The sequence below is a fragment of the Flaviramulus basaltis genome, from assembly GCF_900114265.1.
GTDB classification, from domain to species: Bacteria; Bacteroidota; Bacteroidia; order Flavobacteriales; family Flavobacteriaceae; genus Flaviramulus; species Flaviramulus basaltis.
On sequence record NZ_FPKV01000001.1, the window covers coordinates 230,685 to 288,355 of the forward strand.

Sequence of the window (57,671 nt, forward strand, 5' to 3'; positions counted from 1 at the left end):
AATACTAACATAAATAAATTAACATCAAATAAAACTTGTTTTAAAGGCTTATCGTGTGCTAATATGTAAATAGATGTTAAATATTGCGCTATTACAACAATGAGAATATTGTAACCCCTTACCACAGAAAACATACTAAAAAACTTAAGTAGAATATGTTTCTGTCTTCTTGAAAGCATGAAAACTAAATATTAATGAGGTTCTAAATCAAGTTAAGAATGACTAGTAATATTAAAAGTTATAAACGACTTCTAATTTATAATCTGCAAGTGATTGTTTTGCTTTTTCAATATCTTCAGTAAACCCAAGAATATAACCACCGCCACCAGAACCACAAAGTTTTAAGTAATACTCGTTAGTGTCTATGCCTTTTTTCCAAAGCTCATGAAATTGCTGAGGAATCATAGGTTTAAAATGATTTAAAACTACTTTAGATAGTTGTTTTGTATTTTTAAATAACGACTTTATATTACCTGTTAAGAAATCTTCAACACAAGCATCCGTATGTTTTATAAATTGTGTTTTGAGCATTTTACGAAAACCTTCTTTTTTCATGTTTTCCATAAAAATACTTACCATTGGCGCCGTTTCTCCAATAATTCCACTATCTAATAAAAATACCGCCCCTTTACCATTTTGTTGTGCAGGAATTCCTGTGGCCTCAATATTATCTTTTGAATTTATAAGAATTGGTATGCTTAAATAACTATTTAAAGGATCTAACCCTGAAGATTTACCATGAAAAAACGATTCCATTTCAGAGAAAATCGCCTTTAACTTTAAAAGTTTTTCACGCGTTAAATTCTCTAAAACCGTAATTTTATCTTGTGCATATTTATCGTAAATAGCTGCAACTAAAGCGCCACTACTACCAACGCCGTAACCTTGTGGAATAGAAGAATCAAAGTACATACCTTTGTTTACATCTTCTTTTAAAATATCAAAATCAAAAGTCACTAATTTTTCATCAATATTTTCTAAATAATCAACAAAACGTTTTAAACTTTGGTTAGATTTTATAGCACTTTCTGAAGGGTTTTCATCTTTCTTTAAAGCACCATTATAGAAATTATAAGGTATAGATAAACCTTTAGAATCTTTAATGATTCCGTACTCACCAAAAAGTAGTATTTTAGAATAAAATAGAGGTCCTTTCATTTATTTAAATTGATTCGGAGTTATAAAGTTACAATTGTTTTGCACCAAAACCAATTTTGTCGCAAATATAATGTCCATTTTGGCAATATGCAACTAATTCATTCTTAATGAATTTCAAAACAGTTTCAGCTTCATTTTCTGGATATAACACGTGTACATTAGCACCAGCATCTAATGTAAAACATACTTTTGAGTCTGTATTTTGTCTAAATTTCCAAATTTTATTGATGATTTCAAGCGTATTAGGTTTCATTAAAATGAAATACGGCATACTACTCATCATCATCGCGTGTAGCGTTAATGCTTCACTTTCTACTAAAGCGATAAAAGTATCCAAATCCCCCTCTTTTAAAATACTAATTAGATTAGATAGATTTTGATTTGCTTGTTTAAAACGCTCTTGTGCAAAAGGATGACCATGCATTAAATTATGACCAACGGTACTGCTTACCTGCTTTTCGCCTTTATCAACTAATAAAATAGTGTCTTGATAATTTTTAAAATTTCCATGAACTTCATAAGGATATTTTACTCCAAATAAATCTGAGCTCCCTTCAATTTCTTCATGTTTTCCCCAAACTACTAAATCCCCTTCAAGACTTCTGCATGCACTCCCAGAACCTAATCGTGCTAAAAATGATGCTTTTTTGATGAAAAATTCGTCTGAAATACTTTGATTAAATTCTCTTTCAATACTCATTAAACACAAAGCTAAAGCACTCATTCCTGATGCCGATGATGCTATACCTGAACTGTGTGGAAACGTGTTTGATGTTTCAATTCTAAAATTAAAGTCTTTTAAAAAAGGCAAATAGATTACTATTCGTTTGAAAAATGTTTCAATTTTTGGCTTGAAATCGTCCTTCTTTTCATCATCTAAAAACACATCAAAAGAAAAATCATCATTGGTTTCCTTTTTAGAAAAACTTAGTTTGGTAACTGTTTTACAATTGTTAAGGGTAAAACTAATGGATGGGTTTTCCGGAATTTGATGTTCCTTTTTTCCCCAATATTTTACTAAAGCAATATTACTTGGCGATGACCATGTAAAACTTCCTCTTTTAATAGTTTTTGAATATGATTTGGGAATAAAATCTCTTTCTATCATTATTTAATTTTCTGCAGACAAAGATAATAATTTCACCATTGTATTGTAATTTCTTGCAGTGGCAAATGTATTAAGCTTTCTTTCGAAAAAATTTGCATTGAATTTTGCTTGACCATAACCCTTTTCACAGAAGAAATAAATACAATCCTTAATAATCTCATACTCCTCGTCTTCATATATTTTTTCGGAAGCTTCTTTTACTAACTCAGATTCTGGAGTGTCATGCAACATCATAAAATAACTGGCTTTCTTTTTTTCTTCTGAAAATGGAGAATCATCAAAAATACGTTTTAATTTCTCTCTTGTTTTTACTAATACAGACACTTCAAAACCAAAATGATCTAAAATAGCTTTCATAATAGTTTCTTCTATTTTTTGAATACTTTTTTCATTAGATTCAAAAACCACATTACCACTTTGAATATAGGTTTGTACATTTTGAAACCCACATTTTGTTAAATATTCACGTAATTCTGCCATTGGCACTTTTTTATGCCCTCCTACATTAATACCTTTTAATAATGCGATAAAAGTGTTCATTTATTTTGAAATATTTTTAGCAGCAATGTAGGCGCTTGTCCAAGCATTTTGAAAATTAAATCCGCCTGTAACAGCATCTACATTCAAAACTTCACCCGCAAAATACAAGTTTTCATGTAACTTACTTTCAAAGGTTTTAAAATTCACTTCTTTTAAATTAATGCCGCCAGCGGTTACAAACTCTTCTTTAAAAGTGCTTTTTCCCTCTACATTAAAAATAGCGGATGTTAGTTGGTTTGACAAATCTTCTAGTTGATTTTTATTTAAATCGGCCCAACGGGTTACCATATTCATATTAGATGCCAATACTAACTTATGCCAAAGGCGTTTTGGTAAATCAAATTGTGTAGATTTAAACACCGCTTTTTTTGCTAAATCGTGTTTTAAAACTTTTAAAATAGCTAAACAATCTTCAAAAGACTTTCTTATAAAATTAATTTCTATTTGAAATTTATAATCTCGTTTTGCTAGCTCTAATGCTCCAAAAGCTGAAAGTTTTAAAATGGATGGAGCGCTCATTCCCCAATGTGTTATTAGTAAAGGGCCTTCACTCCATAAATTAGTTTCTAAAACTTTTACCTCAACATTTAAAGCGACTACACCAGGAATATCTTGTATGCGCTCGTCTGTTATATTAAATGTGAAAAGTGATGGTACTGGTTGTGAAATGGTGTGTCCTAATTCTTCTAAAAGCTTCCAAATTTTTGGATTACTTCCCGTTGCAACAAGTATTTTTTTTGATAAGAAATCACTTTGACTCGTTTCAATTTTATAAAAAAGGGCTTCTTTTTTAATCGTTTTAACCGAGTGATTCATTAATATTTCAACACCATGCTTTTTGGCTTCATTTAAAAAACAGTCGATAATAGTTTGAGAAGAATTTGTAATAGGAAACATGCGTCCATCGTCTTCAATTTTCAACTCTACACCTCTTTTTTCAAACCATTCAATAGTATCACCTGTCATAAATTCATGAAAAGGTCCCAATAACTCTTTTTCGCCACGCGGATAGTTTACCACTAATTCTTTAGGAATAAATTCGGCATGCGTAACATTACAACGTCCACCACCAGAGACTTTAACTTTAGTAAGCACTTCTTTTCCTCGCTCTAAAATAGCTACTTTTAATTCTGGATTTTGTTCTGCAACATTAATAGCAGCGAAAAAACCTGCTGCTCCTCCCCCAATAATTACAACATCGTATTCTATCATTTTATATCAATCATTATTGTTTTTCAATAAATTTTTAGGACAAATTTAAGAGTAATCATTTTATATTCTCTAAAGTATACTTTATATTATATTTACTAAATTAAGCATACAGTTATGACATTTCAATTTAAAACTTTTATATTTTTTATCATTCTATTTTCATCTTGCAATACTGGCCACTTAAATAACATAGCAGATATTGATTCTGAATTAAAAGAATCTTCTGCCATTGAGCTTGTTAAAGGCTCAAACTTACTTTGGACTATTGAAGATGCTGGAAATAAAAACAATTTATACGGATTAGATTTAAAAGGAAATATTGTTAAAGATATTGATATTTCTAACGCTAAAAATAATGATTGGGAAGATTTAACCTCGGATAATTTAGGCAATATTTACATTGGTGATTTTGGAAATAACAATAAAAAACGTGAAAAATTCACCATTTTAAAAGTGAGTAATATTGACACTATTGAAGATAAAGCAAACGCAGAAGCTATAAATTTCACACTTCCTAAAGATGTGAAAAGCGAAGATTTTGAAGCTTTTTTTCTGCTCGATAATGTATTTTACATTTTTAGCAAAGAAAACAAATCAAGTATTCTTTTAAAAGTCCCTAACACGATTGGAGAACATGTTGCTGAATTGGTTACCGATTTTAATTTAGATGGAAAACATAATAAAATTACTTCGGCTGCCGTGAGTTCAAATGGCGAAACTGTTGTTTTACTAAACCACGATAAACTATGGAAGCTTTCTAACTTTAAACCAGACTACTTTTTTAAAGGCACTATAGAGGAATTAAAATTTAATCACACCTCCCAAAAAGAAGGTGTTTGTTTTAAAAATGATTCTATTGTTTATATTACAGATGAAAAAAACAAAAGTGAAGGCGGAAATATTTACACTTTTAATATGAATTAAAAGTTCAATCCAAACCCAAAGGAGAATCTTAAGCCTTCTTCACTATTAAAAAAGTTAAAAGTTCCTGATAAACTTTCGGCTGCTGTGACCCAAAATCCACCACCATAATCGTTATGCCATTTATCTGAAAAGTCGCCATTTAACCATACTCTACCAACATCAAACCCACTAAATACACCTATTTGAAATGGTAGTATATTGGTTTTAAATGATGGAAAACTATAACGTAAATCTGCACTTCCAACAAAAGAGTTTTTACCCGTAAATCGCTCTGTTCTAAACCCTCTTAAACCATTTTTTCCTCCAATATTAGCTGCTTGATAAAACACCAATTCGTCTCCAACTCGTACTTGAGTTCTCACATCTGTTTTTAAAACTAACTTCTTGTTTTTAGACAGTGAGTTGTAGAAGCCTAAATCTGAATTTAAATAACCATAAGTGTTTTCAGTATCTTTAAATTCAGTTTTACCTCCAATATTTATCATAAAGGTCATTCCTTTGCTTGGGTTTATAGCATTGTCAAAACTTTTGTAATTAAATTGTGCCTCAAGACCTCCAAAAAATCGTCGTTTATAAAAATCTGTATTATTACTAGGCATAAAATCTGCCACAAATCTATCTGGTGTATCTTCAATTTCTATACCTTCAAATAAAGTTCTAAAACCATAATCACTACCAAAATTTCCTTTTTTAAGAATCCCAACTTTAACGGCATAAATACCAGTTTTCACACGGTTAAAATCCAAATCTAACGCATCATCATTATTTACGGTTTCATTTCCATAGCCAAAAAAATTGTTAGTGAAATTCTCACTAGTAAACTTTCCTCCAACATGTAAATTCCAATCTCCAAAAATATTGGCAAACTCTCCGTTATAATCTAAAGAAAATCCATTAGTAGCAAAATAATAACCTCCTCTAAAACGATGTTGAGTAGAAAATGGGTTACGTTGAAATCCTTTTTTTGTTTTTACATATTGAATTCCTAATAAAAAACCATCATCCGGATTATAACCTATTGCTGGTGTTATAACACTTGTTTTTACAATGTTTTTATTAAAATCGAATAGATTTAGGTTATAAGTATCTGAAAATTTAATATCGGCACCTTTATTTTCTTCAATCGTATTTGGTTTAGATTTATGGTCGTAAACCTTAATGCGTCTTCCGTTTTTAATTCTGTAAATGTCGTTTTCTTGACCACCAATAAGTCTTGTAAAAATTAAATTATTAGCTTTACCAGAGACTTCAAAAACATCCTTATCATCCAGTCCGTAAATCCAAATTTCTTTGGTAATGGCTCTATTAAATATTTTATCTACTATTACTTCTTCTTTTTCACCATCTTTAATTCGTGAAATAATAATACGAGTTTCTTCATCTCCTGTTCTAATAACTTCTATAAAATCATCCTTATCTGTTCCTGTTAAAATAACTAACTTATTTAAATAGTTGTAATATCGAGTTGCGATGTCTTGTAAGTTAGAACGCCTTCCTTTTAATTTTTCTTTAATTTCATCTAAAGTTATATCTTGAACTTCCTCTGGCACTTTTGCAAAGGCTTTTTCAATAACTTCATCAGTTATATTTTCTTGAAGAAATTTAGCCTGCTCCAACCACACTTCTTTATTAGAATCTTGAATAAGTACACGGTCTATTTTAATACCTGCACTATTCATCCATTCTACATCTTCTAATTTATCATCATATACTTGAAGCTGTTTAGTTGAACCTGAAATAATTTTCATAACATCTAACAGGGCGCCATCAAAATTAGAAAACACTTGATCACGATCCCGAGGAATTGGATGGTAATATTTATCACCATTTGCTTGATCAAATTGTGCCCAGCGCCACTGGTCTTGATGTCTGTCCCAATCGCCAATAAGCATATCGAAAAGTCGTGCCCTAACAAAAGCATCTTCGGCTATTTTATATTTTTCATCCTCACGTACTTTTTCAATAATATCGTGTGTACTTTCTATATCATCAGCATAACCAAAATTTCTTTCATCTGCATAATTATCTTCTGGTCGCTCTTCAATCATATACAACTCACCTCCATATTCCCTATTAAATTCTCCTAATGATTTTTGCTTAGGAATAAAATATAATTTAGGGTTGGTATGAAAAATTTTAGCTGCATTTGATAAATCTGGAACTACTGTAAACGCGTAAGGATGAGCTGCTGTATAAAAATCAAGAATCAATCCTTCAATAGCCGTTTTTTCAAATTCATCTTGGATATATGTATCTTTAAATAATACAGTTTGAAGGTATTGTGTTGCACTTTTACGAAGTGCACGCATATTAAGTTCTCTACCATCTTTGGTTTTTAAACGTAGTGAACGTGTTTGGTGTCCGCCACCTTTTCTAACCACCTCTAAACCGCCATAAAGCGTATCTAATGTTGCCACTTTTGCTTTTATCTTGGTGCTATAAACATTACGATAATGATCTCCCCAAACCGACTCAAAAAAACCTGTTTTATCGGTTTCTTCTTTTGAATAAATAGACACTTCAACTTCTTGAGGAAAAGTGTCTGGTAAATGTGACAAATCATATTTTTCGGTTGGAGGAAATACTTCCTTTTGAAATAATAATTTTGGTTCTCCATTATCTTCACCAAAATATTTAACCCAACTACTTCCATCTTTAAAAATAGTAAGTTCTACAAAACCCTGCTTCCCATAAGAGAACAAGCCTGTATCACTTAATTCTACAGCAGATTCTTTAGCACCAGAGCCAGAAACAATTTGTTTTATGCTTTCACTTTCAATGTATTGCAATGTATGCTCATGGCCGGAAACAAAAACCACATTATCAGCATCTAAAGTCATGGTTTCTAAACGACTCATTAATTCATGATAGCGTTCATTATATCTATCCTGGATTGACACACCACCTTGTGTTCTAAGTTGTGTTATAAAAGAAGCAATACCAGGAAGCGGTATTTTTTGTTGAAAAGGATATAAATGTTTTGATAATGCATATTTACCACCATGGCTACCATTTGTAAACATAGGATGGTGCATAGCAAGAACTGTTGTTTTATTTTGAGCCTTTTTAAGTTCGCCTTCTAGTTCTTGAAAAAAACGTTCTCTGGTTTTTATTTCGCAATCATCATTAACAGTTGGGTGATTATTCCAGTTCTCTAAATACCATTGTGTGTCAATAATAATTAACTGAATAGTTTCGCTTACATCTATACTTTTAAGTGGACAACCATCTTCTGGTAAAAAAGTGTTTTTTCCTAGCAAGTCTTCAACATACTTTTCCTCTCGCTTTAAACCTTTTAAACCATTAGCATACCAATCATGATTTCCTGGAATAAAAATAGTTTTTCCTTTAAAGTCATTAACAGACTTTGCTTGAGCATTTAATGCGTTCTCCCCACTAGCTCTATCTTTATGATTCTTGTTTTGTAATCCTGCAGGATAAATATTGTCTCCTAAAAAAAGCGTGTAATCTTCTTTTGTTTTTTTTCCTTCTATATGCTTATTAAATGCCGTTAGAGCTAAAGACATCCCGTTTGTTGGCGATAATCCCGCATCTCCAACTAAATAAAACGTTTTATCTATTTCTTTAGAAGGAAATTGATTTTGTTTATCTTCCTCACTGGCATATTGTGGATTATAAGTCGCACAAGCACTGATAGTTAAAAATATAATTAATGAAAGCGTATAGTTAATGAACTTCATAGTTGATTATTTGTACTTACAAAAATAAGACTTTAACACCTCTAATAATGTTTCATTTACTTAAATAATTAATCCATACGGAAAGCGTAACAACTCACAGTGTAAACCCTAAAAACTTATTAAAAATACAATAAAATTATTTTAATTTATTGGCATGTAGCTTTCTTAGTTTTGCTAGTTTTGGTGTTATTACAAAACTGCAATAACCTTGTGATTGATTATTTCTATAGTAATCTTGATGTTCCTTTTCTGCTTCGTAAAAAACTTCTAGAGGGCTTATTTCTGTAACTATTGGGTTTTCATAAAAGTTAGATACTTTTTCAATAACACTTTCGGCTATTTCTTTTTGAGTATCATCATGATAAAATACAACAGAGCGATATTGCGTACCTCTATCTGCTCCTTGTCTGTTTAAAGTAGTAGGATCATGAGTCGTCATAAAAATGATTAAAATATCTTCATATGAAATAATACTAGAATCAAAAGTTATTTGAATCACTTCCGCATGCCCCGTTAAACCCGAACAAATTTCACGATAGGTTGGACGTCCTGGAACATTACCCCCAGAATAACCTGAAACAACCTTTTCTACACCTTTAACTTCTTGAAATACTGCTTCAGTACACCAAAAACAGCCACCACCAATTGTAGCTAATTGAGAGTTTTTATTCATTAACAACTTCTTTTTCTAATTGCATAGATTCAGAATTTATACAATATCGTAATCCACTAGGTTCTGGTCCATCTGGAAATACATGTCCTAAATGTGCATCGCAAATATTACACATCACCTCTACGCGAACCATGCCAAATGCTGTATCTTTTTCATACTTAATAGCATTCTCTTTAATTGGCTGAGTAAAACTTGGCCAACCTGTGCCTGAACTAAACTTAATAGTAGAATCAAACAAAGGTGCATTGCAGCAAATACAATTGTATTTACCAGCATCATGTATAGTACAAAGTGCACCACTATGTGGTCGCTCAGTTCCTTTTTGTCTAGCAATTCTAAATTGCTCTGGAGTTAATTGTTTTCTCCATTCTGTATCGGTTTTTTCAACACGTTTGTCTGGTGTTGGGTTTCCGTTTACGGCAAAATTTATAACTTCTTTCCAAGTAAGCATATAATTGTTTCTTTTTTAAATGAATATAATCTTTTAGCTTTAAATAAGTCGAAATTAAGCTTGTTTTCTTACAGTTAAAATCTTTATAGATAAAGCACCTATAATATATTTAAATTTTAGTAATTTGTCATTATAAATCAAACTTGTTTTATGTCGAAATTAATAGAAAGTGCTGAAAAATTTGTATTTGATTTGTTTAAAAACGAATTAGATCAAAGTTTTATATACCATAACTTCACACATACAGAACGTGTTTTACGAAGTGTTAGAGAAATTATTGAAAATACAGATATTAATAAATCTGATGCTGAAATACTTGAATTTGCAGCTTTATTACACGATACTGGTTACACAAAAACTAATGAAGGACATGAAGAAGAAAGTGTTAAAATTGCAACTGCTTTTTTAAAAGAAAATAATGTTGATGACAAAACTATTGAAGCTATTAATGAATGTATTATGGCTACTAAGTTTAAAGATTTACCAAAAACATATCTTGGAAAAGTAATAAGAGATGCTGATGCTTCTCACTTTGGAAAAAAATATTTTAATGAAGCTAGTGAGTTTTTAAGAAAAGAATTAGAAATACAGGGTATCGCTAACTACACTCCTACAGAATGGGAAAACGAAAATATTAAAGTACTTACCAAAAAACATGAGTTTTATACAGATTATGCTTTAAAAAATTGGTTACCACGAAAAGAAAAGAACCTTTCAAAGCTTATTAAATCAAAGAAAAAAAGAACAAGCAAACTTAAAACAGAAGAGCTTAAAGCTAAATATAAAGCACAATATAAAAATGAAAGTCCAGAACGTGGTATACAAACATTTTATAGAGTTGCTTTAAGAAATCACATAAAGCTAAGTGATATTGCCGATACTAAAGCTAATATCTTACTATCTGTAAACGCTATTATTATATCTCTTGTTTTAGCAAATTTAATTTCTAAGCTAGATAATAATGCTTACTTAATCTATCCTACTGCTATTTTCACTTTATCTTGTGTAATATCTATGATTCTATCTATAATAGCAACAAGACCCAATATTACAAGTGGCGAATTCACTAAAGAAGATGTTGCAAATAAAGATGTAAATCTTACCTTTTTTGGTAATTTTCATAAAATGAGTTTAAAAGAATACGATTGGGCTGTTAAAGAGCTTTTAAAAGACAAAGACTACGTGTACAGTTCGTTAACTAAAGATCTCTATTTTTTAGGAAAAGTATTAGAACGAAAATATAGAATATTAAGAGTTACATATACTATATTTATGATAGGTATGATTGTTTCAGTACTTTCTTTTGCTATTGCATTAAAAACAAATGGTGCTAAATTAGAAGATGTACTTCCTGATGAAGCTGATAGCATTTCTCAAGTTATTAATTTAAAACAACACCAGCTCGTGAAAAATGAGTAATAATACAAATAACTTAGATGATTACTTAGACAATCACTACATACACAGAAGTAATTGGTTAAGAGCTGCTGTTCTTGGGGCAAATGATGGTATTTTATCAACAGCAAGTATAGCAATAGGAGTTGCTGCTGCAAGTAATTTAAGAGAGCCAATTATACTAGCAACATTAGCTGGTTTAGTTGCTGGAGCATTATCTATGGCAGCAGGAGAGTATGTTTCAGTTAGTTCCCAAACGGATGTTGAAAGAGGAGATATTGAGCGAGAAAAACAAGAATTACTAGAAATACCCGATATCGAATTACAACGCTTAGCTGAAATTTATGAAAAAAGAGGTTTAAAAAAAACAACTGCATTAGTTGTTGCTAAAGAATTAACCGAATATGATGCTTTAGGAGCACATGTTAGAGATGAATTAGGTATTAATGAAATAAGTCAAGCTAAACCCATACAAGCAGCTTTAACATCTGGAGCCGCCTTTACATTAGGCGGTATTCTACCTCTTTTAGTTACACTTTTTCTACCTCTTCAAAATATTGAGTACTACCTTTATGGCTTTGCCATTTTTTTCCTAATAATTTTAGGCGGTTTAGCTGCTAAAACTGGTGGCTCTAGTATTGGTAAAGCTATTATTAGAATTACTTTTTGGGGAACCGTTGCAATGGGCTTAACAGCATTGGTTGGGTATTTTTTTGGTGTAAATATTTAAACTAAATTTTTATTTATTTCTTAAGCTTTTATTTCTTTTATTAAATCATCATAAGTATAGAACGTATTTTCATCGCCTTCATTTTTTTGATATATCATACTTACTCTAATTGCTTTTAATCCTGTTACGCCTTGAAGATCTTGTAAATCTAATATTTCAACATCATCCCCAAACATATTTTTAGATTGCATAAAACGCACATACTTTAAATACTCTATTTCATCTTCTTTATGAGAATAAACAATGCTCATTTTACCTTTGGCGGTAATACGTTCTTCTGTACCTTTTATAAAAGCTTTATCTACTCGTTTTTTTACAACTTCATATCTCGCATTATAAGTTCCATCAACATCAAATTGCTTTTCATCCATTCTAAAACGAATAGATAACGGTTGATTAAATACTAAAATCATAGAAGCCACATCTAAACCAATTGGATATTCATTTTGGTTTTGATAGAAACTATTTTCCATTTCGTACATAACCTGCAACTGCCACAACCTTAAATTGTATAAGTAAATAGAATTAAAACTTTCCTCTTTCGTTATAGATTCTCCTATATACATGTTATGCTCAACTCCATCAGTTTTAAAACGCTCAAAAAAATGAGGATACATATTTTGGGCATTTACTTGTTTTTCATCAAGTATAGATGACATATTTTTATTTATAAGCGCAATGGTATCGTCGTAATTTTTTCTGTAGTAATAAATAACGCCTAAATTGGTATCAACTTTACTAAAATAATTTTCAATTTCTTCTTTTGCAAAATTCTTTTTCTCTAAAAAGAAAATGAATAATGGCTCTATTTCTTGTTTAAAAAATGAAGTTAATTGTTGCTCTGTATCAACTTTAAATTCATTTTTTATTTCTGTATTAAATGATTCAATTTGAAACCTAATTTGCTCATAAATAGGTAGTTTTTCTTCGTTTGGTAATTTCTCTAAAACTTTGTCTACCAAAGTTAATTGTAATGATAAATCTTTTTGTGTAGCAAGATTTCTTGCTTCAGAGGATCCTTTTACATCAATTTGGCCAAACAAAGGATATACGTTTTTGAACGCTATTTTACTAAATGATGCTTTACTGCCTTTCTTTTTTTGACTATCTAATAAAAACTTTTTTGCTGCTTGTTTAAATTTCCAAGATACACTTGGGTGTATAGATGTACATTCCTGTTGTATAATAGCTTCAATTAAGTTTTCTTCTTCATTATTAGAGCGTTCTACAGCCGAAACAATAAATGGCATAACATCAATTAACTTGTAAGCGTTAATACTATTGAGTTCTTGCGGTTTAAAAGAAACTATTTCTAAAATACCCATTAACCCACGATCATTAGCTATAGGGGCAAAAATAGCACTTTTTATACCCTGTTGATGCAATGTTTTAATGTGTGGTGTTCTACCTTTAGATAATCCATACATTCTATCAACATCCGAAACAGAAAAATATTTATTATCATTTAACAATCTATTATAAGACCATTTACATAATGAATCAGTACACTTTTTACTATCAGAGTTATTAATTAAAAAACTATTAGCTCCAATTCCATATACTCGCTCAAACGTATTTTCTTCTTTATTATAACTTGAAAAACCTACTTTAATATCTTTAACACCTAATAGTGAACTGAAAATTTCATGGAAGCTTTCAATAAAGCTCTCCTCCATACAGGTTTCGTCTATTATAAGGCTTGATTTTATATTAGATATGGATTGGTCATCTGTTATGTCGAAAATATTAGAGATTACAAAGCCCTTAAATATGTAACTATTTGGAGGAAATTTTTCTCTCCATAGCTCTTTATTATCAAAGTTATCTAGTAAGTCATCATAATCTTCTTTTGTGATTGGTTTTGCTATATCTGTTGGGATAACTTCACAAAAATCTGCATTATATAATATTTTATAGTATCGAATTATACCATTTTCATCTGGAATTTGGTAATAAAATGGCCTTCTTAAGTTCAAGTTATATCCATAACAATAATTAAGTATAATGGTACATGCAATAATGTACACATCATCTTCTGGCATGTTTTTAATTTGAAGCTTAAAATCATCACCAGCAGTTTTGATAATACTTTTAAAACGTTCTGAAGCATTGAATATTAAATCATGAAATGGTACTGAAGCTGTTTTAATTTCGTTTTTTGTTAAAAGCGAATTAAATGTATCTTGGAGTATAATCTTGATTTCTTTTTCTCTTACTTTTAATGTAGAGAAATCACTAAAGCCTTCTCTAAGTTCTGGAAACTTATTAGCGATTTCCAAAATTTGATTAGCTTTAGCCACAATAAACTCATCATCACTTTTAGATAAAGTTTCATAATCCTCCAAAAGCTTATTAAAACTAATTTTAAGCTTTAGTGGTGACTCAATATTGTCGTTAATATTCATAATATGGTAATGCGTGTAGTACAAAGTTACAAATTATTGTTTTAGTCGTTATAAAATAGACTTCTTAACAATAAAATTGTTACAAGCTAAAATGTTAAAAATGAAGTGTTTTACTTAAAAAAAGCTTCTCAAAATTTTGAGAAGCTTTTAGTTTTAATTTTTCAAAAAGAATAATTATTGATTTCCTTTTTTATAGTCTTCTAAAAATTTAGCTAAACCAATATCTGTTAATGGGTGCTTAAGCAATCCGGTGATTGATGATAATGGTCCTGTCATAACATCACTTCCAATTTTCGCACAATCAATTACGTGCATTGTGTGACGTATTGAAGCTGCTAAAATTTGAGTTTCAAAACCGTAGTTATCGTAAATTTGTCTGATTTCAGCAATAAGATTTAAACCATCTGTAGAAACATCATCTAATCTTCCTAAGAAAGGAGATACATATGTTGCTCCAGCTTTTGCTGCTAATAATGCTTGTCCTGCAGAAAACACTAAAGTTACATTAGTTCTTATTCCTTTATCTGAAAAATATTTACATGCTTTAATACCATCTGCAATAATTGGTAACTTTACTACAATTTGAGGATGTAAAGCCGCTAAAGCTTCACCTTCTCTAACCATACCATCAAAATCTGTTGAAATAACCTCAGCACTTACATCTCCTTCAACTATATCACATATTTTTTTGTAGTGTGCAATAATATTATCTGCACCCGTAATTCCTTCTTTTGCCATTAATGATGGGTTTGTTGTAACGCCATCTAAAACTCCTAAAGCTTGTGCTTCTGCAATATCATTAAGGTTTGCTGTGTCAATAAAAAATTTCATAATTTATGTTTTATACTGTTTTTAAATATTCTAATACTTCTTTACTTACTTTTTCTCCTGTAAAACCAAATTTATCATCAAGTACAGTTGCTGGTGCTGAATATCCAAAGTGATCTAATCCAAAAACCTTACCGTTATCACCTACTAAACCTTCTAAATTAACTGGTAAACCAGCTGTTAAACCAAATAAAGGTTTGTTTTTAGGGATAATACTATTTTGATAATCTTTAGATTGCAATCTGAATAAACCTTCTGAAATTACTGAAGCTATATTTACTTTTAATCCGTTTTCTGCTTCTAATATTTCTGCTGCAGCTACTAAAGTTGCTACTTCAGATCCGTTTGCAATTAAAACAACATCTGGATTTTCAACTTCTTTTACTAAATAACCACCTTTTTCTGCAGCTAAAGCTTCATTATATCTTGAATCGCCTTTTGCAGCCAAATCTTTAATGCCTTGTCTTGATAATATTAAACCTGTTGGTGTACTATTATTTTCTAAAGCCATTTTCCATGCTACACTTGTTTCAGCTGAATCTGCTGGTCGTAACGCTAAGAAACTTGGATTTCCGCTATGATTTTTAAGTTTTTCAAGTAAACGTATTTGTGCTTCTTGCTCAACTGGTTGGTGTGTTGGTCCATCTTCTCCTACTCTAAAAGCATCGTGAGTCCAAACATATTTTACTGGTAATTCTTGAATACCACTTAAACGAATAGCTGGTTTCATATAATCTGAAAATACAAAGAAGGTTGCAACTACTGGAATAATTCCACCATGTAAAGCAATACCATTTGCTATACATGCCATTGTTAATTCTGCAACACCTGCTTGTAAAAATGAACCTGAAAAATCTCCTTTTTTAAGTGCATGTGTTTTCTTTAAGAAACCATCTGTTTTATCACTGTTTGATAAATCTGCAGAAGACACAATCATATTTTCTACATTTTCAGCTAAGTAACCTAAAACATCAGAAGATGCTGCTCTAGTTGCTAATCCTGCTTTATGCTCTATTGATGCGAAATCTAATTCTGGTAATTTACCAGATAAGAAGAAATCTAATTTATCTGAAAGTGCCGAGTTATCTTTTTTCCAAGCTGAAATTTCAGCTTTCTTTTCAGCTGCTTTAGCTGTTTTTTCAACAATAAGATTTCTGTAAAATGCTTCTACATCATCAAAAATATCAAAAGGACTTTCAGGATTTGCTCCTAAGTTTAATAACGTTTTATTATAATCTGCACCTGTTGCTCCAATTGGCTGACCGTGCAATTCACAGTAACCTTCAAACATACTGCCATCTGCAGCAACTGCTCCTTTACCCATTATAGTTTTACCTATTATAAGTGTTGGTTTTTCTGTTTCATTATTTGCATCTTTTAATGCTTTTCTTATTTCATCATGATTATGAGCATCGATTGTAACTACATTCCAACCCCATGCTTTATATTTCATGGCAGTATCTTCACTCGTTACCTCATCTGTAGAAGTTGATAACTGAATATCGTTAGAATCGAAAAACATGATAAAATTACTTAATCCTAAATGACCTGCAATTCTACCTGCTCCTTGAGAAATTTCTTCTTGAATACCACCATCAGAAATAAAACCATATATTTTATGATTCATCCAATCTCCAAAACGTGCTTGTAAAAACTTAGCCGCAATTGCAGCTCCAACACCCATAGTATGACCTTGACCTAATGGTCCAGAAGTATTTTCAATACCTCTTTTTACATCAACTTCTGGATGTCCTGGTGTGATGGATTTCCATTGTCTAAAATTAGCAACATCATCTTTTTCATAATTCCCTAAAAGATAATACTGCGCGTACATTAAAGTAGATAAATGACCAGCATCCATGAAAAAACGATCTCTAAAAGCCCATGTCATATCAGATGGATCGAAATTAAAAAATTCAGAATATAAGATGTGCATAAAATCAGCGCCTCCCATTGGACCACCTGGGTGACCTGAGTTTGCCTTTTCTACCATCGCTACAGCCAATGCTCTAATATTATCTGCTGATTGTTGATCTACTTTTTTGTTCATTTCTTATTGTTTGTTAGTATTTAATAGCCTGTTAGTTATCTCTTAAATTAATTGTGCAAAACTAAAACATTTTATCTAAAACTCCCCTTTTTAAGACGGGTTATATATCTATAAACAGATAAAATGTATATTTTTTTAAATAAATAACAAAAAACTTTTAAGTGTTAAACAAAACTTGCTTAATTATAAGAATTAATCAAAGATACGCAATCGGTTGTGTTTTAATGTTTACAAGCCTTTTAAATTTTATAACGGCTAGAATACTTGTCTAAATTTATGAAATAAAAAAACCTTTAACTTATTAAAAAGTTAAAGGTTTAATTCTCTTTAGATGTGCGGGCGGGGAGACTCGAACTCCCACACCTCGCGGCACTAGATCCTAAGTCTAGCGTGTCTACCAATTCCACCACGCCCGCTAAAGGACTGCAAATATAAACAAGATTTTTAAATTGCAAACTCCAAACCCTTAAAAACATTCTTTTTTTATACTTTTGATGAAAACCACACAAATACTACATGAAAAATATTCAATCTTATATATCTGAAAATAAAGAAAGATTTCTAAATGAATTAATCGAATTACTTAAAATCCCATCCATTAGCGCTGATTCTGCCTATAAAAATGATGTATTAAAAACTGCTGAAGCTATTAAAATTAGTTTAGAAAAAGTAGGTTGTGATACTGTTGAAATCTGTAAAACAGATGGTTACCCAATAGTTTATGGCGAAAAAACAATTGATAAAAATTTACCAACTATTTTAGTTTACGGGCATTATGATGTACAACCGCCAGACCCATTAGAATTATGGACTTCTCCACCGTTTGAACCTGTTATTAAAAAAACAGACTCACATCCTGATGGCGCTATTTACGCTCGTGGCGCTTGCGATGATAAAGGACAAATGTATATGCACGTAAAGGCCATGGAATTTATGACTACTACAAATCAGCTGCCTTGTAATGTGAAATTTATGATAGAAGGTGAAGAAGAAGTTGGAAGTGCAAACCTCTCAAACTTTGTAAAAAACAATCAAGAAAAATTAAAGAATGATGTTATTCTTATTTCTGATACAGGCATGATTGCAAATGATGTGCCTTCAATAACTACTGGTTTACGCGGGCTAAGTTATGTTCAAGTTGAAGTTACTGGGCCAAACAGAGATTTACATTCAGGTTTATATGGAGGAGCCGTTGCCAATCCTATAAATATTTTAACTAAAATGATTGCATCTCTTCACGATGAAAACAACCATATAACCATTCCTGGATTTTACGATAAAGTTGAAGAATTAAGTAAAGAAGAGCGCGCAGAAATGGCTAAAGCGCCTTTCAATTTAGAAAACTATAAAAAGGCTTTAGATATTGACGCTGTTTATGGAGAAGAAGGCTATACAACAAACGAACGAAATTCAATAAGACCAACCTTAGATGTTAATGGTATTTGGGGCGGTTATACTGGCGAAGGCGCAAAAACCGTTATTGCAAGTAAAGCATATGCTAAAATATCGATGCGATTAGTTCCGCATCAAGATTGGGAAGACATTACAAATCTCTTCAAAAAACATTTTGAAAGCATTGCTCCAAAAGGCGTTAAAGTAAAAGTAACTCCACATCATGGCGGGCAAGGTTATGTTACTCCAATAGATAGTATTGGCTATAAAGCAGCAAGTAAAGCTTATCAAGATACTTTTGGTAAAACACCAATTCCTCAACGAAGTGGTGGAAGTATTCCTATTGTGTCTTTATTTGAGCAAGAATTAAAAAGTAAAACCATTTTAATGGGCTTTGGTTTAGATTCTGATGCTATTCACTCACCTAACGAACATTTTGGAGTTTGGAATTACTTAAAAGGCATTGAAACTATTCCTTTGTTTTATAAGTATTTTACTGAGTTATCTAAATAATTTAAGTGTTACCCCGAATATATTTTGAGGTAACACTTTTTTTTTGCAATCTTTTGCGAAAGGAAAAAAGGCTTCACTATAATCACTAATACGGACATATCCGCTAAATGAAAAACCAACACAACAATCACTTACTTCAACTTACATTATCTACATTACTAATAAGCACATCCGGAGCCTTAGGTAAATTTATAGATTTACCAACTCCCGTAATTATTTGGTGGCGTTGTATTTTAGGTGCCTTATTTTTATTTGCTTTTTGCAGGTATAAAAAATTTAGCATTAAAATAAATTCAAAAAGAGATATCCCAACTGTACTTATAAGTGCTCTTTTTTTAGGAGCACATTGGATAACTTATTTTTATGCTTTAAAGCTTTCTAATGTGGCTTTGGGTATGCTTTCATTATTCACTTTTCCAGTAATTACAGCTTTATTAGAACCACTTTTCATAAAATCAAAACTCAACATTATTCATGTTGTTTTGAGTATTATAGTTTTAATTGGCATTTACATACTTGCACCAGATTTCAGTTTTGAGAATTCTCATGTAAAAGGCATCCTTTTTGGTTTATTTTCTGCGCTGTGTTATGCCTTACGTAACCTTATATTAAAGCGCCATGTACAGAAATATAATGGCACAGTACTTATGTTGCATCAAATTGTTATTTTAAGCGTTATTTTACTTCCTTTTGTATTTACAATGGGTACTAGCAATATAGTAACACAATACCCTTATGTAATTACACTGGCTTTACTTACAACAGCACTAGGTCATTCTCTATTCATTCACTCTTTAAAATATTTTTCGGTTAGTACTGCAAGTATAATTAGTAGTGCACAACCCATTTTCGGAATTATAATTGCTTTTTTTTTCTTAAATGAAATACCAAATACAAATACATTTATTGGTGGTGCTTTAATTCTACTTACCGTTTTTATTGAAAGTATGCGATCAAAAAAATCTTCAACATAAATTTTTTAACTCTACACTTGTAGAATATAAATATTTATTCTACATTTGTAGAGAACATTCTAATTATGTAGAATAATGCAATTATCAAAAACAGAAGAAGATTTAATGAATTATCTCTGGAAGCTCGAAAAAGCCTTCATGAAAGATTTACTTGATGCTTATCCAGAACCTAAACCAGCAAATACTACTGTTGCCACGCTTTTAAAGCGCATGACTGATAAAGGTTTTGTGGGTTATAAACTGTTTGGAAAATCTAGAGAATATTATCCTTTAGTTAAGAAGAAAGACTACTTCTCTAAACATGTAAACGGACTTATTAAAAACTTTTTTAATGATAGCGCATCTCAATTTGCGTCTTTTTTTACTAAAGAAACTAACCTGACAAAAGAAGAATTAGAGGATTTGAAAGCTATAATAGACAACCAAATTAAAAACAAGTAATTATGCTTTTGCTTATATTAAAATCTAGTACATGTTTAGCGGTTTTTATGGTATTCTACAAACTTTGTTTAGAGAAAACAAGTGTGCATACTTTTAAACGCTTCTATTTATTATCTGTTATTTTAATATCGATTACTATCCCTTTTATAACTTTTACAGAGTATATTGAATCTCCTCTCGTATCTCAAATTAACACTACTGAATTTAATAATATAAAAGTTGTAAATAATACTGAAATTAATACTTTTCAAGTTTATCTACCAACTATTCTTTGGAGTATTTATGGTTTAGGAGTGCTGCTTTTTTCTTTTCGATTTATTAAAAACCTATATGAAATACTTCAGAAAATTAAAACTAATCCTAAGTTTAGGAACAGTAATTACATTAATGTTCTATTGCACGATTTAATAACGCCGCACACTTTTTTCAATTATATATTTTTAAATAAAACTGAGTTTGAGAAAAACCAAATACCTAACGAGGTTCTATTGCATGAACAAACCCATGCAAAACAAAAACATGCTTTAGATATTCTTTTTATAGAAGTGTTTCAAATACTATTTTGGTTTAATCCATTATTACATTTTATTAAAAAAGACATCAAGTTAAACCATGAATTTTTAGCAGACCAGGCAGTTTTAAAAACAGGTTCAAACACAAAAAATTATCAGCAATTATTATTAGCATTCTCATCAAATGCTGTTGATAATCCATTGGCAAATGCCATTAATTATCCATTAATTAAAAAACGATTTACAGTTATGAAAACAAAAACATCAAAAACATCAATTTGGATTAGAAGTTTATTACTTCTTCCTTTACTTGCTATTACACTTTACGGATTTAGTAAGAAGAAAGAGGTTATAAAAGCAAACAATTTAAATATTGATTACCCTAAAAAACAAAAAAAGGACTCATTAATTAATGACATATATATTTTAATTGACACAAAAAATCAAATCCTTTTAAACGATAAGCTAACTGATATCAATAATCTTTTAGATGATATTAATAAACTAAATCCAAATTTAACAGCAGACCAAAAAAGGAAATTTCTTTTTGCCTATGTAAAATATCAAAATAACACCTCAAAAGAATTAATTAAGAGGATTAAAGAAATACTTAACAAGACCAATGTTTGGGGTTATAGCAATATAAATATTGAAAAAAATGAAAACAGCAATTTAAAAACAAATAACCCAAGCTTTCCTCCCTTAATTAGTAAAAGCCAAATAAAAGAGGAAGATACTGCTATTTATAATTATAAGCTTAATAACTATAAAAAATGGTTAAATGAGAACAAACCAAATCAAAAATTAGAAGAAACGAAAAATGGTTACGTGATAAAAAACGAAGAAGGCAAAGTCTCTTTAAGCACTGATCCTTCAATAAAAGCTGAACCTTTTGAATTAAAAAAAGATTCTCCTTGGAAAATCAATACTAGTATAGCTTCTAAAATAGAATTTGATGAGTCTGAAAATGAGAAAGATTTATTGCCACCACCTCAACCAAAAATTACTCAAGATGCTATTGCTCCACCACCTCCGCCAATTCCCAATAATGCTACACCAAAACAAAAAGCGGAATATAAGAAAGTAATCTATGAGTATGAAAAAAAACATAAGAGAAAGGTTCATCATGCAAAAACCAATGATGGAGAAAAAATTAACATTGTAGAAGATGATGATGTATATGAAGTTCCAATACCACAAGATGCTCCAGAACCACCATCACCTTTAGATCATGTGATTAATATGGCTAAAAAAGGGGCCACATTTTATTATAATAATGAAAAAATATCTTCAGACAAAGCCATAGATTTAATTAAGAAAAACAAAGACTTAAACATATCTACAAAAACAAATAATGGTGTAAGTGTTGTTAAAATTCAAATAGAGCCAATTAGCCATTAGTGTTAAATTAAAATATTTTAGACCTGTTGAAAAAATACTCAACAGGTCTTTTTCATTAAATATTGTAACAAAAACACAACTTTAACGTTCTAATAGACAATCAATCAAAAAACAATCACATTATGTTAAAGCAATTCTTCATTATATGCTCTGGAGCAGATACCGATATTTTAGAGCAATGCTCTAAAGGTGAGCAAAACAAATATGCAGGCATTGGCGCCACCGTTTTTTTTACAGCAGTTATGGCTTTTATAGCTGCTAGTTATGCTCTTTATACCGTTTTTGATAACCTTTACGCTTCAATATTTTTTGGCTTAGTTTGGGGTTTACTCATTTTTAATTTAGACCGTTATATTGTTTCAACCATAAAAAAAACAGATAGTTTTATTGATGAAATTATACAAGCATCACCAAGAATTATTTTGGCTATTATTATAGCCATTGTTATTTCAAAGCCTCTTGAACTTAAGATTTTTGAAAAAGAAATTAATCAAGTTTTGCTAGAGCAAAAAAATGAGATGACTTTAGCTAATAAAACGCAAATTGCTGAACAATTTGCACCAAATATCACTGCACTTCAAAACGATATAACAAGTTTACAAAATGAAATTAATGGCAAAGAAACAGAAGTAAATACCCTTTACGATACCTATATTTCTGAAGCTGAAGGAACTGCTGGCACTAAACTTTTAGGAAAAGGCCCTGTATATAGTGAAAAAAGAGAAAAACATGATGCCGCTTTATTAGAATTACAACAGCTTAAAGCAGAAAACAAAAACAAAATCACGGCTATTGAATCTCAAATTGGACAACTAAAAGGTGATTTTGAAACACAAATTGTAAGCACACAGCCTATTATTAATAATTTTGATGGTTTAATGGCTCGTGTTAATGCTCTAGGAGAATTACCCTGGTTGCCTTCACTTTTTATATTTCTATTGTTTTTAGCTATTGAAACATCACCAATTTTTGCAAAATTACTATCTCCTAAAGGCGCGTATGATTTTAAATTGGAAGACCAAGAAACAGCTGTAAAAACAAATGTGCTTCAAAATAAAAACCAAAGAGAAGCGATGTTAAAAACAGACTATGCTATAAACGACAAGATTTACAGCGATATAGAAAACGAAGACGAACTATATACTTACAAGCGCAAAAAAGCGAGAGAAATTATGCAATTGCAAGCAGATGCCTTTTACAAGCAGCAAAAAAATGTGTTATAATTTTAAGCGGCTGTCTCAGTTTTAAAATGGTCATATAAATCTTTACAACCAAAACCAATTATAGACAATCTTTTGTTTTTACTTAAAGCTTCTTCATGAAGTTTTGCAATAACAGCAACTCCGTATTTATCCATACTTTCAACATCTTGAACACTAATAGTAAGATCATTTACTTTGTCAAAAATATTTTTAAATTCATTTTGAAACACATAAACATTATCTCTATTGAGAATACCTTTAACTTTAAAAAAAGTATTATACCCTGTAATTTTTAAATCCATAATTAAGTTTTTTTAATGATTAAACCATAAGCTTTAGGGAGCACAATCAATTGATTAAGAGTTAAATATAAATAACCAATTAAGTTTATTCGTTATTTTTTCGACCAATAGAATTTAAATTGGGCTAAAAAAATATTCAATGTCAATTTTACCGATGAGTAACCATTTAAATATTAGATTTTATTACTTTTACCTCAATAAGAACATGATAATTAAGTAATCATATGAAAAAATTAATAATACTATTTTGTTTACTCTCTATTTTTAATACTTATTCTCAAAGCGATGAGGAAACAGACAAAAAAGCAATCCATAAAGTTTTAAAAAAACAAAGATTAGCTTGGTCTGATAATGATTTAGAAGAGTTTATGGAAGGTTATTGGAAAAGTGATTCACTTAAATTTTACGGTAGCAACGGTGTTACTTATGGATGGCAAAACACATTAGAACGTTACCAAGCTGCTTATCCAACAAAAGACCATACAGGTAAACTAAGTTTTAAAATAAACGATATTTCTAAAATAACCGAAGGTGCTTATTATGTTTTGGGTGAATACCATTTAAAACGCGAGGTAGGGAATGCCGATGGTATTTTCATGCTTGTTTTCAAGAAAATTGATGGTGATTGGAAAATTATTGCAGATACCTCTAGCTAGAAGATGAAGCCGAGTATTAGAAAAGCAACATTAAAAGATTCACCTATTCTATTAGCCTTTGAACAAGGTGTTATTGAAGCTGAACGCCCTTTTGATCCAACTATAAAAAATGGTGAAATAAATTATTATAACATTCCTGAATTAATAACTAGTAATGATTCAGAAGTTTTTGTTGCTGAAATAAATAATGAAATAATTGCTTCTGGTTACGCAAAAATAAAAACTGATAGACATTATTTAAAACATGAATATCAAGGTTACTTGGGCTTTATGTTTGTATCTAAACATCACAGAGGAAAACAGCTAAATAAGCTAATTATTGATGCTTTATTAAAATGGTGTAAAGACAAAAACATTAATGAGATAAGACTAGATGTCTATAATGATAACATACCTGCAATTAAAGCATATGAAAAGGCAGGATTTAAAAAGCATATGATTAATATGCGTTTAGATATTACAAAGCTAGATTTATAAAATTAATGTTTATTTATTAACTGGTTTATAAACTATTATTGTTGAAGCCGGATTTGAAATAACTGTTTTGGACAAATAGGACACTTTTCAAAACCTCTTGCATAATTTGGACAAACATTTTTTTAAAATAATGTCTACACAATCTTTACAAAAAAGTAAATATCATCGCTTCCTTGGAATTGAAAGCCAATGATTTGTTACAACTTTATCATGTTAGCCTTATTTCAAACACTTATTATTAAAAAAAACATGAAATACAATCACAAAATTATAATCATGATAATTTTAGCTGCTTTAACCATTTTTGGAATAGTAACTGGTAGATACTTATTTCTAGTATTTATGTTTCCTTTTGGATTTAATCTATTTAAAAAGAAAGATTCGGACTAAGTTTTTTTAACGTAATCTGTTATAATAACTATTAGTTGAGAGCCTACCTTACCTTCTATATATTTATCGTTTTCATGGTCTAAACGAATATTCCTAACCGCTGTGCCTTGTTTTGCAACCATGCTAGAGCCTTTTACTTTTAGGTCTTTGATAAGTACAACATTATCACCAGCTTCTAAAATAACACCGTTAACATCTCTGTGTATTATTTTATTAGCCGCATCTTCGTGTTCGCCAGTTGCTCTTGCTAATACCAAGGCTTCATCATCAAGATACATCATATCTAACAAATCTTTTGGCCAACCTTCATTTCGAAGTCTTTGCAACATTCTCCAAGCCATTATTTGAACAGCGATATGTTCGCTCCACATACTATCGTTTAAACAACGCCAATGGTTTGCATCCATTTCTTTGTTTCCTTCAATTTGATCTAAACAAGTTTTACAAACTAAAACATCATTTGCCACATTTTCATTTAATGATGGTGGTATAGTGTATTGGTGTAAATCTTTTGTAGAAGTACACAACTCGCATGTATTATTGCTTCGCTCTTGTAATGTTTGTAATACGCTCATGGCTATAATTTTGATTTTGCAATGATAAGTAATTTTAAGTATTATATTTAGACGGTTTAGATTATTTGTCTAGTTGTGCTTTCATTTGTTTTGTCATCCCTTTTATAACCATATCGTAAGAATGGTCTATAAGTTCAAAAATGAATTGTGGTTTTAATTCTCCTTTGTAAAGTCTAATGGTATTCCAATGTTTTTTATTCATATGAAAACCGGGATCTATGGTTTCATATTCTGCACGAAGTTCTTGCGCATAGTCTGGATTGCATTTTACATTAATAGATTGCCTACCTGCTTCCCAACCTTTTAAAGAAGTTAAAGCAAACATTTTTCCTAAAACTTTAAATACAAGTGTATCTTCATCAAAAGGAAAATCTTCAGTTACTCCTTTTTTATTTAAACAGTAATATCTAATTTGCTCTATGTTCATGATAAACACAACTAAAAATTTATTTAGATGCGTTTAAAATTAATAAATTTTAAACATTTATTTTAAAAATACTTTCCTATCCATTTACAGTCTGGAATGCCTTCAACGTTTGTTATAGTTACTTTATTTGGGAAAGAAGCCATAACATTAGGATCTGTTTTATAAATACTTTCTATTTTGTATTCAATAAAATTAAAACCTGTTTTCAAGTTAAGATTAAAATTATATATGGTTTTAATATCACCACTATCCAACATTGTTGTTGAGGTACAATTCCCTTTATATTGAAAAGGTTTAGCAACATAAATCAATTCAAAGTAAGACTCAAGAATTGGTTCCATATAAGCAGGATCTTCTACCCAAGGCATTAAATTTTCGTTAGAAACTGTGAAAATGACACCTACGTATCGATTATCACTTGTCCAAAGTGATAAGGCTCCTGTATCAAAAGAAAAGATATTGTCCTTTTCGGCAACCATCTCAGAGCCATTATCACATTGAGAGAATAAAGAGTACCACAATTTTGAGGACTCACTTTCTTTATCATCCTGTGAAAGATTTTTAAGTTCATTAGGAAAATCAAAATTAATTTCGCCAGATTTAGACATCGTTCCAATATTAATTGGGTTTTCCATTCCAAATGGCATAACCATTATATTAACATCTAAACTTGCAAACGGGTAATTATCAATACTAGATTTTGTTTGAGAATACCCAAAACTTAACACAAAAAAACTAACAATAAATAATATGTTTTTTTTCATAAATTTAATTTTTCATGAATTTGATGGTTTGAGAGTTACTATTACCTAAATTAATATTTAAAAAATAAAACCCTTTTTTAAGATGTAAAATATCTATAGAAACTGGAGACACAATATTATTTTTTGTTAAAACAATTTGTCCTAAAATATTAACCACTTTTAAATTATAGGTTTCCGAAGATGGAAATTGAACAAACAAGCTTTCAGACACTGGGTTTGGATACAGCTTTATAGTTTGGCTTTTAATCTGTGCCACTGATAATGTGTAATTTATAGAAGCCCCAAATTCTGACGTATTATTAGAGGCATCAGTTGCTGTTGCAACAATGTTATTATAATCTATAATATCAAACCCTGTTGGAAGATTTAAAGTAATAGTTTTACTTCCGGGAGTCGTGTAAACATCTGAATCTATAAAAAATTTACCCTGACCATTGTCTGCTCCAAAAAATTCAATTAATAGTGGATATGAAGAGTTGGATTCTGAACTTGTAACCATATAGGTTATTTCAATTTCATCTCCTCCTAAATAATTTATCGCGCTTATTTCTGGTGTATTTTGAAGATTATTAGCACCAGTGTCTGCATCATCTAAATCATTTTCTGTTGTCCCTACTAAATCAATTCCAATAACCGAATTGTTATAGATACTATTTTCTGAAATAGCAACTTGAGTTGGAGTGCCTGTAAATGTATTTAACTCTATTCCTTTTTGATTGTTTGCTATAATATTATTAGCAATTGTATTACCTAAATTGGTTCCTGATATCCCAATTCCAATAAGACCATTTCCAATGTCTGAAGCACCATCTAATCCAACACCTATTTTGTTGTAGCTAAATGCATTATTACTACAGTTAAATACCATACTTACAGCATTTAAATTATGATTTCCTATTACATTTCCTTCAAGTTCAGAACTACCTCCTATAGTATTATTACTAGAATTATTAAAAGCTAAACCTACTCCAATATTAGAAATCACTGTATTACCATCTGCCAAGGTTCCAACTTTATTCCTAAAAAAATGTACGCCATTTGCAGCATTAAAATTTACGTTTTTTGATGTGCTTGAACTTGTACCATTCCCTGAAATTATGTTTTCTGAAACTTGGGTATTTGTTAAAGTTCCAGTAAATTTTAATCCTTCATTATCATTTTTAATGATTCCCGTTCCCTCTGGATTTAATCCTATATAATTATTTATTATAATATGTGATGTTCCTGAAGCACTTATTCCAATGTTACTATTTCCTGAGATAATATTTCTATCTAAAGGATCACTACCACCAATAATACAGCTTATTGATGAAGACGTTAATGAAATTCCTATAGCATTTGCCAAAGCTGAATTCCCTAAAGCATTTAAACCTATATAATTACCAACGACTAAACTACCGCTCGATGCACTTTGCGAAATTTCTATTCCTGTCGTATTTCCAGATATAATATTTCTCGAACCAATTGCCTGCCCTCCAACACTATTATTTTCATCTTGTAATGCTATACCAATTCCATTCGCCAATGCTAATGTTCCCGATTCATTAGTACCAATATAATTTCCTAATATTTTATTGTTATTACCACTAACTATGGCAATGCCAGCACTTGTATTTCCCGAAATAACATTTTTAGAATTTGTTAAAGTTCCTCCAATAAAATTGTTATTGTTTTCTCCTGTAAGCATCATAATACCTATTAAATTTGGCAATGCTGCATTTCCTGTAGCATCTAATCCTATATAATTACCTTGTATATTATTAAAATCTACAGGAGTTGATGTACCACCTTGAAGATAAATACCATATTGTCCGTTTCCAGATATGAGATTTCCTTCTCCAACATTATCAGTTCCAATTTCATTATTATTTGCACCAAATAACACTAAAACTCCTCCTCTAGCATTAGAAATGGGTTCCATTCCGGTAATATCTGTGCCAATAAAATTGCCAATAATTATATTGCCATAAGATTCTGTTCCTGTAATGGCTATTCCAGTTCCTATTGTATTGTCATCAAGAGCTTGAGCTCCAGAAATAATATTGCGAGCCTCTGAAGAATTTCCTCCTAGAATATTGTTTGGTGCGTTTATAAATTGAACATTAAAGCGATTTCCTTTATTTAATGTTCCTGAAGCATCTGTGCCTATTAAGTTACCTTCAATAATATTATTTTTTGCTGCAGAATTTGTTGTTAGTCCCTCAAAAGTAAGACCACCAACACCATTTCCTGAAATTAAATTTCCTTCATTTGGCTGTGTTCCTCCTATTTGGTTATCTCCAGAATTGTTAAAAAACAAACCACCTCCTGTATTAGTGTTTATGGTTGTTCCATCTGGTTTTATTCCTATATAGTTAGATTGAAAAATATGATTTCCAGTATTTGATAAAACACCATAACCATAACTAAATGGAGAAACCTCTAATCGTTTAAATCCGCCAATACTTAATCCATATATTTCGCTTCCTGTAGAATTTCCAATAAGTTGTAAACCATTATAACCTTCAGGTAAACTACTACCATCTATTTCTATTATTGGCGTATTACTATAGCCCGATTGTGTTCTTGCATCTAAAATTACAGGTTCTTGAATTGGCTGTAAAATATCAATAACACTTATAACAAAGGGTGCTGTGCCAGATATATTAAACTCTATAATGTCTTTATTACTTGTTTTATTTGTATTTTGAATTGCTGCACGCAAGGTACAATTACCATTTGCATCTGCACATACAGCGTCATTAGTGTTATTATCTGGCAAGTCATCTATACTATTTACAGTATATGTAGTTTGTGAAAACATCGTAACTGTAAGACTTATAAACAAAATAATTAGTAATTGCTTTTTCATAATTTATTTTTTTAGAAATTTTATGGTTTGAGAATTACCATTATCTAACGTTACTTTTAAAAAGTATAAGCCTTTTGATAAGGCTGAAACATCTAATGAGATTGATGATGTATTTTGCTTTAAAACTATTTGCCCTAATTGATTAATTACTTTTAATTGACGATTGTCAGCAAAAGGATTTTCAATGGTTAGATTATTAGAAACTGGATTTGGGTAAAGTTTAATCTTATTCTTATTTACAAAACTTTCATTGCTTAATGTACCATTTATTGGGTTAAAATCTTTCCAAACAGCTGCTGCTTTATAGGCATTGACACTAGCTGGGGGAATATTTAAAGCACACGTGGATTGAGCAGTAACACCTCCAAAAACATTGGCAGGAATATAAATTGGTGTTACGATAGCACAATTTACAGTTGTTAAGCTAGTACAACCAGAAAAAGCACCTCCTCCTATATGCCAAACCAAAGCGGGAATTGTTAACGTAGTTACACTAGAACAATTAAGAAAAGCATAATTATCAATATAAGTAACAGAGTTTGGTATTGTTATAGAAGTTAAACTAGTACAATCTGAAAAAGCAAACTCTCCAATAGAAGTAACCGAATTACCAATTGTTACAGAAGTTAATCCAGTACAATTATCAAAAGTATAATCTTCAATAGAAGTAACCGAATTTGATATTGTTATAGAAGTTAAACTAGTACAATCTGAAAAAGCACGTCTTTCAATAGTAGTAACCGAATTCCCCATGGTTACAGAAGTTAAATTAGAACTCTGTTGAAAAGCATCAATTCCAATAGTAGTAACTGAATTTCCAATGGTTACAGAAGTTAAACCAAGACAATTAAAAAAAGCTTGCTGTTTAATAGACGTAACCGCATAAGTAACCGCATTATATTCTACCGTTGAAGGGATTGTTACTGCACCTGTATATTGTGGTGAGTTAGATACTACTTCTACATTGGTTGTAGTTGGTATAATATCATATTTAACTCCATTTACAGTAAATGTTTGAGCTGAAGCTATACTTAAGTTTAATATAGCAAATAATAAAAATAATTTTGTTTTCATAACATAAATTAAAATCTTGTTGTGTAATTGTTTTTTCATGGATGAAGTAATTAATTAGTCAATTATTTGGTGTTTTTTATATTTTTACAAACTCAACACGTCTGTTATTCGCTCTACCTTTTTCTGTATCATTATCATCAATTGGTTCGGTTTCTCCTTTACCTATAAATTTTAGTCTGTTGTATTCAACTTCAAACTCCTCAAAAAGAATTTGTTTTACCATCTGCGCTCTACTCCTTGATAAATATTCGTTATAACTATCCTCTCCTTGACTATCTGTATGTCCTATAATTTGCAAATTGATACCTGGATTATCTTTAAGCATTTTAGCTATTTCTGATAAAATACCATACGATTCTTTTTTAACTGTATAAGCAGCAGTATCAAAGTAGATACCTGTTGTAGTGAATTTTCCACTTTTAAGTAAAAGCGATCTCAAATCTTCTGTAGCTTCGGCAATTTTAAAATTTGATATCCCTACAAAATGCCCTTTTTCAGGCAATACATCCATTGCTTGTACAATAAAATAATCACCAATGTTTGCTTGCAATAAATTTGGGGAATCCACCATTTTCTCTTGGTTAACCCACATGCGAAGGCGTTTTTTATTAATTGTAATCGAAATGTGCACAGTGTTATTTAAATAATCAGTCATTTCTCTATCAATACGGCTACCAATTTTCACTTCGACTTCACCTCCAAAATTTTCAACATTGCTTACTTTAAAACCAGTATTTGAAAGCAATATTTCTACATCTGCCAATGTACCTCCTGCCCCCATACTGTAAGCCTTTTTAGATAAGAATGCAAAAAACAGTTTGCTATTTGGTTTACCAATACCATAGCCATTGTTAGCTAAATCAAATTCTATAGTATAATTTTCTGGGAGCTTGTTTTCTAAAGTCGGCATATATCCAGAACGTCTCACAAGAGATAGCCATTTACTTTTAGAGTCACTAGTAGTTACTACTTCACCTGAACCGCCGGTTTCCCAATGGGCTGGAAAATCGCCTACGGCATCCGTTGTGAAATCATCATAAAACAAGAGTTTGTTTCCTGGAACAAAAGTAAAATTGCTATATACTCCAAAACTTATTTCAGAGCTTTCCTCTTCTGTTTCAGAATATTCATCACTTTCATTATTATTATTGTTTACTTGGTCATCATTTTGTTTAGATGATTTGTTTTTATCGTCCCTTTTAGTGTTTCCAACATTACCTTCAAAAATGGTATCTAAAGTATTCGAGGTTTTTTCTGCTGCTTTATCGGACGTTTTTTCAACAATTACATTTTCTACTTTCTGTTCTATCCTCTTTTTTAGTTTTTTTAAAAGTTGTGCTTGAGAGTTTGTGCCACCTAAAAAAAACATAATAACTATTGATAATATGATTCTTGACTTCATTTTAATGTATTTAATATGCTTTAAAAACTAATTGTGATTTACTACTTTCTATTACCTGAAGCTTAGAATTGTTTATGAAAAAATTATGTCCAGTTGAAAACATATCTCCTGGTATAAACATATCTCCAGGTAAAAACATATCACCAGGTATAAACATATCTCCAGGCAATTCATTTTTATTGGTGTATATAATTATAGAAGTATTTTTACTTGGTTTAACCAGATTATCTTTAACTGTAAAAGTTCCTTTTAAAATGCCTAAATAAAATTTACTTTTAGGGTATTTTTTTATAAGTGCCTTCGATTCCTGTTGGTCAAAAAGCTCTAGCCCAACTATATTATTTGTTCTATTTTCTACCACGCACACTACTTTGGTGGTTTTTAAACTTCGGCTTTGAGCTTGCAAAATTTGCACAACAAAGCTCATAAAAATGGTGATTACAATAATTTTTGATTTCATTTCGTTTTGATTTGATTTAGAATGATTTATATTTAGTGACAGAAAAAAACCTAATGTTAACATCTGCATAAAAAATTATATAAATTTCTATGGAACAACATTATGTTGATGCTCTTAAAACCAATAACAACACAATTACTAAGGAACTTTACAATACTAATAGAACTCCCTTTTTAAATTTTGCAAAAAGGTATAATCTCGTAGAAGCAGATAGTGTTGATATTTATCAAGAAGCCTTTATTTCTTTAAGAAAACATGCTATTTCAGATAAACTTTATGAAGTAAACTGTAGTCTCAAAACATATCTTTTTGGTATTGGAAAACATCTTATTTATAAAAAACTAAAAGAGAATTCCTTAAAAAAGGATTATGATTCTATACTACATAAGATAAATGATAACTATGAAGAAATACAGATTGATTCCGACAATGAACTAACTGAAGAACAGCAAATTCTCCAGTATTATTTTAAAAAATTAGGAAAAAGTTGCCAGCAAATGTTAACATTATGTTTTTATAGGGGACTAACTAATGAAGAAATAGCAGAATTAGAAGGCTATGATAGCGAAGCAGTTGTGAGAAGTCAAAAATCGCGATGTCTTAGAACACTGAAAGACCTCATCAAAACATCTAATCCCTAAGATTATGAACAATAGCAAACTTATAGAAAATTATTTTTCTAGAACATTAACCAAAATTGAACTTGAGGAATTTAATTCATTATATAAAAACAATTCTGAATTTAAACTGGAGGTTGATTTTCTTAAAAATTTAAAAACAGTTTCTGAAAAAGAAGATGATTCTAATTTTAAATCTAAACTCAAAGGTTTTGAAGAAGAAGTATCCTCAAAAAAAGTTAGAAAAAACAAACTATGGAAAAAACCATTAACAATAGGTGCCGCCATACTTTTAATTGCATTTTGCATTAATTTTTTATGGATAGAAACAATTAATGAGGACCAGTTATTTACTAATTATTTTGAGCCTTCAAAAAATGTAAGTACTCCAATTGTTAGGTCTGCTAATGAAGAAAACACCCAAAATGAAGCCTTCATAAATTATAGTGAACATGAGTATGAAAACGCTAGCATACTTTTTGAAAAGGCTTACGAAAAAACAAAAAAATCAGAGTTGCTATTCTATCAAGGGAATGCTTTGTTAGCTCTAGGAAAAAGCAAAGAAGCCATTAATAAATTTAAACAACATCTTACTTTTTTAGATAGTTTAAGCAATCGTACCCATTGGTATTTGGCTTTGGCCTACTTAAAAAATAAGGATTTAAAACAAACAAAACAGCAGCTTGAACTTTTACTAAATTCTAATGAAGTATTCAAAAAAGAGGAAGCTTCTTCACTTCTTAAAAAACTTAAATAAACTTTTTCTATAAATAAAAATAGGCAGTAAAGGTAAAATTAAAAGATAAAACCAGTTGTTGTGATATTCCACAAGCGCATTTGTGTTTCCTGTAAGTACAAACCCTGCCCAATAATATGGATGTTTCAATAAAGGGTCTTCAGTATTACTTAAATAATCTAATTTCGCGTTTTTAAGTGCCTCATCCTTAGTTTCTCCAAAATCTAAATGCTTATAAAAGAAAGTCATAATTATTTCTGTAGCTTCGTCATCAACCTTCCATAAACTCATTACAGTACTTGGTATTCCCGCGTAATTAAATGCCCTAGACAAACTAATAACACCCTCACCATTTTCATAAAATCCATTACCTGTATCGCAGGCACTTAAAACCGCCATATTAGCGTTAAAATTTTCGTTATATAATTCAGAAATCAACAATTTGTTCATTTTTTCTCCATAAAAATTAAGTGAAGAAAATTCTGGATTTACTTCATCAATGTTAGAATGCATAGCTAAATGCAGTACATTGTATTGGCTAGCTTGTTTAAAAAACTCATTTTTTGAAGGGTTTATATAGGCTTTTCCATTAAATATATTAAGAATATTTTTAATTTCTGTTGTTGTTTTTGGCAATCTATTATTTGTATTTGACACGGCAAATGCCCCTACATTTACTTTATTAAATGTTACAGCTGTTTTATTCTGCTCTTGATAAAGCATTAGTGAAGATGCATAACTAATTAAAGGCATGTTTTCGTCTAATAAAAGTGCTTCAAAAGGGAAGTAATATAAAGCTCCATCAGGAATAATAGTTAATTTTTTATAGTCTTGATAATTGATTTTATTAAACAACAATTCTTTTAATTCTTTAAATGAATTTTGATAATCTTCATTTCTGTTTTTCAAATTCTGTAAACCTATTTTTAATGTATTTACAAACACTTTTTTATTTATTGAAGGCAATAAATAAATATTTTCTTTTAAAATTAAAAAGACATATAAATCTTTCTCTGTAAGTATATATTTTAAAATGCCTTCATCAAGTTTTAATGTTGGTTGTAAAGTGGCTACATCAAAAGCCTTGATATTAAACTGATGATATGTGCTACTTTGTTGCTTTATAGAATCCTGTATTTTAGATAAACTTTCTTTCCACTCATAAACTTTATCCTTCCATAGCATAATTTTTTCTTCTGAATTCTCTTTAGAACTTACTATTGAATTTTGATAAAAATTGAGTTGTGCTTTAATACTCTCTTCTTCATTAATTAGATTTTGAGAAAGATGTAATAATTGACGTTGCGTACTAAATACAAATTTAGACCATGTTAATTTAGAACCATTGTTTTCAATTGTGTTGATAATTTTAGTGAGCAAACTTTTATTTTCTAAAGACTTTGATGCCGCATTTAATAACCGATCATTAATAGAATTATTGATTATAAACAAACGTTCATTATAACGCTGTCCTAAATACAATTGATTATAAATTTTAGAAGCTAGTAAATACCTATGAATCGCTTTTTTAAAATTAATTTTTGAGTCATCATTCTTATATATTTCCATATAAAAATCTCCCATTGCCAAAAAACCATCTATAGTTTCAAAAGAAATTAATGGTTTTAAATCCTTTATGTCAATTTGCTCTAAACCTAAATCTGAATTTTTTAAAAGCAAAAATGCATCGTCAAAATACTTTTGTGCTTTTTTAGTTTTAAGAAGTGACTGTGCCGTTTTTGCTTTGAATATAGATAACTTAAAACGATTTGAAATATCATAATTCTTACTCAAATCATTTAATTCTTCCAATAATGATTCAGCTTCAATATATTTATTTAATTCAATTAATAATTCAACTTTGTAAAGCTGATAAGAAAATGCATCTGAATAATATTTAGTTTTATAATTCTTCTGAATACTTATGGCTTTATCTAAAAATCTCAAAGCTTCACTTGGCTTATCTCTCTTTAAAAGAGACGCATATAACTTTAAAGTTGAACTCTTTTTAGAAACTTCAAAATTCAGCAAATTTTTATCAGTTGGAATGGATTTTAAAATGTTTTGGGCATAAAAAATTGTGTTAATAGTATCTTTTTTACGTGAATAATGCACCATTAAATCGTACCATTCTGAGAGTTTATCTATATAAATTTCTTCTTTATTTCTTAAAAAACCATTCACCTTAGTTGTTTTAGCAAGTGCTCTTAGTCTTTTTTTCTTCAATATATATTCTTCAGCTTTTTCGTAATCACCATAGTAAGAATACCAATAAAACAAGTTCCCATAGCAACTGTATAAAAAGTGTTTATCATCATCTTCATCAATATTTTCCCAAATAGATTTTGCCTTTAAAAGTGATTCTAATTCTTTTTTACGTAATCCTAAATTTCTGTATTCTACTGCAATATTATTATAAGCTTGTGCAACATCTGTATGATTTTCACCTATAATACTTTTATATAAATCTAACGAGGTTTGGTAATTTTTAACTGCTTTAGAATAATCCCCCAATTGACTGTATATATAACCTATGTCATAAATTAAATCCACAAAGGTTTTATCCTTTTCTGAAAGGGTGTCTTTTAAAATTTTAAAACCCAATTGAGCTTCTTTCAAAGCATGTTTCCAGTTACCTAAATAAGCCGTTTGATGGTAAATTCTATTTTGTAATTGATACTGAAATATTCTATCTGGATACTTTGCATTTATGTATAAATCTCTAGCCTTAGTTGCCGATTGCAAAGCGCTATCTAAATACTGTTCGCGCGCTTTTTTTGTAATAGACTTATCTAAATTGTGATAATTATAGCTCTTAAACTCAAGGTTTGAAGAGTTGGTATGAAAGTACTTTGCATTTATATAAGATTGGTACTCTTTAGAAGTATTGTTGATTAATTTAATAGCGTGAGTTCTTACTAATAGCGCTTTTTCATACTCTGAATTGTTATGCAAAGAATCTGCTAAAACTGTTAAACTATCTTTATTAAAAATAGTTTGTGAAAAACCATATGAAATGACAAAAACAGAAAGGCATAAAAAAAGATTCCACTTCATTTTGTTTGCTTAATTGCTTTAAATTTAAACAATTAAACTGAGCTTATAACGAGTTTCCCTCTATTTGGATTACTTTAAAATACGCTCCATTACTTTATCAGGATGTGATAACTCATTATATCCAAACTGTTTATAAAGATTATGAGCATCTGATGTTTTGAGCATCCATACTTTACAGGTTTGCAATTTCGGCTCTTCGTTAATGGATTTCATCAATTTTTTCGAATACCCTTTACCTCTAAATTCTGGTAAAATAAACACGTCCATTAAATATGCAAAAACGGTATAATCGGTAGCTATTCTGGCAAAACCAATCTGTCTTTTATCTAAATAAACTCCAAAACACAAACAATGACTAATAGACTTTTTTACTTCTTCAATAGTTCTTCCCTTTGCCCAATAGGCAGTGGTTAAAAACTTATGAATAACATCTATTTCTAATCTGCTTTTATCGGTTGATATTTCTATCATTATTTGATTAACTTTTTATTGCTTTCTTCAATTTTTAAAGCTGAATAATCTAATTTCCAACCAATGGTTTCAACAATGGTTTCAATTAACAAAATAGTTTCTAACGCTTCTTTTTGAGCAATTTGAATGAGACCACTTTCTGGAATTTTATCTTGTATGTGCAATTTTGCCTCATTATGTAAACCTGTTAAATCTGCTGCTTCAAACTTATTAAAGTAACCATCTTTTTTATCATAATAATTTAAATTAGTTTCTATAGATAATACTTCGGGTTGCGGAAAATGTTCTAATAAAATTTTTTTGTTGTTATTATCTGCTTTCAATATAATTTTTGACAAATCGTAACCAACATGTGCTTTTGCATTTATAATAACAAGCGCTTTCTTTTTACTTGAGATCAGTTTTAAAAACCGTTCTTTTACATCTTCGTAATGATATATTTCTGCAAAATCACCTTCTACGGTTATAAATTTGCAAACCTTCTTTATCTTATCTAGCAGTAATACAGATTGGGCATTTACCAAGCTTTTCTTTTTAAAAGATTTAACATAAGTAACAATGCCTAACGTAACTAAAACCCCAATTATTATTCCTAAGAAAGCTTCCATCTATTCAATTATTTTATACAAAATCGGTTTGCTTGGTGTGGCATCATTTTCAAAAGGTGCAATTTGAAGATTTAAAAAATACTCACCATCTTCAACTGTATTTGGCACAAAAATAAGTTCGGTAATTGTAGCATCTAATCGCAATTTTCCTTTTGTGTTCCAAAACGCATTATGGGCTAAAAGTTGACAATCGTCCTTTTCTTTATCTACGCTTGGTAAATCTATTAATAAATGTTTTACTCCTTTTTCTCGTAAATAAATTGCCGCATCTTTTAATAAATAAGGTGGATTTGTATGTGAATATTGTGCAGATAACTTTTCCTTAGTATTTGGAATAGTTCTAATAACAATCGCATCTCTTTTTTTGTTACCAATTGCAAATTGTATTTGTTTTTTAGATATCACAGAATCTCCATTCAATCTTTCTGGTGCAACAGTAATAACTTCTGCTAAAAAGAAAAACTCCTTTAAATTTTCATTTATAGAATATACTTTTTCGGTTATATGACCCACACATTCTGTATGTGTACCGTGTGCATGCGGATTAAAATAAATGTCATTAAAATTTATACATGCGCCATCTTTTACAGTTGCTACCCATTCACCATCTTTTACTGGTTCTATTTTTGGAGGATCAACATACCATGCATTAACATTGCTTTTTGATGCACGAAGCGGAATGGATATATCTAAAGGTTTTGATAAATCTATTTGAAGTTTTCTGGAGTTATATTGTATTGTTGCTAGCATACCCAAATATACTAAATCATAAATAGTTCGGATGCTATTCCATCTATCAAAAACTTTCCTTTTTTTGTGGTTATTATTGTTTTTTGATGAGATACTTCAAGTAATCCTTCATTAATATATTTTTTCGCAGATATTTTTAAATGCTCAACAAACGTTTTCCCAAAGTCCTTTTCAATTTTCTCTAAAGATACTCCCCAAATAGTTCGTAAACCTGTCATAATATATTCGTTATATTCATCTTGTATCGAAAGATGTTCCGCGGTATTTGGTAAAGTTTTATTTTGAATAGCTTTTATGTATTTTGTGTTATTTGAAACATTCCAACTACGCTCATTTTTATAAAATGAATGTGCCGATGGACCGATTCCTAAATAAGACTTCCCTTGCCAATAACTAGTGTTGTGCTTAGAAAAATAATTAGGCTTACCAAAATTTGAAATTTCGTAATGTACAAACCCTTGTTCGTTGGTTTTTTCTATTAAATAATTAAAATGCTGAAGTGCTAAATCTTCATCCATTGGCGGATAGGTTCCTTTTTTTATAAACATAGCCATAGCTGTATTAGGTTCAACAGTTAAAGCGTAGCTAGAAATATGATTAACTCCAAAACCAAAGGTCATTTCTAAGTTTTTATTCCATTTTTCTAAACTCATATTTGGAATACCGTAAATAAGGTCGATAGTAATATTATCAAAGTACTTTGTAGCCTCTTTTAAACATTTTTTAGCTTCATCTGACGAATGTGCTCTATTCATGTTTTTTAAATCATCTTCAAAAAAAGACTGAATACCTATACTTAATCGATTAATCGGGCTTTCAGATAGCTGAATAATGACACTTTTAGATAAATCATCTGGGTTAGCCTCTAAAGTAATTTCTGGATTTTCTGCAACTTGATAATGTTTATAAACAGAATCGATTAATAGCTTTAATTCTTCATTTGTTAATAAACTTGGGGTTCCTCCACCAAAATAAATGGTTTCAATGGTTTCATTTTTGAGTTCATCTTTTCGTAATTCTAATTCTTTTACTAAAGCTTGAACTAGCTCATCTTTCTTTTTTAGTGAGGTCGAAAAATGAAAATCGCAATAAAAACATGCTTGCTTACAAAATGGAATATGTATGTAGATGCCTGCCATTATTTTTTAACCCTATCTCCATTCTGCTTTACAAAAGCATCCCAACCAGAATAGCTTTTTCCAACAGTTATTTTACCCGAGTTATAAAAATGACAAACCGCAGCCGCTAAACCATCCGTTGCATCTAAATTTTTTGGCAATGTTTTAAGTCCTAATAAACTTTGAAGCATTTTCGCAACCTGTTCTTTACTCGCATTTCCGTTACCAGTAATGGCCATTTTTATTTTTTTTGGCAGATATTCTGTAATAGGTATTTCTCTGCTTAAACCTGCAGCCATAGCAACACCTTGTGCTCTTCCAAGTTTAAGCATACTTTGCACGTTTTTACCAAAAAATGGCGCTTCAATGGCAATTTCATCTGGATTATGAGTATCAATAAGTTCTATGGTACGTTCAAAAATTAGTTTTAGTTTTAAATAATGATCGTCGTATTTTTTTAAATCCAGTTCATTAAGTTGTAGAAATGTCATGGTTTTCCCAACTACTTTTATGAGTCCAAAACCCATAATAGTTGTCCCAGGATCAATTCCTAAAATTATTCTTTCTTTAGTCATTCTGTTCACAATAATAACAACCGCTTAACGATATGGAGGCACCAATAGTTACTGTTAAAAGGTTTCCGTTAAATGACCCAAAACCTTCTGAAATCGGATTAAAATCATCACTAAAACCTAAAATATAAGAGGCATCTAAATATACCGATAGTTTATCTGAAACACCATAATGAAACTCAATTCCTGCCATGGCATTTAAATATGATGTTTTATTTTGAGTATAATTCCCTAAAGGCTTTATCATAGAAAACCCAGGTCCTGCATGAACAAATGTTCCCATATTTTGTGGAAAAAAACTAAAAATATTAGTAGTATTATAAACCAATTGAGCATTAATGCGTGTATAATTCACTTTAAATTCTGGCGTATTATCTGAATTTGAAAATCTATTATATCCAAGATCTAGCTTAACTCCAAGCATGGGTTTAAACATATATTGCAACCCTAAGTTAATGGTTGGAAAATTAATTGAACTTCCCTCAAAATTATTTATAAAACCATTAGATGACGGACTATTTACTCCCAATGCAAATTGCGCTTTAAAAGTACTTGTATCGCTTTGCGAAAATCCCAAATAGGTATAAAAAGATAGTATAAAAATTAACCAATACTTCTTATAAATTTTAAAACTTGAAGACATACCGTATTATTAGTTTATTTTGCAATTAATATGATGTATTCATTGCCATACAAAACTAAACAATTCTTTTTTGTGCTCATTAAATTAAGCATTGTTGTTGGTGCATTTTATTTCATCTATCAAAAACTAGCAAATAATAGCGAATTAGAATTTTCCGCTTTTATAAATTTTTTATCAAAAAAAGACATTTTTTCGACCGAAAACATTCTTTTTTTAGTTTTTTTAAGCATTTTTAATTGGTTTTTTGAAATTCTAAAATGGAAGAAATTAGTTAGCTATGTTGTTAAAATCAGTTTTAAAAAATCTCTTGAACAAAGTTTAGGAGCATTAACAGCATCATTATTTACACCAAATAGAGTTGGTGAATACGGAGCTAAAGCCATCTATTTTAAATCAACTTATAGAAAACGCATCTTACTTGTAAATTTACTTAGTAATATGTTACAAATGAGCGTTACAGTTATTTTAGGTGTTATAGGATTTAGTTTTTTTGTGTCAGAAAATAACATTGAAATTAATCATTACAAACTTGCTAAGCTATTAGCTATAGTGCTAACACTTTTTGTTTTAATAGCTTTTGGTATTAGTAAAAGCAGCTTCACTATTAAAGGGTTTTCTTTCGAAAAAATAAAGCACTTTATTTTAAAATATCCAAAAAATAAGCTGGTTTTAGGTTTTCTACTTTCTCTTTTACGATATTTTATTTTCTCATTTCAATTCTATTTTTTGTTACACCTTTTTAATATTGATATAACATACTTGAATGCTATGAAAGGTATTACTTCTATGTATTTATTAGCTTCCATTATTCCATCTATTTTTATTTTTGAGGTTATTGTTAAAGGAAGTATTGCTGTATATTTATTCTCCTTTATTCATGTAAATGAAATAACTATTTTAAGTATTATTACAATTATGTGGTTGCTTAATTTTGTATTACCAAGCTTTTTTGGAAGCTATTATGTGCTTAATTTTAATTTACCCAAAAACGACCAATACGAATGATTTTAGTGAGCATAATTATAACCGTTATATATTTACTTTTAATTGGCAGCTTTGTTTATGGCTTTGATAAAGTTGATAATTTTAAACTTGATGATATTACTCCAACAACAAGATTTTCTATAATTATTCCTTTTAGAAATGAAGCCGAGAATTTACCTTCCTTATTAAAATCTATTGAAGCATTAGAATATCCTAAAAGCTTATTTGAAATTATTTTAGTTGATGACGACTCAGAAGATAATTCGGTTTCAATTATAAAGCAATTCATAAATAATTATCAAAATATCTCAATAATTTTAAATGATAGAAAAACAAATTCACCAAAAAAAGATGCGATTACAACTGCTATAAAAAAAGCTGAAAACGAATGGATTATAACTACAGATGCCGATTGTATTTTACCTAAATATTGGCTAGATAGTTTTGATGAATACATTCAAAAAACAAATACGCTTTGCATAGTTGCTCCTGTTACATATTCTCAACAAAATCATTTTTTACATCGGTTTCAATTATTAGATATTTTAAGTTTACAAGGTGCAACTATTGGTGGTTTTGGCTCCAATAAACCGTTTTTATGCAACGGTGCTAATTTTGCTTACAAAAAAGAGTTGTTTGATGAGTTGAATGGTTTTGAAGGAAATAATAATATCGCTAGTGGTGACGATATTTTTTTCCTTGAAAAAGTATCAAAAACATATCCAAAACAACTTCATTATTTAAAATGTGAACAAGCTATTGTAACAACAAATTCTCAACCAACTTGGAAACACCTTATTTCTCAACGTATTCGTTGGGCCGCAAAAACAAGTGCTTATAATAATTGGTTTGGCAAACTTACAGGACTTACTGTTTTGTTAATGAACTCTATAATAATTATTAGTTTACTACTTTCTTTAATGGGTGTATTTAAGCTTAAAATTTTGCTTTATATTATAATTATTAAATTTAATATTGACTTTTTTTTAATTTACAAATCGGCAAATTTTTTTAATCAAAAAGAAGTCTTAATGAGTTTCTTTTTCGGGTTTATTATCTATCCGTTCTTTAGTGTTTATGTGGCTTTTATATCTGTTTTTTCAAACTACAAATGGAAAGGAAGACAATTCAAAAAATAATTTAATTAGATTTACATCTATGAGCTTTTTAAACAAAACTTCAAATCCAGCTTTTACCAATCACTTTTTTGGTGGTCGTAGTACTAATGCTAAAACCATGACTGTAACTGGAATTTTTGTAAAATCAATGCTTTCTATTACTATTATTGTAATAATTTCAATTGGTTTATGGAAACTTTATAACAATGGCGTAAATATAAAATGGTATGGTTTAGGCGGAATGCTTTCTGCCATTATAATAAGTATTGTTATTTCTGTTCGCCAACATTGGGCTCATATTTTAGTACCTCTTTGCTATTGCCAAAGGCTTTTTTCTTGGTAGTATGAGTATTTATGCACATGCACATTTCCCTAATTTACCATATCAAGCTATCGGCATTACTGTAGTCACTTTTTTTGTAATGTTAGTACTTTACCAAACAAGACTAATTATAGTTACAAAAAAATTACGAAGTGTTATTATTACTGCTGTAACAAGTATTTTTGTGATTTATATAATTTCATGGATTTTAGGCTTTTTTGGTATTAAAGTTTTTATTTGGGGTACCTCATGGCCTGCTATTATTTTTAATATTACTGCTGCAGTTTTCGCCTCACTATCCTTACTTCTAGATTTTGATTATATAGAACGCCATAAAAATAAATCGCCAAAATATAAAGAGTGGTTAGCTACTTGGGGACTTTTAGTCACTTTAGTTTGGTTGTATGCTGAAATTTTAAGATTGATGCGAAAACTAGCTATTAAGTTTTAGGATATTTTAGTTAACATTAATAATTACTGGTAATTTAAACTCTGTTGTTACTTGTTGTGCTCGTTTAATTGCTGGAAATATTTTAGGTAAAGAATCTAAACTTTGGTGAAGTAAGTTATTCATATTTGGAATTTCTTGGCTTGTAATACTATCCATTTTAACTCCAATTAAATGCAAATCTCCTTCTTTGGTAACTTGAAATTGTAACAGCATAGTATCTCTAATATCTTGAGATACAATTAGTTTTTCCTTTTTTAAAAAATCCCAAATATGCAATGTTAAAACACTCTCAAAACAGCCTTTTTTATCTTCTTTTATTGATAAAGAATCACATTCTGAAAAACTAGGGTATTCATCTACATCATTCCAATTAAAAGTTTGCAACTCTTCTTTTAAAATAGCTTCAGAAGATGTTTTTTTTACATTAAAATACTCGCAAGACGTGAGCATCAACACAAATAGAAAAACACAAAATGGCTTCATATATTATAACTGAAACCGAAAAGTACAATTTTTTCGGTTTTCAATCTTGCTTTTCACCTTCTTTAATGAATTTTTCTTCTTTAATTCTTGAAATTTTATCATCAACAAACCCATTTATTCTACTATTGGGAAATTTTTTCTTAAAATCTTCGTAGACTTTAATTTTAGCATCATAATCTGCATAATAGGTTTCTAATGTTAATGCTAATTGAAAATGAGCATATTCATTTGATGGATTTTCATCTATTGCGGTTTTTAATGCAGCAATGGATTCTTTATATTTTTTTTGTCGGTTTAAAACAGTTCCTAATTTCATGTACTCTGCATCTAACGGTTGGTCTAAAACCAATAAAGCTTGAGAGATATATTTCTCAGCGTTTTCAAAATCATCTAATACAAGATAATATGTTCCTATTACATATTTCGTAGAAGCATCGTTAGGCTTGAATTTTAATGCCATCAATCTATTTTCCAAAGCTTTTTCATAATTAAAATGTTCAACGTAAGACAAACTTAACTTTTCATAAATAAATTCTGAATACTCCCCCAATTCAATAAGTTTTTCGAACCATTTAATAGCTTCTCTATAATCGTGTTGCCAATAATAATTTTGAGCTTTTAAACTAATTAACTCTACATTTTTTGGGTAAGTTTCTAAACCTTTATCTGCATATTTATCTACAGTTTCGTGGTTACGTTTTTGTAAATAATATTTAGCTATTTTATAAATAGCCTTTTGATGCGTTTCGTCTAAATTATAAGCAAATTGAAACTGATTCATAGCTGTTGAATCTTTTAATTGTTCTAAAACCAAACCAAGTTCGTAATGATAATTTGGGTTTTTATCATCTACATTCACCAAATTAGTATATACAATAGAAGCTTCTTTATATTTTTTAGTGACACCTAAAAGTTTTCCATATTCATACTTTATTAGTGTATTTTCTGGATTAGCTTCAATACTGGCTTCGTAATTATTTAATGCTTCGTCATAATTACCAATGGCAATGTAGGCTTTTGCTATTTTATCGAAAACCTCACCTTGATTGTAATAGTTTTTATATTGCTGAATAGCTTTTGTGTAGTTACCATTTATATACAAACTATCCGCTACGTTTAAAACCGAAGTTTGTGCTTCGGTTTTAAAAAATACTAAAAAGAATAATATTGAAAGTCTAATCATCTAATCAGCAACTTGAAAAATTATTGGTAATGAATATGAAACGTTTACTTTTTCTCCTCTTTGTTCTCCTGGAATCATTTTAGGAAGTGATTTAATAACTCTTATAGCTTCTTCTTCTAAACTTGGGTGTGCTGCTCTAGAACGCACGTCTATGATGTTACCTTCTGTGTCAATTTTAAAAATAACATTGATGCGTTGTCTTCCTTTTAAGCCTAATTCTTTAGCTAATTTTGTATTGAAGTTAATGTTTACATGTGATGAAACTTTTTCAGTAGTACAATCTTTTAATTCTTTATCTTTCAAACCTTCACAGCCAGGAAAAACAGGTGCTTCGTCTACAACAGAAAAAGGAATATCTAATAAATTACCTTGATCAGAAATCTTATCTAAATTCAGCGTTGATACTTTAGCACTATTTGTTGATTTTGTTTCATTTACATCAGCTATATTAAAAATTATTGGTAAAGAATAAGGTACAATTACCTTTTTATCTTTTTGTTCTCCAGGCAACATTTTTGGTAGTAATTTAATAACTCTTATAGCTTCTTCTTCTAAATCAGGGTGTGATGCTCTAGAGCGAATATCAACAATATTGCCTTCAGTGTCAATTTTAAAAATAGTATTAATACGTTGCCTACCAGTCAATTTTAAATCATTTGCTAATTTTATATTAAAATTTTTATTGACAAATTCAGAAATGTTTTTAGACATACAATCTCGTTTTTCTTCATTTGTTTCTAATGTTTCGCAACTAGGGAAAACTGGAACTTGGTCTACAACTGAAAAACCTACTTCTAAATCTACTTCATTTAAAGCAATTGCCTTTGAATCATCTCTATTATTGATTAAAACACTCTTACTAGGAATGTAATAAATGCTATTAGTGCCATTATTGTTAATTGTTATTAGTTTTGTAAAATAGTCCTTACTATCCAATAACTCTTTTTTTTGATTGTATAATTGTTGCTCTTTTGATGTCATATTTTTTATATCGTTAACAAATAATCTTAAAACACCCTCTTGAATATCCTTTTCTAATAAAATTTTTGCTTCATCTTTATTTTTAAATTTTAAATATTCCTTATAAAATTCATCTTTTAATTTATCGTCATAGAAAGTATAAAATGATATCTCTGTTGTAACTGAAACTTCTTCATTTGAATTATTTTGTGCTTCAGTTGAGGTATAAATCAACATCCCAAAAACTACAGGAATCAATAATACATACTTTAATAAATTAACTTGTTTCGATTTTGATTTTTGTAACATAACAATTCGTTTTTTAATTAATGACTGCTTATAAAATGGATTGATGAATGAAATCTGTTTTGTGCTAAATACTTGTGATAATAAATTTTGATAATACTCGGTTTTGTTTTGATGTTTTACGGCATCAGCATCGGCAATAAATTCATGAAGTGTTATCATTTTATTTTGATAGATATACACCAATGGGTTGAACCAAAATAGTATGCGTAACACTTCAAAAAACAACAAATCGATAGTGTGATTTTGATTAACATGAACCATTTCATGTTTTAAAATGGCTTCTTTTTCTTTTTCATCTAAATATTCTCCTAAAAAAACATAGTTGAAAAATGAAAAAGCACCTGTACTTTTAATTAAGTGAACAAGCATTAATTTACCTGCTTTCGTTTTTGGATTTTTATTAATTAGAATTAAAACATTAATAAGCTTAAATAAAAAAATGATTGAAGCTATGAATACGCCTAAATAAAATAAATTACCTAAAGTAAATAGCGTTGTTGTTTCAATAACAGATGCGTCAACATTTATTGGTGTGTTATTTATTGGATTGAGTTTTCCTAAAACAACTTCTGGTAATGCAATTATAAAATTTTGTGACACCACTTCTTTAAAACGCTCTATTTTTATAAATGGTAATATAAATGATAGTACAGCTGTTACTAATAGATAAAGTCTATTCCAATTAAAGAATGTTTCTTTTTTTAATACAATATCATAAACTAATAAAAAGAAAATTTGAAATACTATGGTTTGTAAAATATAATGTATCATACTAGTCTTTTTTGTTAATTTCTTTTAAAACGGACTCTAGCTCGTTTATACTTATATCATTTTTCTTAACAAAAAAAGATACCATACTTTTAAACGAACCTTGAAAATAATTATCAACTAACTTGTTTATAGATTGATTACTATAATCTTGTTGTTGTATTAAAGGGAAATACACATGCCCTTTGCCTTCCTTTTCATAGTTAACCACACCTTTACTTTCTAAAATCCTAACAATTGTAGATACTGTATTGTATGCTGGTTTTGGATCAGGAAACTGCTCCATAATAGCTTTTACATTGGCCTTTTTTAGTTGCCAAAGTATTTTCATTATATCCTCTTCTGCTTTAGTAAGTTGTATCATTTTATTAATCAATTTTTTTATTCAACTAAACTCTTAGTTAAACAAATATAACTAAAAAATTAGTTTAAACTAATTTTTTAGTTTAAAATGTAACTTTTGGCATGGTTTTACGTCTTAGAATAGTAAAACTTAAACACATTTATGGATATTATTTTAATTATTATTGCTGCCTTACTAATGATTATAGGCATTATTGGTAGCTTTTTACCTATTTTACCCGGACCTCTTACTAGTTGGATTGGTTTATTAATTGTTCACTTTACAGATGCTGTACCAATGGACAAATCTTTTTTAATTATTACATTAACAATTGCAATTTTTATTTGGTTACTAGATTATATCATTCCTGCAATGGGTACTAAACGATTTGGAGGTAGTAAATATGGTATGGTTGGAACATCAATTGGATTGATTGTTGGTTTAATAGCTCCAATTCCTGGAGGTATAATTATTGGACCCTTTTTTGGCGCTTTAATTGGAGAATTAATTAATAAAAGTGACACTAAAACAGCAACTAAAGCTGCCTTTGGTTCCTTTATTGGATTTTTAACTTCAACCTTTATAAAATTTGTTGTTGCAGTAATTTATTTAGGGCTATTTATTAGCATTTTATGGGATTACAGAAGCGTTATTTTTTGATTTCACTTATTAATCACTCACACTATCTCCTCTCATTAAATGTAGAGTAGCTTTATTAAAAGAAAAAAGAAGAAACCCTGTGGGTCTCTCACCTCCACAGGGTTTTTTTGTAAATTGCTATTATCAACTAAAAATTGAGGGATTAATTAATTTTTGAAGTGTTGATGGTACAAATATAATTATTAGATTCCACTTCAAACTGTGGGAAACCCACACCTAACTTACGGTTAAATGATACAATTAAAGTATAGCAATGGTTTTGGCTGCAAAAAAGAATGAAATTTTTTCAAAAAAAATCATTTATAATATTTAATCTATACAAAACCTTTGTCTCTTGCCTTATCTAATAGAGTTTCATCTTGGCCGTCTTCAACTTCAAAAATCTCCCTAAGATGTTTTTTTCTTTTTTCAACGGCACTTAATGAAATATCTAGGTGAGAGGCTAAATTTTTTGTTTTAATACCTTGTGACAAAAGGTGAAGTATTTTTCTGTTTTTTTCATCAATAACGATATCGCTTGTAATAGATTTCCTTATATGCTGATTAACAGTGCCACTATAAAATGGAGGATTATATAGTACAGCTTGAAATGCACTTGCTAGCTCGCTAGATGTTAAATCACTTTTAATTAAAAAACCTTCTGGGTCTATTGTTTTAATAATGTTATGAATTCTAAATGACTCATTAAACATGGTTAAAATTATAATTTTGGATTTGGGTAAAACCTTACGTGCATATTCTGCTAAATCTTCACCAGAGCTCATTAAACCATCAGAAGATGGGGGCAAACTAATATCAACAAATAAAACATCATATGGTGTTTCTTGAATTGACTTATTAATATAAAAAACAGCTTCATCACAATTATTGGCAATATCAATTTTTAACTCTTGCCTGTCTTTTTTTGTGAATAGTAATGTGTTTTGATACCCTTCAATAATCATAGGGTGATCATCTATCATTAATATTTTTATTTTCTCTGTCATCATTAGTATTTATGCTAATGGGGCATTTATAATTACTGTTGTTCCTAAATCTTTTTGAGAAGTTATATCAATTGTTCCATTAATCTCATTAATTCTAGAATTCATATTTTTTAAACCTATACCAGATTTAGCTTTGCTAACATCAAATCCAGAACCGTTATCTGTCATCGTTAAGCAAATTACATTATTTTTTAATTTAAAACTAATTTTTACATCCGTAGCACTAGCATGTTTATATATATTATGAAGTGATTCTTGAATAATTCTATATATATGTATTTTCATTTTATTCGATATTTCATCCCAATTTATAACATCATCATGTTCAAAATTATATGATAATTTATATGCTAGTGATTGGGTTTCAACTAGTGTTTTAATAATATCAATAAATCCAGAACCTGACACAAAATCGGTATTTAACTCGTGAGAAACTTTTCGTATATCTTGTTCTATAGACTTAAGTTCATCTATATATTGACTTCTTGTTTTTATGGCTTCAATGCTGTTATTCATATTTAAACTATCTAAACTTAAACGTGTACCAAACAAACGTCCCAAAACCCCATCATGTAATTCTTCAGAAATTCTTTTTTTCTCTAATGCTCTTGCCTCTTCAATACCTTCGTTTTGAGATAGCATTAAATTATAAATCTCTTCATTAGTCTCTTGTTGCTTTTGAATAAATTTAAGTTCTTTATTTTTATTTCTTTGATTAATTACAAGGTATAATAAAAATGCCGCTAGTATTATTACTATTGAAATTACAAAAAGCCATTTACGTTCTTTTGATATTTGAATATTTTCTTGCTCAATTTGATCAGTTTCAAATCGAATTCTAGCGAATTTATTACGTATAGTTCTTTCATTTTTTTGCAAGCTATCACTTAGTTTAACATAAGCTTTTAAGTGTATTGCAGCCATACTATCATCTTCAATTTTTGAAAGTAGTAATAGTGAGTTTAATAAATCATCATTATGATATTGTTCTGAAATCTCTTTAGCTTTATACCCATAATATTTTGCGGAGTCTTTATTATTATTATCATTATAATACTCTGCCAGATGTTGGTTTATAATGATAGATTTATAATCGTTTGGGTTAACACTATCTAAAACTTTTAGTGCTTTAAAATATAACTCTGGTAAATTTTTAAAATCTTTTGACAAATAAAGTGTATGTGCATAATTATCTAAAACCAATGCATATATTTTGGGTCTTTCCTTTACAAAATTATTGTTACTTAAAACTTCATTATAATTTTTAATAGCCAATTTATATTGTCCAGCATTCTTATAAGTATGTCCTAGATTATTTAAGGAATTATCTATTGTAATTTCATTATTACCATCTAACTTCCTTTTTAAGTCTAATGCTTTATTATGATATATTATGGCTGCATCGTATTCTTCCAAGTGATTATAAACTACCCCTAAATTATTATACAAAAAAGCTTTTCTTTTATTAATAATATCGCTAGGTTTTAATTCTTCCAACAATCTAATCGCCTCAAAAGAAGCTACTTCGCTACCAGTTAAATCCTTTTCGTTTTTTTGAATGATAGCAATATCTAAAAGTAATTCAGAAGTATTTAAATTATCATTTAAAGCTCTATACAATTTTTCTGATTTGTGATAATAGTAAAAAGCACTATCAGCTAATCTTGTATCATAATAGTCACCAAACTTTTTACAAATTAGAGCCATTGAAGCAGAATCCTTAATCTTTTGAGAGAAATTTAAATTTTGATGGCTTGTTCTTAAAAATATATTATACAAACCACTATCTAAGTAAATTTGTGAAGTATTTAAATTACTTTTAACTATAAGTGAATCAATTTTTAAACCAACAGCTATGTTTTTAGCTTCTTTAGCATAAGAAAGTCTAGTATCTAAATTATAAATTTTACTGTTATTGGATTTTGAAGTATAAGTATAAAAGCTGTCTAATTTTGCTTGAATCTCATTTTGGGACCAAGACAAAATTGACGCAAACAAACTTATTAAAAAAATTATAGACTTTAAATTCAATGTTGATATGATATAGCAACTCAAATGTATCTATAATTTTTCATTTATATAAATTAAAAAGCCCTTAAACTAATTAAGGGCTTTTTTAATATATTTGAATTTAATTTTATCCTTTTTCATCTATATCACCACCAGTTGCAAAAAACTCAGTATCTGGGCTTTGTAATACATCATCTTCGTTTAAATCCTGTTTTGTACAAGAAGTTAATGATGCAAAAAGTGTCGCTACAATTAAAGTAATTTTTAGGAATTTCATATTATTTTCGATTTTTAAGGTTATACAGTTTTTCTCTATTTTTTATAAATTGTTAACTAAGACTTTAAAACAAAAATCTTGGTTGAGGGAAAAATGGATAATTAACTTAAAATCGAAAGCAAAACAATGCAGAACGATTTAATAAAATATTATTTTGAGGGAATATGACTTAAAAAGTCAAAATGGATTAACTTTCTTAATTGAACTAAGGGAAATAGGGGCGCTCTATTAAGAGTAGCAAACATACGTTAAACAGCGCTAATGATAATAATATATTCGATAAAGTGATGCATTTTATCGATTAAATGTAAAATATTTAATTAATCTGTATGATTTATTAGAGTGTAGACTTGTTTTTTACCAAAGTAGTTTTTATTATTTTTGTCTTAATATCATCATTCTTAGTTGCAAAATGCATTCTGCTTATTAACAATTGTGCTGCATTTTCGCCTATTTCTTTTGCATGCTGCCTTATTGTAGTTAGCTTAGGAATTGTATGATTTGAATCTGATTTGCTAGCAAACCCAATTATAGATATATCTTTAGGTACTTTCAATCCTAAATTAATAGCTGTATTTATAGATATTATTCCAGATGATGTATCCGCAGCAATTACAGCGTCTATACCTTTATTTTTCTTAAAAAAAGATTTTATCTTTTTTTGATGATCATCTTTCTTTGTGATTTTTAAGACTAAAGGTTCAAGGTGGCTATTTTCCAATATAACCTTATTGTAACCGCGTTCTCTAAGTTTACCAACACTTAAATCATTTATATTACTAATAAAAGCTATTTTTTTTCGCTTCTCCAGAATTAAGCTTTTTGTAGCATCATATGTTGCATCAAAATCATCAACTATAACTTTATCACATAATACATCATGTGCTACCCTATCAAACATAACAATTGGCAACCCTTGACTTATTGTTTTCTTAAAATGTTCTATCTCATTTTTAATTTGAGTTTCTGCTGCTACAGACAAAATAAACCCATCAACGCTGCCATTAGCCAATAATTGTAAACTCTCTTTTTCTTTTTCTAAAGATTCGTTAGATATACAAGTAATTATGTTGTACCCATTTTTATTAGCTTCTCTTTCTATACCAAACAACACCTTAGCTAAAAACCTATTAAGAATATTTGGAATAATAACACCTATAGTTTTTGTTTTATTACTTTTTAAACTTAAGGCAACCTTATTTGGCTTATAATTGTATAATTCTGCTAGCTCTTTTACTCTTCTAACTGTATCCTCTCCAATTTCTTCACTATTGTTTAAGGCTTTAGAAACTGTAGAAATTGACACATTCAACTCTTTTGCTAATTGTTTTAAGGTAACCATATTTAATAATACAATTTAGATGTAATGCAATTTACAAAATTACTCTTTGCAACTTAGAAATTTAAAATTATTCTAAAACAAAAAAAGTATACCTTATATTGTTTATAGAATATAGGAATACTTTTAAAATTATATCGTTTTATTTACAGAGAAAAATATTGAAAATAAAATCTTAATCCTTTAAGGTGATTTTCACAACTCCGTAAACGCCTCTAGAACCGTAAAATGCTGTTTCGGGACCTTTTATTACTTCAATAGACTTAACATCTGAGGGAGCTATATGGCTAATACTTGTAACAGTTGTTTCATTAACTAATAACAAAGGCTCTGTAGAAATCCCTCTACCCCTTTCTAATGTATTGGCCCCTCTAATACTAATACTTTGACCAGTAACATTTACTCCAGAAACTCTTCCTTCTATCATTTGATAAATTGTATTAAAAGCATTAATACCTTGCAATCCTTCAAAATTAATTATACCGCTTCTTTTTCTTATCGTTGGGTCTTTAAAGCCCAATTTTGCTAACTCTTTTTCACTTAAACTTTTACTGTTTTTAGAGAAAATAAAGTTAACTTCTTTTTCTCCTGAATAATCCACTGTTAAAATTCCATGTTTGCTAGAATAAACAGTAATGAAATTAGTATCAGATTTTGGCTTAATCTTATAGAATCCCTTTTTATTGGTTGTTTCTTTAGTTTTTAATGAATCAATAAAAACATAAACTCCTTTAATAGGCTCATTATTAGAGTCTATTACAGTGCCTGTAATTACTTCAATATCTTTATTTTTTTCCTGCGCGTTAATAGAAAGTAGAAATAATAAAAAAGTAGAAATTAAAATAAAATATCGTGTTTTCATAAGATGTTTTTTTATTTACAAATGCCTTCCTAAAGTAAAGATAGGGAAAATCAAACGAATAATTATTTTAAATTAAATGGCTGTAAAACAAAAAAGCATCCCAATCTTCTATACAGAAAAAAGGAAAGCTTTCCATTGGTTTAACTACTTAAACCTTTAGCAAACACTAAGTGCTTACTAACAACACAACTTCTTTTAATTGCCAAAAAAAGCCCTAATCTCTTAGAGCTCTTTTGCAATATTTGCGGTCTGGACGGAATCCGAACCCTATGCTTTCAGGCCTTATAAAACCTAATGCTCACTACATTTCACAAACCTATGTTGACGATTTGTGAACTTTATATGATTTTAATTTTGTCAAAATAACTTCCGGCAGGCAAATATAATTAAAATTGCAATATTAATTGACAACAAATTCTAACAATTTTAATCAATTTAGTATTTAAATTAAAACAACAAAATGTCATGGAAAAAGACACAAAAATCAATTAATATCCAGATATGATGAATCTATAGGCTATTGACTTGCAATTAGTCCAGATACTAAGCATCTAGAATCTGGTCATATACTTCTAAATTAAATTTATTAATAGTTATATGGTTTAAATTAAGAAAGTCTTTAGAATGTAATTCCTAATACTTCTTTTTATAATTCAAAATTAATTTTACAACTCTAAATCTCGTAACTTAATGTCTAGTCTAAGGTGGGAAGTCGTATTTATTAACAGTTCAAAAACAGAGGGTTAAATAAAGGCTTCCTTTTTAATCATTTATAGATTTTTTTATAAATCCAAATATTAAAACAAAATTCAATGAACACTTTTAAAAACACAAAAATCCACTTTAAAAATTGTATTTTTAATGTTTTAATTTTAGGGCTATGTAATCTTTTAAGGTAACCATGAGTAAAAAAATCACTATTTATGATATAGCTAAAAAACTTAATTTAACTGCTGCAACTGTATCGAGAGCATTAAACAATAATTTAAAAATAAGTGAAAACACTCGAAAATTAGTTCAAGAAACTGCGGTTGAAATGGATTATGAGCAAAATACACTTGCTAGAGCTCTTAAAAGTGGTAAAAGTTATAATGTTGGTGTTATAGTTCCTCGCATTGACAGTAATTTTTTTGCATCCATTATTAGAGGTATTGAAGAGGAACTCTACCCAAAAGGATATCATGTTATCATTTGTCAAACACATGATCAAGAGGATTTAGAAACTGGAAACATCAACTCATTGTTAAATGCACAAGTAGATGGTATTTTAATGTCAATTTCTAATGCTAAAACCAAAAACAATATATTTAGTAATTTATCACAAAAACATATACCTTTAATCTTTTTTGATAGAAAAAAAGATATTGATGGGGTAAGTTCCGTAACTATTGATGATTACAGTGGTGCTTATGAGGCAACTAAACACTTAATTAATCAAGGCTGTAAACGAATAGCTCACTTATCAAATGATCGATTATTAGAAATTTATAAAAATCGTTATTTAGGATACAAACAAGCCATCATTGATAACGGTCTTGAGTTTGATGAAAGCCTAGTTATTGAGACTAGAAGTAAAGTTGAAGAAGGGAAAAAAACAATGAAAATTTTACTAGATATGGAAACACGACCAGATGCCGTTTTTTCATCTAGTGATTTTACTGCGCTTGGAGCTATACAAGAAATCAAAAATAACGGACTAAGAATACCAGATGATATAGCTGTTGCTGGTTTTAGTAATGAACCATTTACTCGATTTATGGAACTCTCAATAACATCTGTTGATCAGTCTCCCATTGAAATGGGAAGAATAGCTGCCCAAGTATTTTTAGAAGAAGTTGGTAATGATAATAAAATCAAAACAAAAAAAGAAGTTGTTTTAACACCAGAACTGATTATTAGAAAATCTTCACGAAAAAGAATTTAATTATACCTAATTTAAGCACAAAAAAATTATAAAGAAACTCCTCTTTTCCAAGGAATGAAATCATTTTGATTTAGCAATTTTGCTTTTGTTTTTACTTTTCCACTAGCAACCTCAATCATAAACCCAAGCATTTCTTCAGCCATTTCTTCAATAGTTTTTTCACCACGAATAACCGCTCCTGTTTCAATATCAATAATATCGGGCATTTTTTGAGCCAATTCAGTATTGGAAGATACTTTTATAATAGGAGCAATGGGGTTGCCTGTTGGCGTGCCTAAACCTGTAGTAAATAATACCATGTTAACACCAGAACCAACCAAAGCAGTTGTACTTTCAACATCGTTACCTGGAGTGCACAATAAATTTAAACCAGGTTTTGTGATATACTCGCCATAATCTAAAACGCCCTGTACAGGCGATGTCCCTCCTTTCTTTGCAGCTCCAGCAGATTTCATTGCATCAGTAATTAATCCATCTTTTATGTTCCCAGGAGAAGGATTCATATCAAAACCAGAGCCTGCATCAACTACAGATTTTTCAAAAGCTTTCATAAGCGCTAAAAACTTTTCACCATCAGCATCGTTGGCACATCTATTAACCAATTCTTGCTCCACACCACATAATTCTGGAAATTCAGCTAAAACGGCTGTACCATTTAAAGCCACCAACATATCAGAAACGGCTCCAAGTGTTGGGTTTGCAGAAATACCTGAAAATCCATCTGAACCTCCGCACTCCAATCCTACTTTTAGCATAGATAATGGTGCGGGTTTGCGCTCTATATTATTTGCCTTTTTAATAGCTTCAAAAGATTCTTTGATAATAACCGATAACATATTATCCACCGTACCCATTTGTTGCTGTTCGTAAATTAAAACAGGTTTGCTTAAATTAGGGTTAATAGTGTTTAATGCTTCTTTGAATATATTAATTTGAAGATTTTGACAGCCTAAACTTAATACCGTTGCGCCAGCTACATTAGGGTTATTTACGTAGCCAGCCAATAATCTTGCTAGACTTTCTGAGTCCTGACGAATACCACCACAACCTCCGGGATGAGTTATGAACTTAACATCAATATTATCAAAAACATCTGAGGATTTTTCAGCTACTTGGGTTTCTTCTCCTCCAC

Annotated in this window: 52 protein-coding genes, 1 tRNA gene and 1 pseudogene (2 of these 54 cut by a window edge); 17 read left to right on the forward strand and 37 right to left on the reverse strand. The window is 29.6% G+C overall.

Annotated features, from left to right (window positions below):
• The 5 genes in view from BT151_RS01080 to BT151_RS01100 are tightly spaced (at most 52 nt apart) and all read right to left on the reverse strand, a layout consistent with a single transcriptional unit that may run on beyond the window.
• On the reverse strand, positions 1-179 hold the 5' portion of the coding sequence (locus tag BT151_RS01080; RefSeq protein ID WP_072399788.1) for a geranylgeranylglycerol-phosphate geranylgeranyltransferase. The gene continues 724 nt to the left of window position 1, outside the view; 179 of the gene's 903 nt are visible here — the first part of the coding sequence; it begins with the start codon at positions 177-179; the stop codon falls past the left edge of the window.
• A gap of 52 nt (positions 180-231) precedes the next feature.
• Positions 232-1,158 (reverse strand): mevalonate kinase family protein, encoded by a 927-nt coding sequence (locus tag BT151_RS01085; RefSeq protein ID WP_072399790.1) that lies wholly within the window; start codon positions 1,156-1,158, stop codon positions 232-234.
• 28 nt (positions 1,159-1,186) lie between these two features.
• Complete coding sequence (gene mvaD, locus BT151_RS01090; protein WP_072399792.1) at positions 1,187-2,266, reverse strand: diphosphomevalonate decarboxylase; 1,080 nt, start codon at positions 2,264-2,266, stop codon at positions 1,187-1,189.
• Positions 2,267-2,269: 3 nt separating this feature from the next.
• On the reverse strand, positions 2,270-2,806 hold the full coding sequence (locus BT151_RS01095) for a DUF1697 domain-containing protein (protein WP_072399794.1): 537 nt from the start codon (positions 2,804-2,806) through the stop codon (positions 2,270-2,272).
• On the reverse strand, positions 2,807-4,018 hold the full coding sequence (locus BT151_RS01100) for a BaiN/RdsA family NAD(P)/FAD-dependent oxidoreductase (RefSeq protein ID WP_072399796.1): 1,212 nt from the start codon (positions 4,016-4,018) through the stop codon (positions 2,807-2,809).
• A 114-nt stretch (positions 4,019-4,132) separates the two neighbouring features.
• Here BT151_RS01100 and BT151_RS01105 point away from each other — a divergent pair, with 114 nt between their 5' ends.
• A complete protein-coding gene (locus tag BT151_RS01105) occupies positions 4,133-4,942 on the forward strand; it encodes a hypothetical protein (protein ID WP_072399798.1) in 810 nt (269 codons plus the stop codon).
• Here the strand turns inward: BT151_RS01105 and BT151_RS01110 are convergent.
• The 3 genes from BT151_RS01110 to msrB all read right to left on the reverse strand — a co-directional run bounded on the left by BT151_RS01110 (position 4,939) and on the right by msrB (position 9,767).
• Complete coding sequence (locus tag BT151_RS01110; RefSeq protein ID WP_072399800.1) at positions 4,939-8,643, reverse strand: metallophosphoesterase; 3,705 nt, start codon at positions 8,641-8,643, stop codon at positions 4,939-4,941. The genes BT151_RS01105 and BT151_RS01110 overlap by 4 nt on opposite strands.
• A 136-nt stretch (positions 8,644-8,779) precedes the next feature.
• A complete protein-coding gene (gene msrA / locus BT151_RS01115) occupies positions 8,780-9,316 on the reverse strand; it encodes a peptide-methionine (S)-S-oxide reductase MsrA (RefSeq protein WP_072399802.1) in 537 nt (178 codons plus the stop codon).
• Entirely contained in the window at positions 9,309-9,767 is a 459-nt protein-coding gene (gene msrB / locus BT151_RS01120) for a peptide-methionine (R)-S-oxide reductase MsrB (protein WP_072399804.1), read from the reverse strand. The genes msrA and msrB overlap by 8 nt, the downstream gene beginning before the upstream one ends.
• A 150-nt stretch (positions 9,768-9,917) precedes the next feature.
• Between msrB and BT151_RS01125 the strand changes: the two genes are divergently transcribed.
• Complete coding sequence (locus BT151_RS01125; protein ID WP_072399806.1) at positions 9,918-11,186, forward strand: Pycsar system effector family protein; 1,269 nt, start codon at positions 9,918-9,920, stop codon at positions 11,184-11,186.
• Positions 11,179-11,892 (forward strand): VIT1/CCC1 transporter family protein, encoded by a 714-nt coding sequence (locus BT151_RS01130; protein ID WP_072399808.1) that lies wholly within the window; start codon positions 11,179-11,181, stop codon positions 11,890-11,892. Before BT151_RS01125 ends, BT151_RS01130 begins: the two co-directional genes overlap by 8 nt.
• Before the next feature lie 20 nt (positions 11,893-11,912).
• Here BT151_RS01130 and BT151_RS01135 read toward each other — a convergent pair whose 3' ends face one another.
• From BT151_RS01135 to BT151_RS01150, 4 genes are all read right to left on the reverse strand, one after another.
• Positions 11,913-14,297 carry a GAF domain-containing protein gene (locus BT151_RS01135; RefSeq protein WP_072399810.1) on the reverse strand — a complete coding sequence of 795 codons (2,385 nt, stop codon included), beginning with the start codon at positions 14,295-14,297 and terminating at the stop codon, positions 11,913-11,915.
• 174 nt (positions 14,298-14,471) lie between these two features.
• Complete coding sequence (gene fsa / locus BT151_RS01140) at positions 14,472-15,128, reverse strand: fructose-6-phosphate aldolase (RefSeq protein WP_072399812.1); 657 nt, start codon at positions 15,126-15,128, stop codon at positions 14,472-14,474.
• Positions 15,129-15,138: 10 nt separating this feature from the next.
• A complete protein-coding gene (locus BT151_RS01145; RefSeq protein ID WP_072399814.1) occupies positions 15,139-17,175 on the reverse strand; it encodes a transketolase family protein in 2,037 nt (678 codons plus the stop codon).
• Positions 17,176-17,509: 334 nt separating this feature from the next.
• Positions 17,510-17,591: transfer RNA gene (locus BT151_RS01150), tRNA-Leu, on the reverse strand.
• A gap of 100 nt (positions 17,592-17,691) precedes the next feature.
• Here BT151_RS01150 and BT151_RS01155 point away from each other — a divergent pair.
• The 5 genes from BT151_RS01155 to BT151_RS01175 all read left to right on the forward strand — a co-directional run bounded on the left by BT151_RS01155 (position 17,692) and on the right by BT151_RS01175 (position 23,631).
• Complete coding sequence (locus BT151_RS01155) at positions 17,692-19,080, forward strand: dipeptidase (RefSeq protein ID WP_072399816.1); 1,389 nt, start codon at positions 17,692-17,694, stop codon at positions 19,078-19,080.
• Positions 19,081-19,187: 107 nt separating this feature from the next.
• Positions 19,188-20,054: a DMT family transporter gene (locus BT151_RS01160; protein WP_072399818.1), complete on the forward strand. Its 867-nt coding sequence runs from the start codon at positions 19,188-19,190 to the stop codon at positions 20,052-20,054.
• 75 nt (positions 20,055-20,129) lie between these two features.
• Positions 20,130-20,495: a BlaI/MecI/CopY family transcriptional regulator gene (locus BT151_RS01165; RefSeq protein ID WP_072399820.1), complete on the forward strand. Its 366-nt coding sequence runs from the start codon at positions 20,130-20,132 to the stop codon at positions 20,493-20,495.
• Positions 20,496-20,497: 2 nt separating this feature from the next.
• Positions 20,498-22,408: a M56 family metallopeptidase gene (locus tag BT151_RS01170; RefSeq protein WP_084647817.1), complete on the forward strand. Its 1,911-nt coding sequence runs from the start codon at positions 20,498-20,500 to the stop codon at positions 22,406-22,408.
• 122 nt (positions 22,409-22,530) lie between these two features.
• On the forward strand, positions 22,531-23,631 hold the full coding sequence (locus BT151_RS01175; RefSeq protein WP_072399825.1) for a DUF4407 domain-containing protein: 1,101 nt from the start codon (positions 22,531-22,533) through the stop codon (positions 23,629-23,631).
• 2 nt (positions 23,632-23,633) lie between these two features.
• Here the strand turns inward: BT151_RS01175 and BT151_RS01180 are convergent, their stop codons facing one another.
• Positions 23,634-23,912 carry an STAS domain-containing protein gene (locus BT151_RS01180; RefSeq protein WP_072399827.1) on the reverse strand — a complete coding sequence of 93 codons (279 nt, stop codon included), beginning with the start codon at positions 23,910-23,912 and terminating at the stop codon, positions 23,634-23,636.
• A gap of 224 nt (positions 23,913-24,136) precedes the next feature.
• On the opposite strand from BT151_RS01180, the gene BT151_RS01185 reads away from it, so the two are divergent.
• The gene (locus tag BT151_RS01185; protein ID WP_072399830.1) at positions 24,137-24,568 is read left to right on the forward strand and encodes a YybH family protein; all 432 of its coding nucleotides are present in this window, start codon (positions 24,137-24,139) and stop codon (positions 24,566-24,568) included.
• Between the two features lie 3 nt (positions 24,569-24,571).
• Entirely contained in the window at positions 24,572-25,045 is a 474-nt protein-coding gene (locus BT151_RS01190; protein WP_072399832.1) for a GNAT family N-acetyltransferase, read from the forward strand.
• A 386-nt stretch (positions 25,046-25,431) separates the two neighbouring features.
• Here the strand turns inward: BT151_RS01190 and BT151_RS01200 are convergent, their stop codons facing one another.
• From BT151_RS01200 to BT151_RS01230, 7 genes are all read right to left on the reverse strand, one after another.
• On the reverse strand, positions 25,432-26,010 hold the full coding sequence (locus BT151_RS01200) for a PhnA domain-containing protein (RefSeq protein ID WP_072399836.1): 579 nt from the start codon (positions 26,008-26,010) through the stop codon (positions 25,432-25,434).
• Between the two features lie 61 nt (positions 26,011-26,071).
• Positions 26,072-26,437, reverse strand: coding sequence for an MmcQ/YjbR family DNA-binding protein (locus BT151_RS01205; RefSeq protein ID WP_072399838.1), 366 nt, complete (start codon positions 26,435-26,437; stop codon positions 26,072-26,074).
• Positions 26,438-26,499: 62 nt separating this feature from the next.
• A complete protein-coding gene (locus tag BT151_RS01210; protein ID WP_072399840.1) occupies positions 26,500-27,201 on the reverse strand; it encodes a hypothetical protein in 702 nt (233 codons plus the stop codon).
• Positions 27,202-27,205: 4 nt separating this feature from the next.
• Complete coding sequence (locus BT151_RS01215) at positions 27,206-30,052, reverse strand: T9SS type A sorting domain-containing protein (RefSeq protein WP_084647818.1); 2,847 nt, start codon at positions 30,050-30,052, stop codon at positions 27,206-27,208.
• Between the two features lie 3 nt (positions 30,053-30,055).
• Complete coding sequence (locus tag BT151_RS01220; RefSeq protein ID WP_072399844.1) at positions 30,056-31,126, reverse strand: leucine-rich repeat domain-containing protein; 1,071 nt, start codon at positions 31,124-31,126, stop codon at positions 30,056-30,058.
• Positions 31,127-31,202: 76 nt separating this feature from the next.
• Complete coding sequence (locus BT151_RS01225; protein ID WP_084647819.1) at positions 31,203-32,528, reverse strand: OmpA family protein; 1,326 nt, start codon at positions 32,526-32,528, stop codon at positions 31,203-31,205.
• Positions 32,529-32,538: 10 nt separating this feature from the next.
• Positions 32,539-32,988 (reverse strand): hypothetical protein, encoded by a 450-nt coding sequence (locus BT151_RS01230; RefSeq protein ID WP_143144230.1) that lies wholly within the window; start codon positions 32,986-32,988, stop codon positions 32,539-32,541.
• Between the two features lie 89 nt (positions 32,989-33,077).
• Here BT151_RS01230 and BT151_RS01235 point away from each other — a divergent pair, with 89 nt between their 5' ends.
• Together BT151_RS01235 and BT151_RS01240 are read left to right on the forward strand one after the other, a co-directional pair.
• Positions 33,078-33,629: an RNA polymerase sigma factor gene (locus tag BT151_RS01235; RefSeq protein WP_072399848.1), complete on the forward strand. Its 552-nt coding sequence runs from the start codon at positions 33,078-33,080 to the stop codon at positions 33,627-33,629.
• A 4-nt stretch (positions 33,630-33,633) separates the two neighbouring features.
• The gene (locus BT151_RS01240) at positions 33,634-34,362 is read left to right on the forward strand and encodes a tetratricopeptide repeat protein (RefSeq protein ID WP_072399850.1); all 729 of its coding nucleotides are present in this window, start codon (positions 33,634-33,636) and stop codon (positions 34,360-34,362) included.
• On the opposite strand, the gene BT151_RS01245 is transcribed toward BT151_RS01240, so the two are convergent.
• The 7 genes from BT151_RS01245 to BT151_RS01275 form a co-directional block, all read right to left on the reverse strand.
• Entirely contained in the window at positions 34,339-37,398 is a 3,060-nt protein-coding gene (locus BT151_RS01245) for a CHAT domain-containing protein (protein ID WP_072399852.1), read from the reverse strand. The two genes, BT151_RS01240 and BT151_RS01245, sit on opposite strands and share 24 nt — an antisense overlap.
• Before the next feature lie 69 nt (positions 37,399-37,467).
• Complete coding sequence (locus tag BT151_RS01250) at positions 37,468-37,869, reverse strand: GNAT family N-acetyltransferase (protein WP_072399854.1); 402 nt, start codon at positions 37,867-37,869, stop codon at positions 37,468-37,470.
• Positions 37,869-38,477 carry a DUF4230 domain-containing protein gene (locus BT151_RS01255; RefSeq protein ID WP_072399856.1) on the reverse strand — a complete coding sequence of 203 codons (609 nt, stop codon included), beginning with the start codon at positions 38,475-38,477 and terminating at the stop codon, positions 37,869-37,871. The genes BT151_RS01250 and BT151_RS01255 overlap by 1 nt, the downstream gene beginning before the upstream one ends.
• Complete coding sequence (locus BT151_RS01260; RefSeq protein WP_072399858.1) at positions 38,478-39,227, reverse strand: cyclase family protein; 750 nt, start codon at positions 39,225-39,227, stop codon at positions 38,478-38,480.
• Between the two features lie 11 nt (positions 39,228-39,238).
• Entirely contained in the window at positions 39,239-40,366 is a 1,128-nt protein-coding gene (gene hemW / locus BT151_RS01265; RefSeq protein ID WP_072399860.1) for a radical SAM family heme chaperone HemW, read from the reverse strand.
• Positions 40,366-40,920 carry a crossover junction endodeoxyribonuclease RuvC gene (ruvC, locus tag BT151_RS01270; protein WP_072399862.1) on the reverse strand — a complete coding sequence of 185 codons (555 nt, stop codon included), beginning with the start codon at positions 40,918-40,920 and terminating at the stop codon, positions 40,366-40,368. The genes hemW and ruvC overlap by 1 nt, the downstream gene beginning before the upstream one ends.
• Positions 40,913-41,560 carry an outer membrane beta-barrel protein gene (locus BT151_RS01275; protein WP_072399863.1) on the reverse strand — a complete coding sequence of 216 codons (648 nt, stop codon included), beginning with the start codon at positions 41,558-41,560 and terminating at the stop codon, positions 40,913-40,915. The genes ruvC and BT151_RS01275 overlap by 8 nt, the downstream gene beginning before the upstream one ends.
• Positions 41,561-41,590: 30 nt before the next feature.
• On the opposite strand from BT151_RS01275, the gene BT151_RS01280 reads away from it, so the two are divergent.
• From BT151_RS01280 to BT151_RS01290, 3 genes and pseudogenes are all read left to right on the forward strand, one after another.
• Complete coding sequence (locus BT151_RS01280) at positions 41,591-42,565, forward strand: lysylphosphatidylglycerol synthase domain-containing protein (RefSeq protein ID WP_084647820.1); 975 nt, start codon at positions 41,591-41,593, stop codon at positions 42,563-42,565.
• On the forward strand, positions 42,562-43,683 hold the full coding sequence (locus tag BT151_RS01285) for a glycosyltransferase family 2 protein (RefSeq protein WP_072399867.1): 1,122 nt from the start codon (positions 42,562-42,564) through the stop codon (positions 43,681-43,683). Before BT151_RS01280 ends, BT151_RS01285 begins: the two co-directional genes overlap by 4 nt.
• A gap of 19 nt (positions 43,684-43,702) precedes the next feature.
• Positions 43,703-44,435 (forward strand): annotated as a pseudogene (locus BT151_RS01290) (Bax inhibitor-1/YccA family protein).
• Positions 44,436-44,441: 6 nt separating this feature from the next.
• Here BT151_RS01290 and BT151_RS01295 read toward each other — a convergent pair.
• From BT151_RS01295 to BT151_RS01310, 4 genes are read right to left on the reverse strand one after another with little or no spacing between them, the layout of a single operon-like run.
• On the reverse strand, positions 44,442-44,918 hold the full coding sequence (locus BT151_RS01295; RefSeq protein ID WP_072399869.1) for a hypothetical protein: 477 nt from the start codon (positions 44,916-44,918) through the stop codon (positions 44,442-44,444).
• A 40-nt stretch (positions 44,919-44,958) separates the two neighbouring features.
• Positions 44,959-46,101 carry a tetratricopeptide repeat protein gene (locus BT151_RS01300; RefSeq protein WP_072399871.1) on the reverse strand — a complete coding sequence of 381 codons (1,143 nt, stop codon included), beginning with the start codon at positions 46,099-46,101 and terminating at the stop codon, positions 44,959-44,961.
• Positions 46,102-48,141, reverse strand: a complete 2,040-nt coding sequence (locus BT151_RS01305; RefSeq protein WP_072399874.1) for a M56 family metallopeptidase — start codon at positions 48,139-48,141, stop codon at positions 46,102-46,104.
• Position 48,142: 1 nt separating this feature from the next.
• Positions 48,143-48,502, reverse strand: coding sequence for a BlaI/MecI/CopY family transcriptional regulator (locus BT151_RS01310; RefSeq protein ID WP_072399876.1), 360 nt, complete (start codon positions 48,500-48,502; stop codon positions 48,143-48,145).
• 141 nt (positions 48,503-48,643) lie between these two features.
• Between BT151_RS01310 and BT151_RS01315 the strand changes: the two genes are divergently transcribed.
• Positions 48,644-49,141, forward strand: a complete 498-nt coding sequence (locus BT151_RS01315; protein ID WP_072399878.1) for a DUF456 domain-containing protein — start codon at positions 48,644-48,646, stop codon at positions 49,139-49,141.
• 314 nt (positions 49,142-49,455) lie between these two features.
• Here BT151_RS01315 and BT151_RS01320 read toward each other — a convergent pair whose 3' ends face one another.
• The 5 genes from BT151_RS01320 to BT151_RS01335 all read right to left on the reverse strand — a co-directional run bounded on the left by BT151_RS01320 (position 49,456) and on the right by BT151_RS01335 (position 54,615).
• Positions 49,456-50,130: a response regulator gene (locus BT151_RS01320; RefSeq protein WP_317041218.1), complete on the reverse strand. Its 675-nt coding sequence runs from the start codon at positions 50,128-50,130 to the stop codon at positions 49,456-49,458.
• A gap of 6 nt (positions 50,131-50,136) precedes the next feature.
• Complete coding sequence (locus BT151_RS01325) at positions 50,137-52,110, reverse strand: ATP-binding protein (protein WP_143144231.1); 1,974 nt, start codon at positions 52,108-52,110, stop codon at positions 50,137-50,139.
• A 154-nt stretch (positions 52,111-52,264) separates the two neighbouring features.
• Positions 52,265-52,414, reverse strand: coding sequence for a hypothetical protein (locus BT151_RS18550; RefSeq protein WP_171946594.1), 150 nt, complete (start codon positions 52,412-52,414; stop codon positions 52,265-52,267).
• Between the two features lie 337 nt (positions 52,415-52,751).
• Entirely contained in the window at positions 52,752-53,756 is a 1,005-nt protein-coding gene (locus tag BT151_RS01330; RefSeq protein ID WP_072399882.1) for a LacI family DNA-binding transcriptional regulator, read from the reverse strand.
• A 172-nt stretch (positions 53,757-53,928) separates the two neighbouring features.
• On the reverse strand, positions 53,929-54,615 hold the full coding sequence (locus tag BT151_RS01335; protein WP_072399884.1) for a TonB-dependent receptor plug domain-containing protein: 687 nt from the start codon (positions 54,613-54,615) through the stop codon (positions 53,929-53,931).
• Between the two features lie 901 nt (positions 54,616-55,516).
• Here BT151_RS01335 and BT151_RS01340 point away from each other — a divergent pair.
• Positions 55,517-56,539, forward strand: coding sequence for a LacI family DNA-binding transcriptional regulator (locus tag BT151_RS01340; protein ID WP_072399887.1), 1,023 nt, complete (start codon positions 55,517-55,519; stop codon positions 56,537-56,539).
• A 26-nt stretch (positions 56,540-56,565) separates the two neighbouring features.
• On the opposite strand, the gene BT151_RS01345 is transcribed toward BT151_RS01340, so the two are convergent.
• On the reverse strand, positions 56,566-57,671 hold the 3' portion of the coding sequence (locus BT151_RS01345; protein WP_072399889.1) for a UxaA family hydrolase. It continues 502 nt past the right edge of the window; only the last 1,106 of its 1,608 coding nucleotides appear in the window; its start codon lies beyond the right edge, outside the window — the gene reads right to left on this strand; its stop codon occupies positions 56,566-56,568.

What these genes read in the sequence shown, in the direction of transcription:
- BT151_RS01085 (WP_072399790.1), bottom strand. Translation starts at nt 1,158, where the DNA reads ATGAAAGGACCTCTATTTTATTCTAAAATACTACTTTTTGGTGAGTAC.
- mvaD (WP_072399792.1), bottom strand. Translation starts at nt 2,266, where the DNA reads ATGATAGAAAGAGATTTTATTCCCAAATCATATTCAAAAACTATTAAA.
- BT151_RS01095 (WP_072399794.1), bottom strand. Translation starts at nt 2,806, where the DNA reads ATGAACACTTTTATCGCATTATTAAAAGGTATTAATGTAGGAGGGCAT.
- BT151_RS01100 (WP_072399796.1), bottom strand. Translation starts at nt 4,018, where the DNA reads ATGATAGAATACGATGTTGTAATTATTGGGGGAGGAGCAGCAGGTTTT.
- BT151_RS01105 (WP_072399798.1), top strand. Translation starts at nt 4,133, where the DNA reads ATGACATTTCAATTTAAAACTTTTATATTTTTTATCATTCTATTTTCA.
- BT151_RS01110 (WP_072399800.1), bottom strand. Translation starts at nt 8,643, where the DNA reads ATGAAGTTCATTAACTATACGCTTTCATTAATTATATTTTTAACTATC.
- msrA (WP_072399802.1), bottom strand. Translation starts at nt 9,316, where the DNA reads ATGAATAAAAACTCTCAATTAGCTACAATTGGTGGTGGCTGTTTTTGG.
- msrB (WP_072399804.1), bottom strand. Translation starts at nt 9,767, where the DNA reads ATGCTTACTTGGAAAGAAGTTATAAATTTTGCCGTAAACGGAAACCCA.
- BT151_RS01125 (WP_072399806.1), top strand. Translation starts at nt 9,918, where the DNA reads ATGTCGAAATTAATAGAAAGTGCTGAAAAATTTGTATTTGATTTGTTT.
- BT151_RS01130 (WP_072399808.1), top strand. Translation starts at nt 11,179, where the DNA reads ATGAGTAATAATACAAATAACTTAGATGATTACTTAGACAATCACTAC.
- BT151_RS01135 (WP_072399810.1), bottom strand. Translation starts at nt 14,297, where the DNA reads ATGAATATTAACGACAATATTGAGTCACCACTAAAGCTTAAAATTAGT.
- fsa (WP_072399812.1), bottom strand. Translation starts at nt 15,128, where the DNA reads ATGAAATTTTTTATTGACACAGCAAACCTTAATGATATTGCAGAAGCA.
- BT151_RS01145 (WP_072399814.1), bottom strand. Translation starts at nt 17,175, where the DNA reads ATGAACAAAAAAGTAGATCAACAATCAGCAGATAATATTAGAGCATTG.
- BT151_RS01155 (WP_072399816.1), top strand. Translation starts at nt 17,692, where the DNA reads ATGAAAAATATTCAATCTTATATATCTGAAAATAAAGAAAGATTTCTA.
- BT151_RS01160 (WP_072399818.1), top strand. Translation starts at nt 19,188, where the DNA reads ATGAAAAACCAACACAACAATCACTTACTTCAACTTACATTATCTACA.
- BT151_RS01165 (WP_072399820.1), top strand. Translation starts at nt 20,130, where the DNA reads ATGCAATTATCAAAAACAGAAGAAGATTTAATGAATTATCTCTGGAAG.
- BT151_RS01170 (WP_084647817.1), top strand. Translation starts at nt 20,498, where the DNA reads ATGCTTTTGCTTATATTAAAATCTAGTACATGTTTAGCGGTTTTTATG.
- BT151_RS01175 (WP_072399825.1), top strand. Translation starts at nt 22,531, where the DNA reads ATGTTAAAGCAATTCTTCATTATATGCTCTGGAGCAGATACCGATATT.
- BT151_RS01180 (WP_072399827.1), bottom strand. Translation starts at nt 23,912, where the DNA reads ATGGATTTAAAAATTACAGGGTATAATACTTTTTTTAAAGTTAAAGGT.
- BT151_RS01185 (WP_072399830.1), top strand. Translation starts at nt 24,137, where the DNA reads ATGAAAAAATTAATAATACTATTTTGTTTACTCTCTATTTTTAATACT.
- BT151_RS01190 (WP_072399832.1), top strand. Translation starts at nt 24,572, where the DNA reads ATGAAGCCGAGTATTAGAAAAGCAACATTAAAAGATTCACCTATTCTA.
- BT151_RS01200 (WP_072399836.1), bottom strand. Translation starts at nt 26,010, where the DNA reads ATGAGCGTATTACAAACATTACAAGAGCGAAGCAATAATACATGCGAG.
- BT151_RS01205 (WP_072399838.1), bottom strand. Translation starts at nt 26,437, where the DNA reads ATGAACATAGAGCAAATTAGATATTACTGTTTAAATAAAAAAGGAGTA.
- BT151_RS01210 (WP_072399840.1), bottom strand. Translation starts at nt 27,201, where the DNA reads ATGAAAAAAAACATATTATTTATTGTTAGTTTTTTTGTGTTAAGTTTT.
- BT151_RS01215 (WP_084647818.1), bottom strand. Translation starts at nt 30,052, where the DNA reads ATGAAAAAGCAATTACTAATTATTTTGTTTATAAGTCTTACAGTTACG.
- BT151_RS01220 (WP_072399844.1), bottom strand. Translation starts at nt 31,126, where the DNA reads ATGAAAACAAAATTATTTTTATTATTTGCTATATTAAACTTAAGTATA.
- BT151_RS01225 (WP_084647819.1), bottom strand. Translation starts at nt 32,528, where the DNA reads ATGAAGTCAAGAATCATATTATCAATAGTTATTATGTTTTTTTTAGGT.
- BT151_RS01230 (WP_143144230.1), bottom strand. Translation starts at nt 32,988, where the DNA reads ATGAAATCAAAAATTATTGTAATCACCATTTTTATGAGCTTTGTTGTG.
- BT151_RS01235 (WP_072399848.1), top strand. Translation starts at nt 33,078, where the DNA reads ATGGAACAACATTATGTTGATGCTCTTAAAACCAATAACAACACAATT.
- BT151_RS01240 (WP_072399850.1), top strand. Translation starts at nt 33,634, where the DNA reads ATGAACAATAGCAAACTTATAGAAAATTATTTTTCTAGAACATTAACC.
- BT151_RS01245 (WP_072399852.1), bottom strand. Translation starts at nt 37,398, where the DNA reads ATGAAGTGGAATCTTTTTTTATGCCTTTCTGTTTTTGTCATTTCATAT.
- BT151_RS01250 (WP_072399854.1), bottom strand. Translation starts at nt 37,869, where the DNA reads ATGATAGAAATATCAACCGATAAAAGCAGATTAGAAATAGATGTTATT.
- BT151_RS01255 (WP_072399856.1), bottom strand. Translation starts at nt 38,477, where the DNA reads ATGGAAGCTTTCTTAGGAATAATAATTGGGGTTTTAGTTACGTTAGGC.
- BT151_RS01260 (WP_072399858.1), bottom strand. Translation starts at nt 39,227, where the DNA reads ATGCTAGCAACAATACAATATAACTCCAGAAAACTTCAAATAGATTTA.
- hemW (WP_072399860.1), bottom strand. Translation starts at nt 40,366, where the DNA reads ATGGCAGGCATCTACATACATATTCCATTTTGTAAGCAAGCATGTTTT.
- ruvC (WP_072399862.1), bottom strand. Translation starts at nt 40,920, where the DNA reads ATGACTAAAGAAAGAATAATTTTAGGAATTGATCCTGGGACAACTATT.
- BT151_RS01275 (WP_072399863.1), bottom strand. Translation starts at nt 41,560, where the DNA reads ATGTCTTCAAGTTTTAAAATTTATAAGAAGTATTGGTTAATTTTTATA.
- BT151_RS01280 (WP_084647820.1), top strand. Translation starts at nt 41,591, where the DNA reads ATGATGTATTCATTGCCATACAAAACTAAACAATTCTTTTTTGTGCTC.
- BT151_RS01285 (WP_072399867.1), top strand. Translation starts at nt 42,562, where the DNA reads ATGATTTTAGTGAGCATAATTATAACCGTTATATATTTACTTTTAATT.
- BT151_RS01295 (WP_072399869.1), bottom strand. Translation starts at nt 44,918, where the DNA reads ATGAAGCCATTTTGTGTTTTTCTATTTGTGTTGATGCTCACGTCTTGC.
- BT151_RS01300 (WP_072399871.1), bottom strand. Translation starts at nt 46,101, where the DNA reads ATGATTAGACTTTCAATATTATTCTTTTTAGTATTTTTTAAAACCGAA.
- BT151_RS01305 (WP_072399874.1), bottom strand. Translation starts at nt 48,141, where the DNA reads ATGATACATTATATTTTACAAACCATAGTATTTCAAATTTTCTTTTTA.
- BT151_RS01310 (WP_072399876.1), bottom strand. Translation starts at nt 48,502, where the DNA reads ATGATACAACTTACTAAAGCAGAAGAGGATATAATGAAAATACTTTGG.
- BT151_RS01315 (WP_072399878.1), top strand. Translation starts at nt 48,644, where the DNA reads ATGGATATTATTTTAATTATTATTGCTGCCTTACTAATGATTATAGGC.
- BT151_RS01320 (WP_317041218.1), bottom strand. Translation starts at nt 50,130, where the DNA reads ATGATGACAGAGAAAATAAAAATATTAATGATAGATGATCACCCTATG.
- BT151_RS18550 (WP_171946594.1), bottom strand. Translation starts at nt 52,414, where the DNA reads ATGAAATTCCTAAAAATTACTTTAATTGTAGCGACACTTTTTGCATCA.
- BT151_RS01330 (WP_072399882.1), bottom strand. Translation starts at nt 53,756, where the DNA reads ATGGTTACCTTAAAACAATTAGCAAAAGAGTTGAATGTGTCAATTTCT.
- BT151_RS01335 (WP_072399884.1), bottom strand. Translation starts at nt 54,615, where the DNA reads ATGAAAACACGATATTTTATTTTAATTTCTACTTTTTTATTATTTCTA.
- BT151_RS01340 (WP_072399887.1), top strand. Translation starts at nt 55,517, where the DNA reads ATGAGTAAAAAAATCACTATTTATGATATAGCTAAAAAACTTAATTTA.